This window comes from Rhizobium sp. M1 (assembly GCF_002531805.1).
GTDB lineage: Bacteria > Pseudomonadota > Alphaproteobacteria > Rhizobiales > Rhizobiaceae > Rhizobium > Rhizobium etli_C.
Genome location: NZ_NWSW01000025.1, coordinates 1 through 54,456, shown reverse-complemented (window position 1 = coordinate 54,456; position 54,456 = coordinate 1). Strand labels below are relative to the sequence as shown.

Below are 54,456 nucleotides of genomic sequence, written 5' to 3'. Positions count from 1 at the left end.
GCATGATGCAGGGGCCGAAGACGGTGGGCTCGATCGTGCCGACCTCCTCGATCACCGCCAAGCGCATGGCCAGCGTCATCGATATGCATTCGGGGCTGCGGGTCCTCGAACTCGGCCCCGGCACGGGCGCCATCACCAAAGCGATCCTCGGCCGCGGCGTGAAGCCGGACAATCTGGTGGCGATCGAATATTCGACGGATTTCCACCAGCACCTGCTGCGAACCTATCCCGGCGTGCACTTCATCAACGGCGACGCCTTCGATCTCCAGACGACGCTTGGCGCCTTCGCCGACCAGACGTTCGATTGCGTCATCTCCTGCATTCCGATGCTGAACTTTCCGATGGCGATGCGCGTCGCACTGCTGGAAAGCCTGCTCGACCGCCTGCCGCCCGGCCGGCCGGTGGTGCAGATCTCCTATGGCGCGATCTCGCCGATCGCCGCCAATCCCGATCGTTACCATATCCAGCATTTCGACTTCGTCATGCGCAACATTCCTCCGGCACAGCTCTGGATCTATAAGCGCGGCTGAGATGTTCGGGCTCTATATCACCCATCCGCAAGTCAAGATCGATGCCAACGTGCCGGTGCCGAAATGGGGTCTTTCCGATGTCGGCGCGGCGCGTGCGCGCAAAGCGGCCGAGAGCGGCTGGGCCAGGCAATTGCGGCGCATCGTCTCCAGCGACGAGACCAAGGCAATCGAGACGGCCGAAATCCTGGCGGAAGCCTCCGGCGTGACGATCGAGATCGTCCACGGCATGCATGAGAACGACCGTTCGGCCACCGGCTTCCTGCCGCCGCCGCAATTCGAAGAAGCGGCCAACTGGTTCTTCGCGCATCCGGAAGAAAGCTTCAAGGGCTGGGAGCGCGCCGTCGACGCGCAGGCCCGCATCGTCGAGGCGGTCGACGCCGTTCTCGCCACCCATGATGCGGCAGCGCCGATCGCCTTCGTCGGCCATGGCGGCGTCGGCACGCTGCTCAAATGCCGTCTGGCCGGCCGGCCGATCGGCCGTGACCGCGACCAGCCGGGCGGCGGCGGCAATCTCTATGCTTTCGGCCTTGCGGACCGCCGCTTATCATGCGACTGGACACCCATCGAAGACTGGCGGGGGTGAGTTGCAATGGACGCACGCGAGCGGTTGATCGTCGGCCTTGATGTTCCGACGGTCGGTGAGGCGGAAAAACTGGTTTCCACGCTCGGCGACGACATTCTCTTCTACAAGATCGGCTATCAGCTGGTCTTTGCCGGCGGGCTGGAATTCGCCCGTGACCTTGCCGCAAGCGGCAAGAAGATCTTTCTCGACATGAAGCTGCTCGACATCGACAACACTGTCGCCTCGGGCGTCGAAAACATCGCCAGGATGGGCATGTCGATGTTGACGCTGCATGCCTATCCCAAAGCGATGCGGGCGGCGGTCGAGGCTGCGGCCGGCTCCGGCCTCTGCCTGCTCGGCGTGACGGTACTGACGTCGATGGATGCCGAGGATCTTGCCGAGGCCGGCTACAGCCAGGATCCGCACAGCCTGGTGCTGCGCCGCGCCGCACAGGCGCGTGCCGCCGGCATGGGCGGCATCGTCTGCTCGGCGGCGGAGGCGGCCGAAGTGCGCGAGATCGTCGGCCCTGATATGGCAATCGTCACCCCCGGCATTCGCCCGACCGGCAGCGACCATGGCGACCAGAAGCGGGTGATGACGCCTTTCGACGCATTGAAGGCGGGGGCGACCCACCTCGTCGTTGCCCGTCCGATCGTCAAGGCGCCCGATCCCAGAGAGGCCGCCCGCGCCGTCCTCAATGAAATGGTGGGCGCGCTCTGGCCGGCAAACCGCTGACGAGAACCAAAGGGAGAAGATCATGGCCAAGGGATATTGGATTGCCCGCGTCGATGTTCGCGATGCCGAGCGCTACAAGGATTATGTGGCGGCGGCCAAGCCCGCCTTCGAAAAATACGGCGCGAATTTCCTGGCGCGCGGCGGCGCGATCACCGAGCTCGAAGGCAAGGCGCGCGCTCGCAATGTCGTGATCGAATTCCCCTCGATGCAGCATGCCGTCGACTGCTATAATTCGCCGGAATACCAGATCGCCGCCAAAATCCGCCAGGAAGCGGCGGATGCGGAAATGGTCGTCGTCGAAGGCGTCTAGAGCGCCGTGCGTCCTTTCGGACGCACAAAGGACGCTCTAGCACTTTGAATCCAAGCATCGTGCTTTCCGAAAATCGATTCCGATTTTCGGGAAAGCGCGATGCGTTAGGCGACTTCGCATCCGCAAAAACCGACAGTGCGATGGGCCTTTCCGTCGCGCCGGGTTTGGGCTAAGACGGGTGCCGATACAGCATCCCGCACAGCCTTTCGAGGAGCCTGCCATGACCCTTGCCAACCTGCCGCCGCTCGTCACCGTGTTCGGAGGGTCCGGCTTCGTGGGCAGGCACGTGGTTGGGGCGCTGGCCAAGCGCGGTTATCGCATCCGTGTCGCCGTGCGCCGCCCGGATCTCGCCGGTTTCCTGCAGCCGCTCGGCAATGTCGGCCAGATCTCCGTCGTGCAGGCGAACCTGCGTTATCGCAACTCGATCGACCGCGCCGTCGACGGTGCAAGCCACGTCGTCAACTGCGTCGGCATTCTGCACGAGACCGGCCGCAATACCTTCGACGCCGTGCAGGAGTTCGGCGGCCGCGCGGTCGCCGAGGCGGCGCGCAATGCCGGTGCGAGCCTCGCCCATATTTCGGCGATCGGCGCCAATGCCAATTCCGATTCGGACTATGGCCGCACCAAGGGCCGGGCCGAAACCGCCATCCTTTCCATCAAGCCCGATGCGGTGATCTTCCGTCCCTCGATCGTCTTCGGGCCGGAAGACAGCTTCTTCAACAAGTTTGCCGACATGGCCCGCATGTCGCCGGTCCTGCCGCTGGTCGGCGGCGGCAAGACGAAATTCCAGCCTGTTTATGTCGAGGATGTCGCCGAGGCCGTCGCCCGCGCCGTCGACGGCAAGGTCGCAGGCGGCAAGGTCTATGAGCTTGGCGGGCCGGAGGTGCTGAGCTTCCGCGAATGTCTCGAGATGATGCTGAAGGTCACGAGCCGCAAGAACTCGTTCATCTCCCTGCCCTTCGGCGTGGCGTCGCTGATCGGCAGCATCGCTTCCCTGGTCCCCTTCGTGACGCCGCCGATCACGCCGGACCAAGTGCGCCTGCTCAAGCGCGACAACGTTGTTTCGGCAGAAGCCGAAGCGGAAGGCCGCACCCTGCAGGGTCTCGGCATCGCACCCACCATGCCGGCGTCGGTGCTCGATTCCTATCTGGTGCAGTATCGCCCGCACGGCCAATATACCGGCTCCGGCAAGGCCGCCTGAGCAATTCGAACCTTCGACGCAACGCCGTTCGCGCATCCCGCGGACGGCGTTTTTTCGTGCTTGTTTGAAGCAAAGCCGGCGCAAGTTTGAAATGTTGTTGTGCCGGTCACATCAAGTGCAGTTGCATAAAAGACGCAGCGGAAATTTTGTGGAATTAACGCCAAATTTAGCAGGAACGTTTATTGCTATTTGCCATTCCACTGACTACCAAACCCCGCGCGTCTCCAATGGACTCGACGCCTGCGAAAGCGTGCGGAAATCACTGTGAAAGGCAATACTCGATGGGCAAGTCAATCGCGCTCCTGTTTGCGTGTGCGGCGCTGGTTATCCTTGCAGGCTCCTTCGTCGCGTCCGGTTCGGTCGCAGCGGTAAAAGGCGGCTGCTCGCCGGCCTACGGCGTCGATCCTTGCTCGACGGCCTCGATCAACCATTGACGAAGCGCCGGGCCTCGGCGCCGGTCTCATAAAGACAAACAGCGGCCGGAGCGTCTGAATCAGGACGCTTCCAATGACCGCCCCGTCTTACCCGCTTGAAAAGCAGCGGACGCTACTCTCAGATATTGCCAGCAGCAAGTTTGCGCCTGCCGAGCTCAATTCAGTTCGCGACATCCGGCAGGCGATTGCATTCGCGCCTGGGAGATGCGCGAATGCAATGCGGTGGAGATGGCTCAGGCGATCAGGCCGGTTGCGGCCATGCCGAGCAGCAGCACGCCGAGAATGATGCGGTAGATGGCGAACAGCGTGAAACGGTTGCTCCTGATATAGGCGAGCAGCCATTTGACGGCGATGAAGGCGACGATCGTCGAGACGATGAAGGCGATGGCGAGCGCCGTCCAGTCTTCGCCTGCCGCGCCGCCGTCCTTGAAGGTCTTCAGCAGTTCATAGCCGCTCGCCGCATACATGGTCGGGATGCCAACGAGAAAGGCGAATTCGGTCGCTGCGGCGCGATTGCCGGTACCGGCCAGCATGGCGACGAAAATCGTAGCGCCTGAGCGTGACGTTCCCGGAAAGACGCCGGCAACGATCTGGGCGATGCCGACCAGGATGGCGACGAGCCAGGTGACCTCTTTATGAGGCGGCTTACGGGCAGCGGCCCATTCGGCAAAAATCATCCAGATGCCGCCGATGATCAGCGCCCAGGCGATCGGCGTCGCGGTCTCCGGCAATTCGTAGCCGAGTCTCTTGACGACGAAGCCGAGGATTGCGGTGATCAGAAAGGCGACGATCAGCTTGGCGGCATAATCGCGGTTCGCCGGCTCGCGCCAGCCCAGCACCAGATCCAGCAGGCGGCGCCAGTAAATGATGGTCACGGCGAGGATGGCGCCGGCCTGGATGACGATGTTGAACATGTCCGACCGGTGGCCAAGCCATTGCTCCACAATGATGAGATGGCCGGTGCTCGAGATCGGCAGAAACTCGGTGATCCCCTCGACGACCCCAAGAATGGCGGCATTGATATAATCCATAAATTGTCTCCGGTTTAAAGGTCAGTCGGACTTGAACAGCGCTTGAGCCGATCAGGCGCTGCATCTATCCTCATTCGCAAGACGGTTGTTTGTCCCTTGTCAGATGGCGTGAAAGCCGATTCGCTTGTATTGGCCGGGCCAAGCTCCTATAGCTTCAACCAATGAGTCATGACTAGGGCGCTATAAACGAGCTGCCGCACAGTCCTGTAACAGCAATCATAAAGCCCGAGTATCGATGCCCACGCTTTATCATCATCCCATGTCATCCGCATCTCGCTTCGTCCGGCTGATCCTGGCGGAATACGGCTATCAGGCGGATCTGATCGAGGAGCAGACATGGGAGAAGCGCCGGGATTTCCTGGCGCTCAATCCGGCCGGCACGCTGCCGGTTTATGTCGACGACAGCATGCGCGCGCTCTGCGGCGCGAGCGTCATTTCCGAATATCTGGACGAGACGCACGGCGTGTTGAAGCGCGACCGGCGGCTGCTCGCCGAGGACCCTTTCCAGCGGGCGGAAATTCGCCGGCTGGCCGAATGGTTCATGCAGAAAATGGAAAACGACGTGACCAAGCCGCTCGCGCGCGAGCGTGTCTACAAGTTGCAGATGACCGCCGATCAGGGCGGCGGAGCACCGGATTCGAAGATTTTGCGCACGGCCCGCGCGAATATCCGCCAGCATATGCGTTATCTGACCTGGCTCGCCGGGTCGCGCCAATGGCTGGCGGGCGAACGGATGAGCTATGCCGATCTCGCCGCCGCCGCCTCGATCTCGATCCTCGATTATCTCGGCGAAATCGACTGGGCCGACGCCCCTGTCGTCAAGGAATGGTATCAGCGGCTGAAGTCGCGCCCCTCCTTCCGGCCGATGCTGACCGAGCGCGTGCGCGGCCTGACCCCGGTTTCGCACTATGCCGATCTGGATTTCTGACGAGGGCTTTTCATGCCCGAAAATGATGACAAAGAGCGCCGCCGCCGCGACAATTTGACCGAGTTCGTCCGGGCGGAATCCGCCGCCAAGGGCTTCGATCTCTGCCGCATCACCCGCCCGGACGCCATCCCTGAAGCGAAAGAGCGCCTCGGCCAGTTCATCGATGCCGGGCGCCACGGGACGATGGAGTGGATGGCGGAGACGCGCGAGCGGCGCGGTGATCCGCTGACGCTCTGGAGCGAGGTCCGGTCCGTCGTCGTCTTCGGCCTCAACTACGCCCCGGAGGAAGATCCGCGCGGCATCCTCGGCAAGCCGGACAAGGCGGCAATCTCCGTCTATGCCCGCAACCGCGATTATCACGACATCATCAAGGGCAGGCTGAAGGAGATCGCCACGCGTTTTGCGGCGCGGGCCGGCGCCGACGTGAAAGTGTTCGTCGATACCGCGCCGGTTATGGAAAAACCGCTGGCGGCGGCCGCCGGCCTCGGCTGGCAGGGCAAACATACCAATCTCGTCAGCCGCACGCATGGGTCCTGGCTGTTTCTCGGCAGCATGTTCACCACGGCCGATCTTGCCGTCGACGCGGCGGAGGCCGATCATTGCGGCTCCTGCCGCGCCTGCCTTGACATCTGTCCGACGGCTGCCTTCCCGGCGCCCTATCAGATCGACGCGCGGCGCTGCATCTCCTATCTCACCATCGAGCATAAGGGGCCGATCGACCCCGATCTCAGGCCGCTGATCGGCAATCGCATCTATGGCTGCGACGACTGTCTTGCCGCCTGTCCCTGGAACAAGTTCGCGATCTCCGGCGCCGAAATGAAACTGAAGGCGCGGGAAGATCTGCGGGAACCGTCGATCAGCTTTCTGCTGACGCTCGACGATGCCGCCTTCCGTACCTTCTTCAGCGGCTCGCCGGTGAAGCGGATCGGCCGCGACCGCTTCATCCGCAACGTGCTGATCGCCGCCGGCAATTCCGGCGAGATGGCGCTCATCGCACAATGCCGCCTTCTCGCCGGCGATCCCTCGCCGGTGGTGCGCGGCATGGCGGTCTGGGCCCTTTCCCGACTGATGGAGGCTGGCGAATTCTCGGCCTTTGCCGCACAAAGGGTCGATGAGCGCGACGACGACGTATTGACCGAATGGCGGCTGGCAGGAGTGGACCGATGCATGTGATGATCTTTGGCTGCGGCTATTCCGGCACGGCGATCGCAAAGGCCTTCGCGGGCCAGGATGGGCGCGTGTCCGGAACCACGCGCTCGGCCGACAAGATGGAGGGGTTGCGCGCGGGCGGCATCGACGCGTTCCTGTTCGACGGCGAGACCATGGACGAGGACTTAGGCCGCGCGCTGGAGAGCGTCACCCATCTCGTGCAGTCGATCGCGCCCGGAAAGGCCGACCCGCTGCTGCGACTGTTGGGCGAAGACAGCGCCCGTCTCCTGCCCCGGCTCGAATGGATCGGCTATCTCTCGACGGTCGGCGTCTATGGCGATCACAGGGGCGCGTGGGTGAGCGAGGAAACGCCCTGCGTGCCCGTTTCCGGACGATCAAAAGAGCGGCTCGAGGCCGAACAGGGCTGGCTGGCGATGGGCCGGGAGCGCGGTGTGCCGGCGGCGGTGCTGCGTCTTTCCGGCATTTACGGGCCGGGGCGCAACGCCTTCTGCAATCTCGACAAGGGCACGGCGCGACGCCTGATCAAGAAGGACCAGGTTTTCAACCGCATCCGCGTCGAAGATATTGGTGCGGCGACCCGCTTCCTGTCCGAACGCGGTCTCGGCGGCATCTATAATGTCACCGACGACCGGCCCGGCCCGCCGCAGGATGTGATTGTTGAGGCGGCACGCCTGATGGGCGTCGAACCGCCGCCGGAACAGGCGTTCGAAACCGCAGAACTGACGCCGATGGCACGCACCTTCTACGGTGAGAACAAGCGCGTTTCGAACGCGAAACTCAAGAAGGCGGGCTTCGAATTCTCTTTCCCGACCTACCCGATGTCGCTTGCGCAATTGTGGCAGGACGGACGCTGGCGCGGCTAGAGCCTTTCCTGGTTAGATTGAAGCATTCTGTTGGCTCAAACGGAGTCGGATGGTCGACCGGCCGGCGCGCGTCGTAGCCCAGCTCTACGGCCAAGCCGGCCGGTCGATCAGCCGGCCCGTTTCAGCCCACCCTCCCGCAGATTTGCCAGGCAAATCTGCAAGGTTCAAAAGCGCCGGACGCACTTATCGCTTCGCCATAGCGGAGCGGTGCGGCCGGTGGGCCGGGCATCTTTTCGCCAGGATCAGAGGCGATTGGCTCGGACGTACCTTGGGGTATGCCCATCGCCAATCGCCTCTGCCCTGACGAAAATCTGCTCCGGCAGAATGCCTCAATCTAACCAGGAAAGGCTCTAGCGCCGGCGGCTCGTGCGCTCACCCAAAAGGAGTAGGAAATTCCTACTTTCCATCATCGGGCGGGAAAATTTCGCCTTATATTATGGTTAACGGCCTTTGAATTTGCCCAAATGTGGCAATAAATATGGCGAAGCCAGAAAAAAATTTTCGCGATTTTTGTGAACGACGGAACGGCGACCGCCGCTCCGGAAAATTCATTCGTATTTTAACTGATTTCATTATGTTTTTGCCACACATGGCTGATGTCAGCGATTTCCGTCATTATATCAATGCGCTCACAAATATTTCAGTCTGTAACATTCCGTGAACTGACGCGGCACTTTTTCGCCACTTTTTAACAGATTTAAGCCCCGCCGCCTGCAAGGGCGTGAGTTCAATAGTTGAGGGATACTCTGTTTTGAAGAACATACGTCGTTCTATTATCGCTGCCGTAACTATTGCAGCCTGCTCTTCCATGCTTCCGGCGGAGAGTTTTGCTGGCAATGGCTGCGGCGGTGCTTCATGGTACGCGCTTCGCTCCAAAACTGCTTCCGGGGAACGTATGAACCCCGCCATCTTGACTGCCGCACATCGTTCGCTCAAGTTCGGCACCAAGGTGAAGGTCACCAACCGCAACAATGGCCGCACCGTCGTCGTCCGCATCAATGATCGCGGACCGTTCATTCGTGGACGCGTCCTCGATCTGTCGCGCGCCGCCGCACAGAATATCGGCATGGTGAGCTCCGGCACCGCGAAGGTCTGCTACCAGGTGATCAGCTAAGGCTGACACTCGAGGTGATCAGCTAAGGCTGACAGCCGAAGTGATCAGCTAAGGCTGACAGCGCCGTACAACCGGCTGCGCCCTGACCGGCGCTTGCTCTTGCCGCCAATCGCGGTTACCACGCGGTTGAAACTTGTAAACAATCCGCCCGGCCTGTGCGCGGATCGTTCACACGTCATGGCAACAGGAGATATGTGAATGCGTCTGGGCGGCCGCCTCGAAGGGGCGATTTCTGTGCTCGCGGATATCGATGCCCGCAAGCGGCCCGTCGCCGACGCGCTCAAGGACTGGGGCCTCGCGCACCGCTTTGCCGGTTCCGGCGATCGTGCAGCGATCGGCAACATCGTCTACGACGCCTTGCGCATGCGGCTTTCCCATGCCTGGCTGATGGATGACGACAGCGCTGCAGCCATCGCCCACGCCGTCATGTTCCGCCAATGGGGCTTCACGCCCGATCGCCTCGCCGCCGAACTGGCGGACGACAAATTTGCACCGCCGCCGCTTTCGGCAGACGCCGTCGCCGCCTTTGCAAGCCGCTCGCTCGACGACGCGCCGCCACATATCCGCGGCGATATTCCCGAATGGATCCAACCCTCCTTCGAACGGGCCTTCGGCGCCGGCTGGCTCGCCGAGGCGCAGGCGCTCGCGGCGCGCCCGACACTCGATCTGCGCGCCAATATCCTGAAGGCCTCCCGCGACAAGGCCGTCAAGGCGCTCGAACGCGCCGGGGCACATGCTGCGAAGATCGCCCGCTACGGCATCCGGATTGCTGCCGGCGAGGGCGCCTCGCGCCTTCCCAACGTGACAGCCGAGCTTTCGTTCCAGAAAGGCTGGTTCGAAGTTCAGGACGAGGGTTCGCAGATCGTCGCCGATCTGGTGCTCGCCAAAGACGGCGAACAGATTCTCGACTATTGCGCCGGCGGCGGCGGCAAGACGCTCGCCATGGCGGCCGCCATGCAGAACAAGGGACAGGTTCACGCCTACGACGCCGACCGCAAACGGCTGGCGCCGATCATCGAACGGCTGAAGCGGGCGGGCACGCGCAATGTCCAGGTGCACGATGACGCCAGGGGCCTTTCCGGCCTTGCCGGGCGCTGCGACAAGGTGCTCGTCGACGCGCCCTGCACCGGCACCGGCACATGGCGCCGCCGCCCCGATACGAAGTGGCGGCTGACGGCGAAGAACCTCGACGAGCGCACCGCCCAGCAACAGGACGCGCTGGCGCAGGCGGGCGGCTTCGTCAAGCCGGGCGGCGAGCTGATCTATGTCACCTGCTCGGTTCTGCCTCAGGAAAACGAGGAACAGGTGCGCCGCTTCGCGGCTGACAATCCTGATTTCCAGATTGTCGGCGCCTTGCCCGCCTGGGACGCGCTCTTTGGAAGAGATGCGCCGCGTCCGCATTCCTCCGACGGCTTGACGGTGACGCTGACGCCTGCTTCCACCGACACGGACGGCTTCTTCTTCTGCCGTATGCAGCGCAAGGGCTGACGCGGCCGCCCTCGTACACAGGCTGTTTTTCAGGCAAACGTGCTGCAAAAAGCCGATTTTGCAGCAATCGCTTATCTTAAAATCATTCCAAACTAGAGCGTTTGACACCAGTTTACTTTTGCGCGAAGAGACGGAGCCGATTACAGCGCCGCGCGTCTTATCAGACGCGCAAAGGACGCTGTAACATTTTTTGGATTGGCGCATCGTGCTTTCCGAAATCGATTCCGATTTCGGGCCGATGCGCTCGACGGAAGATCCGTCACAGGAGAGGATCATGAAGCTCAACAAACTCCGCGCAGCCGTGCTGGCGATCGCCCCCGCAGCCCTGTTCGCCCTTCCCGCGCATGCCGCGACCGATGCGGCAGCCGTGGTGAAACATTATGCCGATGTGGCGCATGCGAAATACGAAGACTCGCTGACGACGGCAAAGGCGCTCGATGCCGCGATCGACGCCTTTCTGAAGGCGCCGAGCGATGCGACGCTCAAGGCGGCCCGGGAGGCCTGGATCAAGGCCCGCGTCCCCTACCAGCAGACGGAAGTCTATCGCTTCGGCAATCCTGTTGTCGACGAGTGGGAAGGCAAGGTCAACGCGTGGCCGCTCGATGAAGGCCTGATCGACTATGTCGATCCCTCCTACGGCACCGAGAGCGACGAAAGCTCCCTCTATGTCGCCAATGTCATTGCCAACAAGACGATCAAGATCGACGGCAAGGATGTCGACGCCTCGAAGCTGACGCCGGAATTCCTCTCCGGCACGCTTGCGGAAGCCGGCGGCATCGAAGCCAATGTCGCCACCGGCTACCACGCCATCGAATTCCTGCTCTGGGGCCAGGATCTGAACGGCACCGGACCGGGCGCCGGCAACCGCCCGGCCACCGATTACGACCTGAAGAACTGCACGCACGGCAATTGCGACCGCCGCGCCGAATATCTGAAGTCCGCCTCCACGCTGCTGGTTTCCGACCTGCAGGAAATGACCGACAACTGGAAGCCGGACGGGGCTGCGACGAAGAACGTCGAAGCCGATCCGAAGGCCGGCCTCGTCGCGATCCTGACGGGCATGGGTTCGCTCTCCTACGGCGAGCTTGCCGGCGAGCGCATGAAGCTCGGCCTGCTGCTGCACGATCCTGAGGAAGAGCATGATTGCTTCTCCGACAATACCTACAACTCGCATCTCAACGACGCGATCGGCATCGCCGCTGCCTATACCGGCAACTATACCCGCGTCGACGGCACCAAGCTCACAGGCCCCTCGCTGCACGACCTCGTGGCCGCCAAGGACAAGGCGCTCGATGCCGAGATGGAAGGCAAGCTCCACAAGACGCTCGATGCGATGAACGCCATGGCCAAGCGCGGCGAGACGGTCGAGAAGTACGACCAGATGATCGGTGAGGGCAACAAGGAAGGCAACGCCGTCGTCCAGGCCGCCATCGACGGGCTGATCGACCAGACGAAGTCGATCCAGCGCGTTATTGCCGCACTCGATCTCGGCACGGTTCAGCTTGAAGGTTCCGACAGCTTGGATAATCCTAACGCCGTCTTCAAATAAGCAAAAAGGCGGGCCGCTTCGGCTTTTGAGGCGGCCCGAACTCTGAAATGCCCTTTATCGTCTCCCTCATTCCTGTGCCCTCAGGAATCCAGCCGCGGCGCGTCCGCGCCGTGAATGACCTGGTCAGGGGGGAGTCTTCCGCGCCCAAGGACTTGGGCGCACTGGATTCCTGTGACGAGCACAGGAATGAGGGAGTGGAAAGGGAAGCGCGCGCCGGCACCCCTGAGCTTGCCGCTCGGAATCATCGCCTCTTCGTAAAACTTCGCCTACCCCTCCGCATCGCTGCCTTCGCCGCGCTTGCGGGCGCGCCTGTGGCTCTTGCCGCCGGTTTCGATCTCCCGGCGAAACGCACCGACCTCTCCGAAGCCGACCTGAAACGCGTCGCCGACGTCACCCGGCCGACCAGGGATTTTTCCAAGGCCGAACAATATGAGGCGATGCAGGCGGGCGGCGCGACCTCGATCGATCCGGTCACCGAAGACAGCTTCTCGCATATTTCGGCCAATATCCCCTTCGAGGACGAGCAGAATTTCAAGCTCGGCAATGCGCTCTTCCGCAAGCTCTGGGTTTCCTCGCCCTCCTCGACGCAGGCCTCCGATGGCCTCGGACCGCTCTTCAACGCCCGCTCCTGCATGAGCTGCCATGTCAATGACGGCCGGGGCAAACCGCCGGAGGGCGGTCCGAGCGCCGTCTCCATGTTCCTGCGGCTTTCCCGCGCAGCCAGGACGCCGGAAGAGGAAAAGGCGATCGCGGGCGCTGATATCCTTAATTTCCCCGATTCGGTCTATGGCCATCAGCTGCAGGATCTTGCCGTTCCCGGCCTTGCCGCCGAGGGCCGGATGGCGATCCGCTATGATGAGGAGGCGGCGACACTTGGCGACGGCGAGACCATGTCGCTGCGCCGGCCGCATTATGCGGCGACCAACCTTGCCTACGGACCGCTCGATGCCGCGACGACGATCTCGGCGCGTGTCGCCCCCGCCATGATCGGCCTCGGGCTGATCGAGGCGATCCCCGAGGCCGATATCCTTGCCCGTGCCGACCCTGACGATGCCGATGGCGACGGCATTTCCGGCAAGGCGGCGATCGTCCGCGATCATCGCAGCGGCGAGATCGCGCTCGGCCGGTTCGGCTGGAAGGCGCAGAACGCCACGGTGCGCGACCAGAATGCCGACGCCTTCGCCAATGATATCGGCATCTCCACGCCCGACCACCCCGACGCGCATGGCGATTGCACCAAGGCGGAGGAGAAATGCCTCGAAATGCCGACCGGCGTGCAGAAACGGCTGGGCGCGGAAGAAGCGCCGGGGCCCATTCTCGACCTCGTGACCTTCTATTCGGAAAATCTTGCCGTTCCGGCGCGCCGCAAGGCGAGCTTCCCCGAGACGCTGAAGGGCAAACGGATTTTCTACGAAAGCGGCTGCATTTCCTGCCATGTGCCGAAATTCGTCACGCGCCGGGATTCGTCCGAGAAGGCGCAATCCTTCCAGTTGATCTGGCCCTATTCCGACTTTCTTCTGCACGATATGGGTGACGGGCTTGCCGACGGGCAGCAGGTCGGCCTTGCAAGCGGACGTGAATGGCGCACGCCACCGCTATGGGGTATAGGACTGACCCGGACTGTCAGCGGACACAGCTTTTTCCTGCATGACGGCCGTGCGCGGGATCTCACCGAGGCGATCCTCTGGCATGGCGGCGAAGCTGAAAAAGCCCGCAACGCTTTCTCCGCCCTGTCGAGAGACGACAGAGCGGCCCTGATTACATTCCTGGAGTCACTTTGATGCGCCTTTGGCACCCCCTGCTCTGCCTCACTCTGATCGGCCTCGCCACATCGGCCGCCGCCCAGACCGCCGCTCCTCCGGCAGGGCTGAACGAGGATGCCGTTCCCGCCGTCATGCAGCGCGCCGTCGACGAAGTGATCCGCCCCGGCTATCGCAACATGCAGCAATCGGCCGCCCGGCTGACGACGGCGATGAAGGATCTCTGCGACGGCGGCACGCAGCAGACGCTCGACAAGGCGAAATCGGCCTTCGACGATACGATCCGCTACTGGTCGATCATCGAGATCGTGCAGACCGGGCCCGTCATCCAGGACAATCTCTTCGAGCACATCCTGTTTTATCCCGACCGCAAGGGCGTCGGCCTGAAGCAGGTGCAGGCGCTGATCGCCAAAGCCGATCCGAAGGACGCGACGGTCGATGCGATCGCCGGCAAGAGCGTGGCGCTGCAGGGCCTGACGGCGCTGGAATACGTGCTTTACGGCAACGGCTCGGAAAATCTGGTCGGGCAGAAGGGCGGCTTCCGCTGCCTATACGGGGCCGCCGTCGCCGGCAATATCCAGCGTGAGGCCGGCGAAGTCGTCGCTGCCTGGGAAAAGCCGGACGGGGTGCAGGCGAGCTGGAAACATCCCGGCCCGCAGAGCAATGATTTCATGGACAACAAGGAAGCGGTGACCGCGCTGCTCGGCATTCTCGTCCATGGCGCCGAGAATGTCCGCGATCAGCGGCTGGAGCAGTTCTACAAGGGCAAGGACACCTCGCCGCGTCCGCGCATGGCGATCTACTGGCGCTCCAAGAACACCTGGAAATCGATGGCGGCCAACATCGACGGCCTGCGCACGCTGTGGCAGAAGGCCGGCATGGCCGAGCTCCTGCCGCCGGACAAAAAGGCGATCGCCGCCTCGATCGACGAGGACTTCAAATCGCTGCTCGACAGCGTGCCGAAGCTCAATCCCGACATCGACGCCGCCGTCAGCGATGCCGAGAAGGCCAAGCTCGACACGCTTTTGGCCGAAAGCCGTGATCTGATCACCCGGATCAGCGACGAATATGGCGCGGCCATCGGCCTTTCGGCCGGCTTTTCCTTTTCCGACGGAGACTGAAGCGATGATGCAAAGCGCCCCGATCAACCGACGCAGTTTCGTCAAAGCGGCAGGAATCGGCTTCCTGGCGAGCTTGGCGCCAAGGTCGCTGATGGCGCTCGAACGGGCCGATGCGGTCTATGCCTCGGGCATTCGCACGGCAAACGGTTCCTTTGCCATCGCGACCGTGACCGAGCGCGGCGAGATCATCGATCAGGTGGCGCTTCCCGCCCGCGCCCACGGCATGGCCTTCAGCGCCGTCACCGGCAAGACCGTCGCCTTCGCGCGCCGGCCGGGCACCTATGCGATGATCTTCGATCCACGCGATAAGGGCGAGCCGATCGTCATCAGTTCCAGGGACGACCGCCATTTCTACGGGCACGGCGCCTTCTCGCCCGATGGCCGGATCCTCTACGCCAGCGAGAATGATTTCGACGGCAATCGCGGCATGATCGGTCTCTACGACGCAACCGATCGCTTCACTCGCATCGGCGAATACGAAACCTATGGCATCGGTCCGCACGATATGACGGTTTCCGATGACGGCCGCCTTCTCATCGTCGCCAATGGCGGCATCGAGACGCATCCGGATTTCGGCCGCACCAAGCTCAATCTCGGGGCGATGCAGCCGTCGCTGGCGCTGATCGATGCGGCAACCGGCGCGTTGACCGAAAAACACGTGCTGCCGGCCGAATGGTCGCAGCTGTCGACCCGCCATGTCGACCTCGACGATAAGGGCCGCATCTGGTTCGCCTGCCAGTACGAAGGCCGCCGCAAGGACCTGCCGCCGCTCGTCGGCCATTTCGCCAAGGGGGAGGATCTTTCCTTCGTCGCGCTGCCGGAGGAGACGACGCGCAGGCTCGCCAATTATGTCGGGGCGATCGCCGTCAACCGCAGCGAAGGTCTCGTCGGCATCACCTCGCCGAAAGGCGGCGCCTCGGTGACCATCGACGCAAAAACGGGCAAGGTGCTGGCCGAGAGCGCCGTTCCGGAGGCCGCCGGCATCGCGCCGGCAAGAGAGGGCTTTGCCGTCTCCTCCTATGACGGCGATTTCCTGTCGAGGCGCAGCGATGTCGCCTGGGATCAGCACATCGTCCGGGTCTCTCAGCGGGCGCGCGCATAGGCCTTCTGCTCGGCGCTGACGCTCGATGCCGCGGCTCTTGCCGCCTCATGCAGCCATTCGGGTCCCCGGGCCTGCAAATCCTGCAGGATCGCTGCGGCGGCCGCCGCATCATCGGAATGGCAATTGGCGATCTCGAAGCCCATCAATTCGAGCATTGTCGGCGAAAGCAGGATCTCCGCATGCTTGTCGATCTCGATCTTGCGGCTGTTTGGCGAAAGCCGGCGCACGAGGATGCGGCCGCAGACGCGATAATGAGGATCGGCCGAGCGCGCCCGCCCGGCGGCGATTTCGCCCGCACGGATCGCCACATCAAGCGGCCTGTGGTGAAGCGACCAGGCCGACCGCACCAGCGCCTTCGCCTCGCGCAAGACCGGCCCGCCCTGCCATTCGGCATAGGCGACGAAACGCGGGCGGCCGAGGCTGCCGGTACCGGCGCTGCGCAGCTTGGCCGTGAAGGAGCCTGCCCCGGGCGGCAATGCGCCCGCAAGCGCCTCGGTATAGGCTGACGGCGCCTTCTTCTTGCCTGCAGGCAGCATCTCGTATTTTTCCCAGAATTCCCGGCGTTCGGAATTCGGCAGCATCAGCGCCTTGCGCAGCCATTTGTGATCGCGTTCGAGGATGACCGGCAGCGGATTTTCAAGGCCTCTGCGATAACCGCCGAGGATCAGCTCGCCGATCATCCGAACCGAGGGACCGTTGCCGTTGCGCGCCAGGATGGCGCTTGCCGCAAGGCGAACGAGATCCAGCGCATAGGGCATGACCGCCGCATCGTCGAAATCATTGACGCCCCAGACGAGCCTGCCCTCGCTATCGCGCCAGGTGCCGAAATTCTCCAGATGCGTATCGCCGATCGCCAGCACTTCGGGCGCGCGGCCGAGCTCCGGGCAGACATCGAGGATGACCTCGCACCAGCGCCAATAGGTGGCACGCAGGAAGCCGAAATCGTCGCTGCGCATCTTCCCGTGCTTTTCCTTAAGATCGTCCTTGACGAGATCGCCGCCAAGCTCGCCGGCCAGCCAGGTCTCGAAATTCCGAACCGATTGCGATATCGTCGTCATGGCGCCGGCGCTCCCTCAATTTCGAGATAGGATGCCGGAGAATACCCGCTGAGCGCGAAGCTGCAATCGTCTTCGCAGGGCATGCGGGGCAATAGCATGGCGAAGGGTTGCGCTGGCGACACGCCTTAACGTTTCCATCGCCGTCCGGATCGATTTCAGCAATGTCCAGCTTGTCGAATCCGGCCCGCCATGCCACTTTCCCGGCTTCGAGAGGGGTAGCCATGAGCGAGACTGACAGGGGCGATTTCCGCGCGCGAATCCGCCGCAACTTTGCGCGCCAGGCGGCGATGCAGACGATCGGCGCGGAGCTGACGCGCGTCGAGCATGGCGTCGTCGAAATCGAGCTTCCCTTCGACATCAAGCTGACGCAGCAGCACGGCATCCTGCACGCCGGCATCATTTCCGCCGCGCTCGATTCGGCCTGCGGCTTTGCCGCCTACAGCGTCATCGACCCCGAAGCCTCGATCCTGACGATCGAATTCAAGGTCAATCTCATGTCGCCGGGACGCGGCGAGCGCTTCCTGTTTCGCGGCGAAATCACCAAGCCGGGCTCCACCATCATCGTCGCCGACGGGCGAGGCTACGCGATCAGCGACGGGCCGGCGAAACTTATCGCCTCCATGACCGGAACGATGATGGTCATCCGCGGCAGAGAAGGAATTACGGGATGAAGTTCGAACTGAAATCGGTCGCGGGAAAATCCATGCTGTTCGTCATGGCGGCGGAGGCCGAATACGGCCCCTTCCTGCGTTCGCGCATCGAACCCTTGATGACCGGCGTCGGCCCGGTCGAGGCGGCGGTCGCGCTGACCAAGACGCTGGCGCGGCTCGATGCCGCCGACGAGCTGCCTGATCTCGTTGTTTCCCTCGGCTCGGCCGGCTCGGCGAAACTGGAACAGACCGAAATCTATCAGGTAACCTCGGTTTCCTACCGCGACATGGACGCCTCGGCGCTCGGCTTCGAAAAGGGCAGGACTCCCTTCCTCGACCTGCCGGCGACGCTCGAGCTGCCGCTGCGCATTCCCGGCATTGCCGAGGCAAGCCTTTCCACGGGCGGCAATGTCATCTCGGGTGCTGCCTATACCGACATCGACGCCGACATGGTCGATATGGAGACCTATGCGGTGCTGCGCGCCTGCCAGGGCTACAAGCTGCCGCTGATCGGCCTGCGCGGCATTTCCGACGGCGCTGTCGAGCTGCAGCACATCTCCGGCTGGACCGAATATCTGCATATCGTCGACCGCAAGCTCTCCTACGGCGTCGACAGCCTGTTTACGGCGCTGGAAGACGGGGTTTTCTGGTTCTAAGCGGGCAAAGTGCTGCGCGTCTTATCGGACGCGGGGACAATCGGAACAATAAAAACCGGATGCCGCCGATTTCCCGGATTGCCAGGCGAAGCGCTTTTCATTAAAGCCTCGACATGACCCAGACAGCACATCCCGACTCCGTTCTCATCGTCGATTTCGGCAGCCAGGTGACCCAGCTCATCGCACGACGCGTGCGCGAGGCCGGCGTCTATTGCGAAATCGTTCCCTTCCAATCGGCCGAAGAGGGCTTCAAGCGCCTCCAGCCGAAGGCCGTGATCCTGTCCGGCAGCCCGGCTTCGACGGTGGACGAGGGATCGCCGCGGGCGCCTCAGATCATCTTCGACAGCGGCCTGCCGGTCTTCGGCATATGCTATGGCCAGCAGACGATGTGCATGCAGCTCGGCGGCAAGGTCGAAAGCGGCCATCACCGCGAATTCGGCCGCGCCTTCCTCGATGTCGACAAGGACTGCCAGCTGTTCGAGGGCCTGTGGTCCTCCGGCTCGCGCCATCAGGTCTGGATGAGCCACGGCGATCGCGTCACGGCGCTGCCCGATGGTTTCGAGGTGGTCGCCACCTCCTCCAACGCGCCCTATGCCTTCATCGCCGACGAGAAGCGCAAATATTACGGCGTGCAGTTCCACCCCGAGGTCGTGCATACGCCCGACGGCGCCAAGCTGATCGGCAACTTCATTCACAACATCGCCGGCATCAAGGGCGACTGGTCGATGTCGGCCTATCGCCAGAAGGCGGTCGACGAGATCCGCAAGCAGGTAGGCGACAAGCGCGTCATCTGCGCCCTTTCCGGTGGCGTCGACAGTTCGGTCGCCGCGCTGCTGATCCACGAGGCGGTCGGCGACCAGCTGACCTGCATCCTCGTCGACCACGGCCTGATGCGCAAGGACGAGGCGGCAAACGTCGTCGCCATGTTCCGCGAACACTACAATCTGCACCTGCTGCACGTCGACGCCTCCGATCGCTTCATCGGCGAGCTCGAAGGCGTCAGCGACCCGGAAACCAAGCGCAAGATCATCGGCCGGCTGTTCATCGAAACCTTCGAGGAAGAAGCAAAGAAACTCGGCGGCGCCGATTTCCTCGGCCAGGGCACGCTCTATCCCGACGTGATCGAAAGCGTTTCCTTCACTGGCGGCCCGTCGGTGACGATCAAGTCGCACCACAATGTCGGCGGCCTGCCGGAGCGCATGAAGATGCAGCTCGTCGAGCCGCTGCGCGAACTCTTCAAGGACGAGGTGCGCGCGCTCGGCCGCGAACTCGGCCTGCCCGACAGCTTCATCGGCCGCCACCCCTTCCCCGGCCCCGGCCTTGCCATCCGCTGCCCCGGCGGCATCAGCCGCGAAAAGCTGGAGATCCTGCGCGAGGCCGATGCGATCTATCTCGACGAAATCCGCAAAGCCGGCCTCTACGACGCCATCTGGCAGGCCTTCGCCGTGCTGCTCCCGGTCCAGACCGTCGGCGTCATGGGCGACGGGCGCACCTATGAATTCGTCTGCGCGCTGCGCGCCGTCACCTCAGTCGACGGCATGACCGCCGATTTTTACCACTACGACATGGAATTCCTCGGCCGCGCCGCCACCCGCATCATCAACGAGGTGCGCGGCATCAACCGCGTGGTCTATGACGTCACCTCGAAGCCGCCCGGCACAATCGAGTGGGAATGAGGAATACAAGGCGGCAATAGCGTCGTTCGCGATTATTGCCGCCCGGCGATCAGTGCTCGGACCGGGAGCGTTGCTCCCCGCGCCATCTCTCCCAGCGGCGACGCAGGTCGCCCTTCCGCAGGCCGTTGGTCGCCTCCAGCACCTCGATCTTGATCATGCGATCGGTACGGAAGTGACGGAAGTCCTGCCTCAATTCGCACCAGGCAACAATCAAGCGCGTTGCTTCACCGTAACCGAGGATGACCGGCCACACGACCCGCTCGGTCTCCTCCCCGGTATCGGACCGATAGCGCAGGCGAAGCTTCCGATCTTCGCGGATCGCGCGCCGCAGTTCGCTCGTGTCGACGATGTCCGTCGGAATGATCCCGCCAGGCTTTGCTCCAACGCTTGGCTCGGCGATGTATGGACGCAGCCGTTCGGGAATAACGGCAGCGATCTTGCTCAACACGTCCTGTGCCGCTGCGGATAACACCTTGTCACCGCGTGTTGCGACCCATTGTGTACCAAGCACGATCGCCTCGATCTCGTCGGGCGTCAGCATCAAGGGCGGCATGTCATAGGCAGGGTCGAGCACATAGCCGAAGCCGGCCTCTCCGACGATCGGCACCCCTTGGCCGATCAGGTCGGTGATATCGCGGTACACCGAGCGCCTCGACACTTCGATCTCCTCGGCGATTGCCGCGGCCGTCACCGGCCGGGTCGTACGGCGCAGGATCTGAATGATCTGAAATAGACGATCGGCTTTGCGCATTGCTGCTGACTCCTGTTGCCATAATGCTGGCAACAGGCCTGTGCGACAAGGCCCGCAGCGATGCCGCGCACACGTCTGCGGCCTTCTCGAAAGGACAACGTTATGAAATTTGCCTCAATCCGGCTGATCGCCGGTGATATCAAGGCTATGGTCGGCTTCTACGAAATGGTCACCCTGCAATCGGCCGAGTGGTTGGCGCCGGTCTTCGCCGAGATCGTCACCCCTTCGGCGACACTTGCCATCGGCAGCCTGGAAACCGTTTCGCTCTTTAGGGAAGGCAGCGCCGAGGCCGGCGCCAACCGAACGGCGATCATCGAGTTCATGGTGGACGACGTCGATGCCGCATATGCCCGGCTGAAGGATAAAGTCGACCTTGTTCATGAGCCCAAGCTGATGCCGTGGGGCAACCGGTCGGTGCAGTTCCGCGATCCGGAAGGCACGCTTGTCGCGCTGTTCACGCCGTTCACCGATCCGGCAAAGAAGCGCTTTGCATCACGATAGGCGCGTCACGCAACGCGCAGCAAGCGGTTCGCCTCCGAAAAACCAATTGCAATATACAATCAGTCGATCTAACTTATGACCGATTGCGCAGACGCAATCCGACCTCATGCGGATGGACCCTTGAAGGAAAGGAGTGAGCATGGCCAAGCTCGTGTTCGGAATGAACCAATCGCTGGACGGCTACGTCGATCATACGGCGTTTGCGCCAGGTCCCATACTCTTCCGTCACTTCATCGAAGCGACGCAGCGGCAGGCGGGCAGTGTGTACGGTCGCCAGATGTACGAGATCATGCGTTACTGGGATGACGACCATCCTGAATGGGACGCGGACAGACGCGCCTTCGCGGCCGCCTGGCGGAACCAGCCGAAATGGGTCGTCTCGCGCTCGTTGAAATCGGTCGGTCCAAACGCCAGCCTTGTGGACGGCGATCTCGAGGGCGCGATCCGTAAGCTGAAGGCCGAACGCGACGGAGAGATCGAAGTCGCCGGCCCGGATTTGGCGCGAAGCCTCACCGATCTTGGCCTGATCGATGAATATGTCATCTATCTGCACCCCGTCGTGCTCGGTCACGGCAGGCCATATTTCGCCGGACCCCGACCGCCACTCCGCCTTATGGCCAATGACCGGATTGGCGAGGATGTGATCCGATTGGTCTACGTTCCTGCTTGATTTCCCAAATCCCAGCAGCCGGCCGAGATTTCCTCGGTCGGCCGCGCTCGATGGGGAGAATGGCTGTGATGACGGCGTCAGCGGCCGTAGGTGACTTCAAGCGAGGCCTTGTCGAGCGTATTCGCCCGGACATAGTAGCCGACCATCGCGCCCGGCGCCGTATCGGGAAGCGGCAGCTTGTCGACCGAGAGCGCGTAGACGGTGAACTGGTAATGGTGCGGCGCATCGCCGACCGGCGGGCATGCGCCGCCATAGCCTGATGTACCGAAATCAGTACGGCCTTCCACGGCGCCCGCAGGAAGCTTCTTATCTCCGCTTGCGCCGGTGGCAATCTTCGAGGCGTCTGCCGGAATGTTGAACACCGACCAATGCCACCAGCCCGAACCGGTCGGAGCATCCGGGTCGTAGACCATGACTGCGAAGCTCTTGGTTCCCTCTGGAGCACCCGACCAGGTGAGTTCCGGCGAGATGTTCTTGCCCGTGCAGCCGAAGCTGTTGAAGACCTGCGCATCGGCCATGGTCTTACCGGATGTCAGATCTTTCGAAGTGAGCTTCATTTCGGCTTGGGCGGCCGTGGCGCCAAAGACGGACGTGGCCAGAAGTGCTGCTGTTATGAGACGCATGTTGTTTTCCTGCGGTTGATGATGCGGGAAAACTACCGTTGTCACGGCAGCGCATCTGCCCCGCTATGCTCAACTTCTGCCCCGATCCGCTCAAAACGCTCAGTTCCGCCCCGCACATGGCGCGGATTGACGCCGAACCGCTCTTTGAACCGTGCCGAAAATTGCGACGGCGAATCGTAACCGACTTCGAGCGCCACCTGTGCCATCGGCAGGGTTGTGGTTTGGATGAGGGCGAGGGCGCGATTCATCCTTGTGTCGCTCAATATCTCGCTGAAACTTGTCTTTTCGGCGGCGAGCTTACGCCGGAGCGTCGCTTCGCTCATGTTGAAGGCGCGCGCCGCGTGCCCCAGCGTCCAATCAAAGGCCGTATCACTTTCAATCATCTGCCTCAGCCGGTCCTCGAGCCGAGGACTTTCGCATCGGCCGAGCACCGCGCCGCAGAGCGCAAACCAGGTGATCAGCTCCATCAAACGCGCCTTGGCAATGGCGCCGGGAAGCCTCGTCAGATTGCCGGGCTGACAGCAATAGGCAAACAATGCCGCCGCTTCCTCCGGCAGGTTCGAGGCGCTTGCCGGGAGCGGCCGCGAGGGGACGGCGATCGAACCCATGGCGATATAGGCATCCTCGAACAGCTGTCTTGGAACAGGCAGCGCCAGGGTCTGATACTTCTGCGGCGCCTTTGGAATGTTCTCCATCGTCAACGGCCGATAGTCGGGCAGCAGCGCATAATCGCCCGCCTCAAGGCGCAAAGCCTTGTCATCCGCCATGACGATCTTCGTTCCCGACTGCACCTGGATCAGCAAGGGGCTCGTATTGACGAGACGAAAAAAGCAGGCCCGCCCACCCTGACGGATCAGAGCCCTGGTTGGAATGCGAAAGACGTCGTCCAGCATGGCTTCTCCGGCAACAGGGAGCCCCTCGCCCCTGATCCTTGGCGATGGGGAAATAGCAAAACCGCGTGACAGGGGCAACCTTGAGCCGGGGCGGGCGTATGCCGGCAGGAGCCATCGCACCCTTCGGTCAGGGCTCGACCATATCTAACCCCTCGCGGACTTCCTGATATGATCGACCAGGGCCCGCAGCTTCAGCGGCTGCCGCTGGCGCCTGGGATAATAGAGATAGAAGCCGGGAAAGGGCGGGCAGAAATCTTCGAGCAGCGGCATGAGTTCGCCGCGGTCGATATAGGGCTGGAAGGTTTCCACCATGCCGAAGGTGATCCCGGCGCCGGCGCAGGCCATGCGGATCATCATGCCCATGTCGTTCGTCGTCACTGCGGGATCGACGGCGACGTCGAAATCACGATCATTCTCGGTGAATTCCCAGCGATAGGGCGCCGTATCCGGGCGCGGTCGCCATCCGATGCAGGCATGGTCCTGGAGTTCGCTTGGATGGCGGGGACTGCCGTGACGCTCGAGGTAGGCGGGGGACGCGGCCGCGCATTGCCGCTGCGGCTCTGAGACCGGGACCGCGATCATATCCTGCTCGATCACTTCGCCCAGACGGACAGCGGCATCGAAACCGGTTTCGACGATATCGAATTCGTCATCTGTGACGGTGATATCCAGTTTGATTTCGGGACAGGCCTGCATGAAGCCGGCGAGCAACGTGCCGGACAGAAAGCTCTCGGCGATCGAGGACACCGTGATCCTCAGCAGGCCGCTCGGGCGCGCCTGCATGTCCCGCACCGTCTGCATGGCATCCGTGACCTGCCGGACCGATGGACGAACCGCCGCGAAGAACACTTCGCCGGCTTCGGTCAGGCTGACGCTGCGCGTCGTGCGCTGGACGAGCGCGACGCCAAGACGATCCTCCAGACGCTGCAGGGATTGACTGACGGCGGAGCGGGTGACGCCGAGACGCTCGCCTGCAAGGCGAAAGCTCCGCGCCTCCGCCACGGCGAGAAAGACTGATATGCCTTCTAGATCGTCGACCATTGGTTAGAAAATCTAACCAAGTCATCGCGGATTGGCAACTTAATCACTTCAGTTCGTGCGCCTATCTTTTCTGTCGAGGCCCGCCAAAACAGCGGTCCTGACCTCGAAAGGAAGAAGGATGCAAAACATTGCCATGAGATCCGTTCTGCATTTTTGCGCCGCCGCCACCTTAGCCAGTACGGCGGTCAGCCCGGCAGCCGGAGATAGCGTCGGCGGCCGCCAATCCACGCGTCAGCAAGCAAGCGAGAATACGATGCAGCAACATCCCTATGTCGGCATGTGGGTGACCGACGACGGCCGGGTCCGCCACCAGCTTCTGCCCAACGGTCGCTATGACGAGGCCCGAGGAAACCGGGAGAGCGCCTATCGAGGCCGTTACGAAGTGGTCGGAAGCCACATCGAATACTGGGACGATACCGGCTTCACGGCCGATGGTGATTTCGTTGACGGTAACACCCTCCATCACGGCGGCATGGTGCTTCGCCGCAAATGACAAGCTCGCTCAATAAGGCTCTATCCGGCCGGAAAGGATGAGGATCATGTCTTCCACCACACCCATCTGGTTCATAACAGGCGCATCGTCCGGCCTCGGCCGGGCGCTCGCCGAGGCGGTTCTCGCCCGTGGCTGGCGCGCCGCGATGACGGCGCGCAGACCCGAGACCCTCCGGGATCTCGCAACGGAACACGGCGACCGCGCCCTTGCTCTCGCCCTCGATGTGACGGATGGCCACTCCGTCACCCGCGCGGTTCACGACGCCGAGGCGCATTTCGGCGCGATCGACGTCACGGTCAACAATGCCGGCTGCGGTTACCTCTCGGCGATCGAAGAGGGCGAGGACGCAGAGATACGCGCCCAGTTCGAGACCAATGTCTTCGGCCTGATTGCCGTCACCAAGCATGTCCTGCCGGGCATGCGCGCGCGCCGGCGGGGGCATGTCTTCAACGTCTCGTCGCTCGGCGGGCTCGTCGCCTTCGCCGCGACCGGCTACTACCACGCCACCAAGTTCGCAGTCGAAGCCCTGTCGGAATCGCTTTCCCATGAGGTCAAGCCGCTCGGCATCAGGGTGACGATCCTCGAACCCGGTGCCTTCCGCACGGATTGGGCGGGCCGGTCGATGGTCGAATCCAGGACTGTTATCGACGATTATGCCGAAACCTCAGGCAAGCGGCGCCAGGCCACCCGTTCGGTCTCCGGCAAACAGCCCGGCGATCCCGCGCGTGCCGCCGCTGCCATCATATCGGCGTTCGAGGCGGAGGAGCCGCCATTGCGCCTGCTCCTCGGCGCGCCCGCCCTGAAGATTGCCCGCGAACGGCTCGATGCGCTGCGGGCGAATTTCGACGGCTGGGCGCAGACAACGCTCAGCGCCGATTTCCCCGACTGAACCGCGCCCGAAAAAACACTCAACAGACAAATGGAGCTTGAAATGTCGAACATCGAAGGAAAGGTCATTGCCATCACCGGCGCCAGCAGCGGCATCGGCGAGGCTGCTGCAAAGGTGCTGGCTGCGGCCGGCGCCCACATCGTGATCGGCGCTCGCCGCACTGAGCGCCTGGAGAGGCTCGCCGGCGACATCGAAGCCAGGGGCGGAACGGTACGGCTGCGAAAGCTTGACGTCACCGACCGCTCCGAGGTCGAGGCCTTCGCAGGCTTTGCCAGATCCGAGTTCGGCCGGCTTGATGTCATCGTCAACAATGCCGGCCTGATGCCGCTCTCGCCGCTCGAGGCCCTGAAGGTCGATGAATGGGACCAGATGATCGACGTCAACATCAAGGGCGTGCTCTACGGCATCGCCGCGGCCCTGCCGATCATGAAGGCGCAGGGATCCGGACAGATCATCAACCTGTCTTCGATCGGCGGTCACAGCGTCTCGCCAACGGCCGCCGTCTATTGCGCGACGAAATTCGCCGTCCGTGCAATCTCGGACGGGCTGCGGCAAGAGACCGATCGCATCCGCGTGACCGTCATCTCTCCCGGCACGACGACATCGGAACTGGCCGACACGATCACCGACCCGACCGCGCGCGACGCCATGAAAGCCTTCAGGGCGATCACGATCAGCCCCGATTCTATCGCCAATTCGATCCTTTATGCCGTCAGCCAGCCTGACGATGTCGATGTCAGCGAGATCATCATCCGGCCGACGGCCAGCCCGCATTGAGCAGCCGATATCCAATTGAAATTGCCCGCCGCCTAAAACCCCAGCGACTGCTGGGCGGGCGGCGGGGCGAGGTTGACGCCTTCGAGCTCCAGCATGCGGGTCTTCGAGGTCGAACCGCCGGGAGCGGAGAAGCCGCCGATCTTGCCGCCGGCCGCCAGCACCCGGTGGCAGGGAATGATCAGCGCGACAGGGTTCTTCGCCATCGCCTGGCCGACGTCGCGGGCCGCTTCCGGCCCGGCGCCGAGCTCTTTCGCCAGCGCGCCGTAGGTGGTCGTCCGGCCCCAGCCGATGCGCCTTGCCGCCGCATAAATCTCCCTGAAAAAGGCATCCTGGCCGGCAAGATCGAGTTCCACGCCAGAAAAATCCGTCTCCTCACCCTGGAAGTAGCGCTTCACTGCCGCCACGGTCTCGAGCACATCAGGCGTCGGCGCACCGGGCAAGCCATCGGGCAGCCGGCGCAGCAAGAGCCGCTCGGTTGCCTCCGCGGTTTTCGTCGGCAGCTGGAAACGGACGATGCCGGCATCGCTCCAGGCAATGCCGCAGAAACCACCCGCGGTTTCGAAGATGAGATAGTGGTGTATCGTCTGGGCCATGAAACAGCCTCCGCGTTTTCGATTACCACCAAAATCATACGGGACGGCCGCTGTTTCAACCCGATTCTTGCGCATCTCGTTCTTTTTTTGTTCTTGATATTCTCCCTTGCCGACGTATCTTTCGCCCCGTTTTTGGAGCGCGAGGCGGTCATGACGACCCGACAGGCCATGAACCAGATTTCCTTCGATTTCGACCATGGTCAAAATCGGCGCGGGCGGACGGGTGAAAGCCGGAACGGCGGTCACAGGCTTTTCTTTGCGTTCCGCCCGCCTGCGATCGTCGAACGGCAAGCCGCTTCGATCGCCGATGACTATGGCAAGACCTTCTCCCTTGCCGCAAAGCCGCGGCTGACGACGCTGCATGTGAGCGTTATCGGCGTCGGCGACTATGAGGCGTTGCCGGAGGACGTGATCTTTGCCGCCCGGCAGGCCGGCGCCACAGTCGAGGGCGCGCCGATCGCGGTCACCTTCGACAGGATCATGAGCTTCAAGCGGCAGGGCAAGGCGCGGCCTCTGGTGCTCTGCAGCAAAGGCGGGCTGATGCCGCTCATGCGCCTGCATGTCCAGTTGGGCGTCGGCATGCACAATACGGGATTGCGTGACAATATCGATCGCAATTTCACGCCGCATATGACGCTGCTCTACGACCGCAAGGCGGTGCCGCCGACGCGGCTCGACCAACCGGTTTCATGGACGGCGCAGGAATTCCTGCTGATCCACAGCATTCTCGGAAAAACCGAATACCACATCATCGATCGCTGGCCGCTTCTCGGCTGAGGGCACCGCGCCCGGTGAGGCTTGCGCTTGCCGGATATCCGCGCATAAAGCTGGAAGAGCCGTTGGGACGGCAAACGCGGAGCACGACAGCATGGACGTTTCAGAGATCATCATCCCGGGCGATACCCCGGGAACGGAATGGCGGCTGCCAGTGCTGCGCTTCAAGGGTCGCGATCCGAAGGCGCCGAAGATCTATATTCAGGCGGCACTGCATGCCGGCGAACTGCCGGGAACGGCGCTCCTGCATTTCCTCTGCGAGCAGCTGCGGCGGGCGGAAGACCAGGATGGCATCCTGGGCGGCATCACCATCGTGCCGCAGGCCAATCCGATCGGTGCGGCGCAGTCGCATTTCGGTGATTTGCAGGGCCGTTTCGACCTTGGTTCGCGCACCAATTTCAACCGGGATTTCCCGCTGATCTCCATTGCCGATCGGGCGACGCTGATCGAAGAGCTCGACGATTACCCGGCTACCGACAGGTTGAAGCGGCAGCTACTGCATATGGCGCTCGGCGCCGATCTCGTCCTCGACCTGCATTGCGACGACGAATCGCTGCAATATGCCTATATCGACGAGGCGTTCTGGCCGGAGGCGGCCGATCTCGCCGCCGCGCTCGACATGGAGGCCGTGCTGCTTTCGGATGGCGAAAGCTCCGCCTTCGAGGAGGCCGTCGGCTTTGCATGGAAATATGAAATCCCCGGCGAACGACGGTCCATGCTGCCGGGCAAGCTTTCGGTCACGGTCGAGCTGCGCGGCAAGCGCGATGTCGATCCGGCGCTGGCGAAGCGGGATGCGGACGGGCTCTGGCGTTTCCTCACATCACGCGGGATCGTCAGCGACGAACCGGTGGCGCCGGCCGCGTTTGCCGGCCCGGCCGTGCCACTCGACAATGTCGAGATCATCCGGGCTCCCGAAGGCGGCGCCGTGCTCTTCCATCGCGCGATCGGCGACAGGGTTGTGGAGGGCGAGCGTCTGGCGACGATCATCACCCGGCCGGGGCAAGTTGATGGCAGCATCGATGTGCAGGCGCCGCAGGACGGGCTGATCCTGACCCGGACCTCGGACCGGCTGGTGCGGCGGCGCGGCGACCTGATGAAGATCGTCTGCGCCGGGCCCAGCAAGACGTCGCGCGAGGCCGGCACGCTGGAGAGCTGAGGAGGCGCTGCCGGGAATAAAGCTCACATGGCGTTTGCGCCGGCCTTCGCGCATGCTATCCCGCTGCCATCACACGGAGATCGATCGGGTATGGCCGTTACCATCTATGGCATCAAGAATTGCGACACGATGAAGAAGGCCCGCAGCTGGCTGGAAGACCACGACGTCGCCTATGAATTTCACGATTACAAGGCGCTCGGCATCGACCGCGCCCATCTCGAAGCCTGGATCGACCAGGCCGGCCTCGACACGGTGCTCAACCGCGCCGGCACGACATTCCGCAAACTGCCCGATGCCGAGCGCGAGAACCTGAGCCGGGAGAAAGCCATCGCGCTGATGCTCGACCAGCCGTCGATGATCAAGCGGCCGGTGCTGGAGGCGAAGGACAAGCTGGTAATCGGCTTCAAGCCGGAAATTTACACCGGCACATTTGGCGGCTGACAGGCTTCTTATGTCCAAGACCACCCGCGCGACACAGGTTCTTTCCAAGGCCGGCATCGCCTTCACCATCCACACCTATGATTACGATCCCGGCGCCGAGCGCGTCGGGCTGCAGGCGGCCGAGGCTTTGGGCGAAGCACCGCATCGGGTGTTGAAGACGCTGATGGCGGAGCTGGACGGCAAGCCGGTCTGCGTCGTGGTGCCGTCGGACCGCGAAGTCAGCATGAAGAAACTCGCCAGCGCCTTTGGCGGCAAGTCGGCCAACATGATGAAACCCGCCGATGCCGAGCGGCTGACGGGCTATCACGTCGGCGGCATCAGCCCCTTCGGCCAGAAGAAGACCGTGCCGACGGCGATCGAGGAGACCGCCCTTATTGAACCGCTCGTCTATATCAATGGCGGGCAGCGCGGGCTGCAGGTGCGGCTCGACCCGAAGGACGCGCTGGCGGTGTTGAAGGCCGTCGGCGCGCCATTGATCGCCTGATCACAGGAAACGCGCGAGCAAGGCCGAGATGCTCTCTGCCTCGCTTTCGGTGAGCCTGCAGGCGATATGGCTCTCGATCGATCTGGCATAGACCACCCACATGCGTTCGCGGAGCTGCCGGCCGGCTTCGGTGATGACAACCCAGCGACCGCGTCCATCCTCCGCTAAGACTTCGCGCCGGACGAGCCCCTCTCCTTCCAGCCGGTCGATAAGGCGGGAAAGATTATACTGCGCAAGCAAAGTCCGCTCTTCGATCTCATAGGGGCGCAACCTGCCATCATCGGCGCGCGCCAGTTCCCACAGCACGTCATACCAGGCAAGCGGCGGCATGCCGGCCGCTTTCAGCTCGGCTTCGATGGCTGCAAGCAAGCGCTCGCGGGCGCGCATGATGCTCGTCCAGGCACGGGTGGTGGCTTCGCTCGGTTTCGGCATGTTCTCGGACATAAATGCAATTACATCTATCTTGAATTCCGCCGCAAGCGATATTAGATGCATTTGCATGGATTGTGACCAGGAGATTTCCATGAGCAGGCTTACCCTCATCAGCCACCATCTCTGCCCCTATGTGCAGCGCGCCGCGATCACGCTGCTTGAAAAGGGCGTGCCATTCGAGCGCATCAACATCGATCTCGCCAACAAGCCGGATTGGTTCCTGAAGATTTCACCGCTCGGCAAGGTGCCGCTGCTGCGGATCGAGGAAGAGGACGGCAGCGAGGCGGTGCTCTTCGAAAGCAGCGTCATCTGCGAATATCTGGCGGCCGATCCGCTCACCCGCGCCCGCCACCGCGGCTGGATGGAATTCGGCTCGTCCGTGCTTTCCGACCTCTGGGGTTATGAAACGGCGCAGGATGCGCTGCAGCTCGACGCCAAGCGCAAAGCCCTCATCGCCAAATTCGCAACGATCGAGAGCGCACTGACAGACGGGCCTTATTTCGCGGGCAGCAGCTTCGGGCTCGTCGACGCCGTCTTTGCGCCGGTCTTTCGTTATTTCGACCTCTTCGACACGCTCGGCGACAGCGGCATATTCGATGGATTGGAGCGGGTGAAGCGCTGGCGCAAGGCTCTTTCCGCGCGGGCGAGTGTCCGGGCGGCTGTCGGCCCTGATTACCCGCAGCGGCTGATGGAATTCCTCGAAAAACATTCCTCGATCCTGCTCAGGCAGTCTGCCGCAGCGTAAAGGCCTAGCAAGCGGCCGGACAAGACCGGCCGCTTCAATTCGGCAGCGGCACTTCATTTTCGCCGCAAACGGGTCTAAGTCTTCCAGCTTTCCACCATCGATGACAGAAAGCAGGTCGAACCATGACTTTCATGCCCCAAAGCCAGAACGCTGTTGATCCCGTCAAGCTGGAGAAGCTTGCGGAAGTCGCCGTCAAGGTCGGCCTTCAGCTGCAGAGAGGTCAGGACCTGGTCGTCACCGCGCCTGTCGTGGCGCTGCCGCTCGTGCGGCTGATCACCAAACAGGCCTATCAGGCCGGCGCCGGATTGGTGAGCGCCTTCTATTCCGACGAGGAAACGACGCTTTCGCGCTATCAGTACGGCAGCGACGAAAGCTTCGACCGCGCCTCCGACTGGCTCTATGAGGGCATGGCCAAGGCCTATGCCAATGGAGCGGCCCGCCTTGCGGTTGCCGGCGACAACCCGTTGCTGCTGTCCGAGCAGGATGCCGGCAAGGTCGGCCGCGCCAATCGCGCCACTTCCACGGCCTACAAGCCGGCGCTGGAGAAGATTTCGAATTTCGACATCAACTGGAACATCGTTTCCTATCCCAATCCGTCCTGGGCCAAGGTGGTCTTTCCCGACGATCCGGAGCCGATCGCGATCGCCAAGCTCGCCAGGGCGATCTTTGCCGCCTCGCGCGTCGATGTGGACGATCCCATCGCCGCCTGGGCGGAACACAATGCCAATCTCGCCAAGCGCTCCGCCTGGCTGAACGGCGAGCGCTTCGCGTCGCTGCATTTCAAGGGGCCGGGCACCGATCTGACGGTCGGCCTTGCCGACGGGCATGAATGGCATGGCGGCGCCTCCACCGCCAAGAACGGCATCACCTGCAATCCGAACATTCCGACCGAGGAGGTGTTCACCACGCCGCATGCGCTGCGCGTCGAAGGCCATGTTTCCAGCACCAAGCCGCTGTCGCACCAGGGCACGCTGATCGACAATATCCAGGTACGCTTCGAGGGCGGGCGGATCGTCGAGGCAAAGGCGTCGCGCGGCGAAGAGGTGTTGAACAAGGTGCTCGATACCGACGAGGGCGCGCGCCGGCTCGGTGAAGTGGCGCTGGTGCCGCATTCCTCGCCGATCTCGGCGAGCGGCATCCTGTTCTACAATACCCTGTTCGACGAAAACGCCTCCTGCCATATCGCGCTCGGCCAGTGCTATTCCAAGTGCTTCCTGAACGGCGCGACGCTGAGCCAGGAGGAGATCAAGGCGCAGGGCGGCAATTCCAGCCTGATCCATATCGACTGGATGATCGGCTCGGACAAGGTCGATATCGACGGCCTCAGACCGGATGGTTCGCGGGTTGCGGTGATGCGACAGGGCGAGTGGGCCTGACCGCCATCGTCGCGCGCTGACTGAGCCAGACGCCGGCGAGCACCAGGGCGAAGCCGGCGACCTGCGCCGGCGCCAGGCTCTGGCCGAGCGCCAGCCAGCCGAGCAGGGTCGCCACGACAGGGCTCAGAAAGCCGAGCGAGGCGGCCGCCGAGGGTTCGATGCGCGACAGGCCGCGGAACCAGAGCAGATAGGTGAAGGCCGCGCCGATCAGGCCGAGATAGGCGATACCGGCAATGTTTGCGGCGCTCAGTGCCGGCAGCGCCGGCTCGAGGAAAAGCGCAACAGGCACCAGCAGGATGCCACCTGCCGTCAGTTGCCAGGCGGTGAAGGTGAGGTTCGACACCGGCGGCGCCCAGCGGCGCGTCAGCACCGTGCCGAAGGCCATCGAGACGGCGCCGGCGAGACCGGCAGCGATCCCGACGGGATCAAGCGCCGCCTTCGGCGTCAATACCAGCAATCCGACGCCGGCCATGCCGGCAAGACCGGCCAGCACGGCCAGCGGCCGAACCGGCTTGCCGAGGAAAAACCGCGACAGGGCGATGACGATCAGCGGCTGCACCGCGCCGACCGTTGCGGCAAGGCCGCCCGGGAGCCTGTAGGCCGAGACGAAGAGCATCGCCCAGAAGAACGAGAAGTTCAGCGCGCCGAGAATGAAGGCCCTTCCCCACCAGATACCGAAAGGCGGCTTCCTTACCAGGAGCAGAAGCAGCAGCCCAGCCGGCAGGGCTCTCAGCATCGCGACTGTCAGCGGATATCCTGCCGGAAGGAAGGAGGTGGTGACGATATAGGTGCTGCCCCAGATAGCGGGTGCGAGCGCGGTCATCAGCACATCGGTCAAATATCGAGGATTTGTCTTCATCTCAAGAATCTCTATATCAAGATAAATCCAGGATAGCGGATTTTATCTTGACGTCAAGATATCTACTGGTATCGATGTGGAATGGATGAAGACAAGCAAGATCACGTCGACAGAATCCTGGCGCAATGGCGGCGCGAGCGCCCGGACCTCGACGTCGAGCCGATGGGCATCCTCGGACGCCTGAAGCGTCTCGGCACGCATCTCGGCCGCGAAGTGGAGGCGGTGCTGCTGAAGCACGGGCTTTCCACCTCGTCCTTCGACGTGCTGGCCACCCTTCGCCGCTCCGGCGCGCCTCATCGGCTCTCACCCGGCGAGCTTCTGGAGATGACGATGGTCAGCTCCGGCACGATGACGAACCGCATCGATCAGTTGGAGAAGGCGGGCTTCGTCGAACGCATCGTCAATCCGGACGACAGGCGCAGCGTGTTGATCGCACTGACGGATAAGGGGTTCACGACCGTCGAGGAGGCGGTCGGCGCCCATGTCGCCAACCAGCAGCGGCTGACGCGCAATCTGACCGCCGAGGACAAGGCGGCGTTCGACCGGCTGCTCAAGAAGTTTCTGTCGGATTTCGAATAGTCAGATGGCGGCGAGCGCCTTGCGGACGTGCTCCAGATGCGCCTTGCGCCTGGCTTCCGTGGCGCGGTCCATGTCGTGCAGGCTCAGCATGCGGAAGACGATCTTCTTCGAACAGAAGTTGGCAATGCCCCGCTTCAGCAGGCGGCGGACGGGGTTGCCCATATAGAGATGAACCAGCCACCAGGGCGAGCCCGTCGTCGTCAGCGCATAAAGCAGCCTGATATTGGTGAGCCGCGGCACGATGCGGCCGCCGGCGGCATCATGCGTGAAGGCCACACCTGGCGCGAAGAGCGATCGAAGAACCCCTTCAGAATGGCCGGGAAATTGAACCACCACTGCGGAAAGACGAGGATGAGACCGTCGGCCGACTGCAGCCGGGCAACGATATCGGCGACGGCCGACGTATCGTAGGGCGTGTCGAAATAAGTGCGGCGATCGGCCTCGGACAGGCGCGGATCGAAATCCTCGGCGTAGAGGTCAAGCAGATCGACGACATGGCCGGAGCCTTCCAAGGCTTCGCGAGCCGTGCGCGCCACCGAGGCGGCAAAACTTTCCGGCAGCGGATGGGCAAGCACCAACAGGATCTGCATCGTCAGAACAGACTTCCCTGTTTCGTCGGCTCGGCGGGCTTTGCGCTGCGCTTCTTGGCGCTGGCGGGCGGCATGCCGCCTTCGGTGGTGACGGCGCCGATGCGACCGTCGGCGAATTCGATCGAGACCGCAGCGCCGGCCGAAAGACCTGCCGCCTGCGAGACCGGCCTGTCCTCCTCGTCGCGGATAACGGCGTAGCCGCGCTTCAGCACATTCTTGTAGGAAAGCGACTGCAGCACCCGATCCTGTGCGGAAAGCTCGCCCCGGGCACGCGTCAATTGGTGGCGAATTGCCGTGTCGGCATGGCGTGAAAGATTGCCGAGGCGCTCGCGGGAGCGGTCGGTTTGCGTCTTCAACCGTGCCGGCAGCGAGGCAAGGATTGCTTCGGCGCGCTGGACGCGCGATGTCGAACGGTCGATCAGCCGCTCGACCATACGCTCGGCCCGCACCATCCGCTCATTCAGCCTCTGCCGCCGCTCGGCGATACGATTGGACAGAACATCAGGGCGCAGATGCGCAGCGACACGCTCGAAGCCGCGGCGCTTGTTGACGGTGTTGAGTTCGAGCCCACGGCCAAGGCCGGCGGCCGCCTCGTCGAAACGACGGCGCGGCAAGGCGAGAAGCTGGTCGAGCGAGGGCAATGCCCGCATCAAACCACGGACGGACTGGCGGCGCTGATCCATCTGCCGGCTCATGCAGCCTTGCAGGCGGGCAGCAAGGGCCGCAAGCTGCGCCTCGAGCTCCGCCTTGACGGGCACGGCCATTTCCGCCGCTCCGGTCGGCGTCGGGGCGCGGACATCGGCGGCATAATCGATCAGCGTCCAATCGGTTTCGTGACCGACGGCCGAGATCAGCGGGATCCGGCTTTCGGCCGCCGCGCGCACGACGATCTCGTCGTTGAAACTCCAGAGATCTTCCAGGCTGCCGCCGCCGCGCGCGACGATCAGCACATCGGGACGGGCAACCGCACCTCCCGGCTCCAGCCCATTGAAGCCGCGGATGGCGTTGGCCACCTCCTCGCCGGCCCCCTCGCCCTGAACCTTCACCGGCCAGACGAGGACATGCACGGGAAATCGGTCGGAGATCCGGTGCAGGATATCGCGGATCACGGCGCCGGTCGGCGAGGTGACGACGCCGATCACCCTGGGCATGAAGGGCAGCCGCTTCTTGCGGGCGGCATCGAACAGGCCCTCGGCACCGAGCTTGCGTTTGCGCTCTTCGATCAGCGCCATCAGCGCGCCGGCGCCGGCCGGCTCCAGCGTCTCGATGACGATCTGATATTTCGAAGAGCCGGGAAAAGTGGTGACCTTGCCGGTGGCGATCACCTCCATGCCCTCTTCCGGACGGAATTTCAGCCGCGAGAAGGTGGTCTTCCAGATGACGGCGTCGATGCGGGCGCGATCGTCCTTCAGCGCGAAATAGGCATGACCCGAGGAGTGCGGCCCACGATAGCCTGATATTTCGCCGCGCACGCGAACCTGATCGAAGGCCGTTTCGACGGTACGCTTGATCGAGCCGGAAAGCTCCGAAACCGAATATTCGGCAAGGTTGGTCGGCGAATCGCTGTCGAAGAGGTTGCTCATCCCTTCTTTCTATGTCGATCGGCGGCAAACAGGAAGGTCGCGATCGCGCCAAGGCCGGTTTCCCCCGGCAGTCGAGCCGATGCTGAAAAGACTCCGTAGGGCGGGCGCTGATCTGCGCCCCTCCTACAGGCGGTCGTTGTGCGCAAAAAAAACGCAACAAAATCGAGTAAATCTGTTTTGCGGGGGAACGCTTAGTTAGACTATGCGTTTCAGTCGAAAGGGATTGCTAACCACCGCAATGCAAAGGCTTTTCGGCCGATATGACCGGTAAATCTTTGTTAGGTGGCGCTTCCTATGCTTCCCCTCGTTCTCTTCGGGAAGGTGCTGAAATGATTATTCTCACAGCAGCAGCATTAGGCATCAGCGCCGCGCAAATGCGCTCGGCCGCAGCGATCGCATTGATCGCCGCGCTGATCGGAATCACCTTCGCGCTGGCGGCGATAACCTCGCCAGGGCCGGTGTCGCTCCTGGCCCTCCTCTATGCCATTCTCGGCTACAATGGCGGCCTGATCCTTTACGTGCTCGGCCTCTACGCCCATGCACGCTTTCGCGCGCCGCGTGTTTCCCATTAGAGCCTTTCCTGGTTAGATTGAATCATTCTGTTGGCTCAAACGGAGTCGGATGGTCGACCGGCCGGCGCGCGTCGTAGCCCAGCTCTACGGCCAAGCCGGCCGGTCGAGCAGCCGGCCCGTTTCAGCACCTGAAAGGCCGGGCATGGTTCCGCCAGGATCAGAGGCGATCGGCTCGGACGTACGAAGGGGTATGCCCATCGCCCATCGCCTCTGCCCTGACGAAAATCTGCTCCGGCAGAATGCTTCAATCTAACCAGGAAAGGCTCTAACGATTTGCCATCACGATGATCGCCGGCGTCAATTCGTCGCCGGCCGATAGTGAAAGAACTGCACAGCCGCATCCGCGGCTTTCGAAACCGGCTCCAGATAGGGCGGAATATTTCCTTTGCCGAGCTGCGCATAGAGGCCGTCCGGCTTTAGTTTCGCGAGCTGCCGTGTCTGCGGATCACCGGGGCAGAAGGCAAGCGTCGTGACGCCTGCCCCCTTCAGAAAAGCTTCCGCCTGCTGCGGCTCAGCCATGCCGATATGCAACTCCGTCAGCATGCCGCCCTGATTGCGGTGATAGGGGGCCGAAAGAACTCGGTTTGGCGTAAATCGGAGAATTGCGACGCCCATTTCCGATGGCGCGGAGACGAGGCCGACCGGAAGCCCGGAAAGCGGCGCCAGTGCCTCTCGCGATGCACAGGCCTTTTCCTTTGCCGGTTCCGACGCCTTCTTCTGCGCCTCATTCTGCATCTGCAGCGAGATGAGCCCACCACCGACGGCCCAGGCGGCGGGGACGCCTGCAAGCACCGTCACCACATAGACGAAGGCGACGGCGATATTTTCGCTGTCACTGTTGGAGATGCGCCTGATATCGATGATCAGCAGGGCAAGCGGCAGGATGGAGATGAGGTTCGAGAAGGTCGAGCCGCGCACCTGGACGAGCGCGATCGCCCAGCTGATTGCAAGCAGGAACAGCAGAACAAGGTGAATCTGCACGCGGTCGCGCTGAACGATGCGGAAGATGCAGACGGCGATGCCGAAAAGACCGGCCGCATAGAAGGCGCCGATATCGAAAGCTTCGCTGCGCGCCAAAGCGAAGATCGACCTCGCCTCGGAAACATTCCGCAGCCAGAGTTCGACGAGCATGGGATCGAGACCGGCCAGCGGATCGCTCAGGCACTGCGGCGCGATCACGACAGCCGAACCGAGGACGCCGGCGCCGACGACGGCGAGCGCCGCAAAGCGCAGCGGCCTGGTGAGTCCGCTCGCAAACACCGCGCAAAACAGCAGAAGCCCGCCGCCGATCGCCGCCAGGCTGTAATAACCGAGCGAGAGATTGTCGCAGGTGACCATCGAATAGAGCCGCGGCGGCACCGTTGCGAAGAAGAGGATGCTGATCATCATCGCCAGCGCGAGCCCGAAGGACTGGGCGGCGACGGCAAAATCTTTGCCCTCCCATGCCCAGAGAACGGCGACCGTCAGGCAGACGGCGGCAACGAAGGGCGTCGTCTCGGCGCCGATGGCGATGGCGATGGCGGCCGCAATGCCGGCAACCGCATAGCTCCAGCCGCGACGCTTCGGATCCAGCAGCATCGCCGTCATTGTCGCGACCAGCGCCAGTTGCGCATTGTGATGATCGATGGCGCCCGGCGCGAACCGGTTGCCGGTATAGATCGCGAGCGCGGTCAGCCCGAGACTGATATGCATGCCGGCAGCGCCGCCGATGCGCCGGCCGGCAACGGCCATGGCGAGCATGGCGGGCAGGATGAGCGATACGGGCCAGATGCCGAGCGCGATCGCCTCGGCCGTCTCACGCGGCGCAAACAGGCCGAAGAACCAGATCAGCGAAGCGATCGGCAGGTCGATCAACCGCGACCAGTGCATCAGCGTGCCGCCATTGAGGCCGAGACGATATTGCATCAGATCGAACCAGCCCTGGCCGGCGAGAAAATCGCGCACCTCGACGAGGCGCATGCCATCGTCATTGTCGGGGCCGACGTAATCGGTAGCGCCATAGAGCTTGGTGACGACGATGACGGCGGCGAGAATGACGCTATAGGCGATGACGGTCGGCCACAGACGCATCAGAAGGCCGCGGATGCCGCCGCTCGGGATATCGGTCGCGGATGATGTGTTGGTGATCGGCTGTACGGCGTTCATCGTGGTTAGAGCCTTTCCTGGTTAGATTGAAGCATTCTGCCGGAGCAGGTTTTCGTCAGGGCAGAGGCGATTGGCGATGGGCAGACCCCAAGGTATGTCCGAGCCGATCGCCTCTGATCCTGGCGGGAACATGCCCGGCCCTTCGGGTTGGCTGAAACGGGCCGGTCGACCATCCGACTCCGTTTGAGCTAACAGAATGCTTCAATCTAACCAGGAAAGGCTCTAGCGGTTCGTTTCCGGATGGCCGAACCTTAGCCGCCGCCGATCAAGAAAGTGTAAAGCCGGCTGCCGGCGCGGCCGATTCTGCCTGCGTTATAGGGTCTTATTAACGCTGCATGATTTAGGCTGATGGCGGCTTTCAGTGTAACGAGTAGAGTCATGGCCCGATCGCGTACCCATCACCCGGACATTGCCGTCCTGCTTCCCTGTTATAATGAAGCCGCAACGATCGGCTCTGTGGTGCAGGGCTTCCGGGCAACGCTGCCGGATGCCGCGATCCACGTCTACGACAATAATTCCACCGACGGAACCGCGCTGCAGGCGATGCTGGCCGGTGCGCATGTCGTGCGCGAGCGGCGGCAGGGCAAGGGTCATGTCGTGCGCCGGATGTTCGCCGACATCGAGGCCGACATCTACATCATCGCGGACGGCGACGGAACTTATGCGCCAGGCGATGCCGAGGAGTTGGTGCGCACACTTCTGACCGAGCGCGCCGACATGGTTGTCGGAACCCGGCGCGGCGTGCATGCCGATGCCGGCCGTCAGGGCCACGCGGTCGGCAACCGGCTTTTCAACCTGCTCTACCGGACGATCTTCGGCCCTGATTTCACCGATATCTTTTCCGGCTACCGCGCCTTCTCGCGCCGTTTCGTCAAGAGCTTCCCGGCCGTATCGGGCGGCTTCGAGATCGAAACCGAGATGTCGGTGCATGCCTCACGGCTGAAGCTGCCGGTCAGCGAACTTGAACTCGATTATGGCCGCCGGCCGGAAGGCTCGCACTCCAAGCTTTCGACGTTCCGCGACGGCGCCAAGATTCTCTGGATGTTTGCGATGCTGATGAAGGAGACCCGGCCCTTCGCCTTCTTCAGCGCGATCAGCGGTCTCTTCATGCTGGCGAGCCTCGGCTTCATGACGCCGGTGCTGGCGGAATATTTCGAGACGGGTCTCGTCAGCCGCATGCCGACCTGGGTTCTGTCGACGGCGCTGATGATGATCTCCTTCATGCTGTTCACCGCCGGCGTCATCCTGGATTCCGTCGCCCGCGCCCGCGCCGAGCAGTTGCGTATCCACTATATGAGCCTGGAGACGCCGAGCCATGCCAAGCTGCCTGATCGCGAGCCGGCACCGGCGCTGCGCGCCGGCCGCGGCAAGGCGGATGCGGCGTGAAGAAGCTCATCCGTTTCGCGATTGCCGGCGGCATCGGCTTTCTCGTCGATGCAGGTGTGCTGTCGGCGCTGCTCGATCTGACGCCGCTCGGGCCTTTCCTGGCGCGGCTGATTGCCATCGCCCTCGCAATGGCGGCGACCTGGGCTTTCAACCGGAACTTCACCTTCGATCGCTCCGGCCGCTCGCTCGCCGCCGAAGGCTTCCGCTACGGCTCGGTCGGCGTCACGGCGGCGCTCGTCAATTACGGGCTTTATTCCGCACTGCTGCTTTCGCTGCCCGGGCTTCAGCCGCTTGCGGCGATGGTGGTTGCCAGCGTCGCCGCGATGGTCTTCAGCTTCTTCGGCTATTCGCGCTTCGTCTTCCGCGCGTGATCATCAGACCGCCTCCCAGCCGTCCTTCTCGCTGGCGCGATAGATCGCATCGATCACCTTCTGGTTCAGCTTCGAATTTTCCAGCGTGACGATCTCTTCCTTGCCGTTCTTTACCGCCCGAGCGAAAGCCTCGACCTCGCGCCTGTACTGGCGATTGTCCTGGAAGCGGAAGATGCGCGATTCATTGTGGCTGCGATCGGCAAGTTCGATCTCTTCCGGCCCCCAGCGATTGGCGTTGAACGGCGACTTGACCTCGATGTAACCGTCGGTGCCATGGAAGACCATGATCTGGCGGTTGGCCATCTGCGTCGAGACATAGAAGCTCAGCTCGAAATCGTCGAAGTCGGCCTTGACGCTCGAATAGATATCGGTGCCGAAATCCGGATCGCGCTCGGTAATCGCCTGGATCCGGAGCGGCTCCTTGCCGGTGGAGAACCGCGTGCTCATGACGGGATAGACGCCGATATCGGGAAGGCCGCCACCGCCGAGCTCGCGGATGTTGCGCATGTTGGTGGCATCGCGATTGAAATAGGTGAAGGCGCCCTGCACATGCCGGAGCGAACCGATCGCGCCCTCATCGATCAGCGAGCGCACCTTCTGCCAGACCGGCGAATAGGTGATCATATAGGCTTCCGTGACCACCACCTTATTGCGGTCGCGAGCGGCGATCACCGCGTCGATATCGTCGGCCTTCAGCGCCAAGGGCTTTTCGCAGAGCACATGCTTGCCGGCATCGGCTGCTTTGATCGACCATTCGATATGCTGCGAGGTCGGCAGCGGGATATAGACGGCGTCGATGACATCGGAGGCCAGCATCTCCTCATAGGAGCCGAAGGCATGCGGCACGGAGAAGCGGTCGGCCATCTCCCTTGCGCGCGCGAGATCCCGGCTCGCAATCGCCGTGACGACACAATTTTCCGCGTCCTGGATAGCGGGAACGACATTGTCGCGACCGATCTTCGCCGTCGAAATGATACCGAAACGCAGCATGTCCAAACCTCCCGGAACTGATGTCCGCGAACCATATTCAGGGCTTCGCTGCGGCGCAATGGTGCGACATGAAATCACGGAAGTTTGTTTCCCGGATGCCGGGATCGCGCTACTTTGCCGTATTCGCGATTTCACTCACCTAGCGATTTTGGAGAGCGTCATGGAAATGCGCCGGCTTGGAAAAACAGGTCTTTCGGTCGCGCCGATCGTCATCGGCGGCAATGTCTTCGGCTGGACGGCCGACGAGAAAACATCCTTCGCCATTCTCGACGCCTTTTTCGATGCGGGCCTGAACGCAATCGATACGGCGGATGTCTATTCCGCCTGGGCTCCCGGCAACAAGGGCGGCGATTCCGAGGAGATCATCGGGCGCTGGCTGAAGCAGGCGAGGATTTCGCGCGACCAAGCCGTCATCATCACCAAGGTCGGCTCGGACATGGGGCGGGGAAAGACGCTGAAGGCGAGCTATATTCTGCAAGCGGTCGAAGCGTCGCTCAGCCGGCTGCAGACCGACTACATCGACCTCTATCTCTCGCATTGGCCGGACGCCGATACGCCGGACGAAGAAACGCTCGGCGCCTATGCCAAGCTGAAAGCGCAGGGCAAGGTCCGCGCCATCGGCTGCTCGAATTATGACGCGGGGCTGCTGCAAGCTTCCTTCGACGCTGCCGAAAAGGTCGGTCTGCCGCGTTACGACGTGCTGCAGCCGGAATATAATCTCTACGCACGTGCGAGCTTCGAGGGGCCGCTCGCCGAGCTTTGCGTCAAGGAAGATATCGGTGTCATCACCTATTTCAGCCTCGCCGCCGGCTTCCTCACCGGCAAATACCGCAGCAAGGCCGATACCCAGGGCCGCGCCCGCGAGGGCCGCGTTTCGCAATATCTCGACGAAAAGGGCCTTCGCATTCTCGCCGCGCTCGACAAGGTGTCTGCCGAGACCGGCGCCAAGCCGGCGGAAATCTCGCTTGCCTGGCTCTTGCGCAAGAAGGGCGTGACGGCGCCGATCGCCAGCGCCACCAGCCTTTCGCAACTCGAGAGCCTGGTGAAAGCGGCGACACTTTCGCTTTCCGATGACGCGATGGCGTTGCTCGACGAAGCCGGGCGCTGAGAGAACAGGACGATGACCATGACGATACGCGATGCCCGCCCCGAAGACGAAACCCGCTGGCGCCAACTCTGGGCGGCCTATCTTGCCTTTTACCAGGTGACCGTCGATGCCGATATCACCGACCAGACCTGGCGCCGGGTCTTCGATCCGGCCTCGGCGATCACCATGCGCGTCGCCGAGATCGACGGCAGGATCATGGGCTTTGCGCTCTATCTCACCCATGAGGGCACGTGGATTCGCGGCAGGGACTGCTATCTCGAAGACCTGTTCGTCGATCCCGAGGCGCGCGGCAAGGGCGTCGGCAGGGCGCTGATGGATGATCTCGTCGCGCTCGGCAAGGCGAAGGGCTGGTCGCGGCTTTATTGGCATACGAGCGAAAACAACAAGACCGCGCGGGCGCTCTATGACAGCTATGTCGAAAGCGACGGCCACATCCGCTATCGTATCAGCTTCTGAGCACGGGAAATCCCTGGTAGAAAGCGCCATGATCGCCCTCCCAGTTCGCCATGCCCGGCTTGGTGAGGATGCCGCGCGGGCTGACATAGCTCTGGATGATCCGCTTCGGTCGTTCGTGCCACTGGATATTGAAGGCCCAGAGCTTGGGGAAGAAGCAGAGCGAAGCATAAGGCAGGTGGTCGTGGATCCACCAGGCGAGCCGCTGCCAGTCGCTTTCATCGCGATAGCGGTCGATCATCCACGGCACGGCAATACAGACGGCAGCGCCCATACAGCCGTCGAAATCCCTGATATCCCAGATGTGATGGGCTGATGTGGCGGCATTGGTCGAGCAGTTCAGCTTGTTCTCGTTGCCAAACCTGTTGACGTCAGGCGAGCGATAGCCGGAGCGAATGTGCAGGCGCCCGAAGGTTGCCTCCAGCGGCTCCAGCAATTCCTCGCAAAGCCGCCTCCCCGCCTCGATCGCCAGGTCGGGATCCTCGGGAATGTTGGGGATGCGGTAGAAATCGGCGATTTCGGAATGCAGGAAATCGCGGAAGAAGAAGTTTTGCGACAGCCGCACGCGGCCCAGATCCTCCAGACCTTTCATCGAACCCGGCTTCCGCATCATTTTTCCTCCCGACATCAACGGCGGGATGATTGCCCGGCGAAGATTTCCAGTCCACCCGAAATCGCTGGGGAACAATTTGCGCAATCCTTGCTTCTTAATGTGTCGCCGCGTTCGCGGCCTTTCCCAAAACAAGGATCGAGAAAATGGCCAAGGAAAAGACGTTGGAAGATCTCTTCTACGACACGCTCAAGGATATTTACTTCGCCGAGCGGCAGATATTGCGCGCCCTGCCGAAGATGGCGCGGGCCGCCCAGTCCTCCGACGTGAAGGCGGGCTTCCAGAAGCATCTCGAGGAAACCGAAGCCCAGGTCGAGCGCCTGCAGCAGGTGTTCGAAAAGATCGGCAAGCGCGCCCAGGGCAAGACCTGCGAGGCGATCCAGGGCATTATCGCCGAGGGCGAAGAGATCATGGAAGAATTCAAGGGCACGCCGGCGCTGGATGCCGGTCTGATTTCGGCCGCGCAGTCCGTCGAACACTATGAAATCGCCCGTTACGGTACGCTGAAAACCTGGGCTGCAACGCTCGGCCTCAAGGATGTCGTCAGCCTGCTCGATCAGACGCTGCAGGAAGAGACGGCCACCGACAAGAAACTCTCGCAGCTCGCCACCACCGCGGCGAACCAGAAGGCGAAGGCCGCCTGACCCATATGGAAAGGGTGGCCGTCATCTCGACCGGCCACCCTTATCCGTCTCCCGCATATTTGAAGAAGTCTATGAAGGCGCGCAGCGCCGGCCGCATCTGCCGACGGCTCGGATAATAGACGAATGGGCCGGGATAGGGCGCGCACCAATCCTTCAGCACCCGCACCAGTCTGCCGGCTGCCAGTTCGGCATGAACCCGCATATCGAAGAGATAGGCGAGGCCGGCACCGTTCAGCGCCGCAAGCAGGGCCAGCCGGTCTTCGCTGACAACAAGCGGCCCATCGACTGCAACGATCAGTTCCTGACCGTCCTTTTCGAATTCCCAGCGATAGATGGAGCCGTTGGTGAAGCGCCGCTTGATGCAGCGGTGATGGACAAGATCGCGCGGATGCTCCGGCTTCGGGTAGCGCTCGAAATAATCCGGCGAGGCCGCGATGACGGTGGTCAGCTTGGGCGAGATCCTGACGGCGATCATATCGGCCTCGAGACTTTCCTCCAGCCGGATGCCGGCGTCGAAACCCTCCCTGACAATATCGGTGAAACCGTCCTCATTGGCGATCTCCAGTGTAATGTCGGGGTAGAGATTGAGAAAATCGCCGAGGCGCGGAGCGAGCAAAATATCGGAGGCGAAGCGCGGCGCGGTGATGCGCAGATTTCCCGCGGGCTTGCTGCGCGTATCTCTGACGGCCTCCAAGGCAACATCGATCTCCTCCAGCGCCGGGCGGAGCCGTTCGAGGAGCAGGCGGCCCTCCTCCGTCGGCGCGACGCTGCGGGTGGTGCGCGCCAGAAGTCTGACGCCCAGGCTTTCCTCAAGGCTCGAGATCGCATGGCTGATGGCCGACGGCGCGACGAGGAGCTCCCTGGCCGCTGCACGAAAGCTGCGATGCTCGGAAACGGCAGCGAGAACCGCGAGTTGCGAGAGCTGAGTTCTGTTCATTGATCTAAATTATAGAACAGGCTGTTATAAACTGCATGCATTTTCTGATCGATGCCCCGCCGATATAGTACCGCAACCATATCCTCAGCGGTTCACAATCAGCTCAGAAAAAGGAGCGCGGCATGAAAACCCGGAAACTCGGAAACGATCTCACTGTCTCGGCCGTCGGCCTCGGCTGCATGGGCATGAGCTTTGCCTATGGCGCCAGCGATGAAGCGGAATCGATCCGGACGCTCAACCGCGCCGTCGATCTCGGCGTCACCTTCTTCGACACCGCCGAAGTCTACGGTCCTTTCACCAACGAGGTCCTCCTCGGAAAAGCGCTGAAGCCTTTTCGCGACCGCGTGGTGATCGCCACCAAATTCGGCTTCAAGATCGATACCAGTAAGGCGGGCGCTGCCGCCATCGCCGGCGTCGACAGCCGCCCCGAACATATCAGGGCGGTTGCCGAGGCTTCGCTGAAACGTCTCGGCATCGAGACCATCGACCTGCTCTACCAGCACCGGGTCGACCCCAACGTGCTGATCGAGGAGACGGTCGGCGTCATGGCCGAGCTGGTGAGGGAAGGCAAAGTCCGCGCGCTCGGCCTTTCGGAAGCCGGCAGCGCCACCATCCGCCGGGCGCATGCGGTCCATCCGATCGCGGCGCTTCAGAGCGAATATTCGCTTTGGACTCGCGATCCAGAAGAGGACGTGCTTGCCACCTGCCGTGAACTCGGCATCGGCTTCGTGCCCTACAGCCCGCTCGGCCGCGGCTTCCTGACGGGAGCGATCCGCAAGGCCGACGATCTCGCCGCCGACGATTTCCGCCGGCAGGTGCCGCGTTTCCAGGCGGAAAATTTCGATGCCAACGTCGCCCTCGTCGCAGCGCTCGAAGAGCTTGCAGCCGAAAAGGGCGTGACGGCCGCGCAACTGGCGCTGGCCTGGGTGCTGAGCCAGGGCGACGACATCGTGCCGATCCCCGGCGCCCGCAAGCTTCACCATCTCGAACAGAACGCCGCCGCTGCCGATATCACGCTGAGCGCAGCCGAACTGCAGCGGCTCGGCGAAGCGATCCCCGCCGCACAGGTGGCGGGAAAACGCTATTCGGACGCCTCGCTTGCGATGACGAATCTGTAATCGAAGAAGCCCGACCTGATGCACTCGGCCGGGCTTGCCTTCGCCGCCGGCGAAACTATCTAACGCCATCTCGGAGAACGGGATGGAAACATGTCGGACAGGCAGGCAGTCGAACAGACGGTTCATCTCTATGTCGAAGGCATGGCCTTCGCCAATGCGGCAGCCTTGAAGAAAGCCTTTCACCCGCAAAGCTCGATCATCGGCTACTACCAGAACGCCGTCGAATGGCTGACCCGGGACGAATTCATCACCGCGATCCTGGCGGAGGAGCCGGCGCCGCCCGGCACGCAGCCCTTCATGGACATACAAAGCGTCGATGTCGAGGGTGAGGCGGCGAGCGTCAAGGTCACCGACGATTTCGCCGGAATGCGCTTTACCGACTATCTCTCATTGCTGAAGATCGACGGCCGATGGGTCATCGTCAGCAAGCTCTACCATCTTCACACGTGAACGAACCGGCCGCCGCAACGACCGGTTCTTTGTTTTCGGGAGACCGCGGGATCAGCTTCTGAGGACGCCGCCGGTGAATTTCGTGACGCTCGCGACGATCTTCTGCGTCAGCGCTTCGAAATCCTCATCCGTCAACGTGCGCTCGACCGGCTGGATCTGAACCTCGATCGCCACCGATTTCTTGCCGTCGCCGACAGACGCACCTTCGAAGATGTCGAAGACGTTGACGCCGGTGACGAGCTTGCGGTCTGCCCCGGTCGCAGCCTTGATGATGGCGCCCGATTCCACCGTCTTATCGACGACGAAGGCGAAGTCGCGCTTGACCGCCTGGAAGGGTGACAGTTCCAGCGCCGGCTTGGTGCGGGTCGCCTTCTTCTTTGGCTCGGCCATCGCGTCGAGATAGACCTCGAAGCCACAGAGGGCGCCGGAGACATCGAGCGCTTCCAGGGTCAGCGGGTGGAATTCGCCGAAGTAACCGAGCACCACCTTCGGCCCCATCTTGATCGTGCCGGAGCGGCCGGGGTGATACCATTCCGGGCCGCCCTGCTCGATTTGGATATTGCCCATCGGCAAGCCGCAGGCTTCGATGACGGCGAGCGCATCGGCCTTGGCGTCGAAGACGTCGACCGGTTTGCCGCCGCCCTTCACTGCATTCGACCACATGCGGCCTCCGCCGGCGAGCGAGGCAGTGCCGCGGCGGATGCCGCCGGCAACGCGGTGCTGACCGTCCGGCCTGTCATTCTCATAGGTGCCCGAGACCTCGAAAATCGCCACGTCACCATAGCCTTTGTCGGCATTGCGCTGGGCAGCCGTCAGCAGGCCCGGCAGCAGCGAAGGGCGCATGTCCGACATTTCCGCGGCGATCGGATTGGCAAGCTTGAGGGCCGGCGAACCACCGCCGAAGAGCTTCGCCTGATCTTCCGGAATGAAGGACCAGGTGACGGCCTCCAGCATGCCGCGCGAGGCAAGCGCGCGCTTGGCCGCGCGCGTGCGGATCTGCAGCGTCGTCAGGATCCTGCCGTTGACGGCGGCATGGCTTTCGAGCGGCGCCGGCTTGATCTTGTCGACGCCGTGGATGCGCATGACCTCCTCGACGAGATCGGCCTTGCCGTCGACATCGGGGCGCCACGACGGAACGGAGACGGAAACGCGTTCGCCGGAGCCGGAAACCGTGAAGCCGAGGCGGGCGAGGATCGCGTTGCTTTCCTCCGTCGAGACTTCCAGGCCGGTCAGGCGCTTGACCTCCGAATAGGGGAAATCGACGACCTTCGGCTCGTGAGACTTGTAGCCGACGACCTCGGCCCGTGCGGCCGTGCCGCCGCAGAGCTCAAGCACCAGTTCCGTCGTGCGTTCGAGACCGGGAACCATATATTCCGGATCGACGCCGCGCTCGAAACGGTAGCGGGCATCGGTGATAATACCCAGGCTGCGGCCCGATTTGGCGATGTTCATCGGGTCCCAGAGGGCCGATTCGATCAGCACGTCGACGGTGTTCTCGTCGCAGCCGGAGTGTTCGCCGCCCATGATGCCGCCGATCGATTCGATCCCGTCTTCATCGGCGATGACGACGTTGCTCGGACCAAGCTTGTATTCGCGCTGGTCGAGCGCCAGCACGGTCTCGCCTTCCCTGGCGCGGCGAACGGTGAGATTGCCCGTGACCTTGGCGGCGTCGAAGACGTGCATCGGCCGGCCCTGATCGAAGGTCATGTAATTGGTGATGTCGACCAGCGCGTTGATGGGGCGCAGGCCGATCGCGGTCAGCCGCTGCTGCATCCAGCGCGGGCTCGGGCCGTTCCTGACGCCGCGCACGAGGCGGAGCGAAAAGCCGGGGCAGAGCTTGGCATCGTCGAGATCGAGCGTCAGCCTGACCGGCGTTTCGCCTTCGACGGAAAAGGACGGCGCCGCCCGGGTCTTCAGCGTGCCGAGGCCGGAGGCGGCGAGATCGCGGGCGATGCCGTGGATCGAGGTGCAGTCCGGCCGATTGGGCGTCAGGTTGATCTCGATGACCGGGTCGTCGAGATGCGCATAGGCGGCATAACTCTTTCCGACCGGCGCGTCGTCGGGCAGATCGATGATGCCGTCGTGACTGTCGGAGATCTGCATTTCCTTTTCGGAGCACATCATGCCGCGGCTTTCGACGCCGCGGATATTGCCGACGGCAAGTGTCGCATCGATTCCAGGAACATAGGTTCCGGGTGCGGCGAAGGCGCCGACGAGGCCGGCGCGCGCATTTGGAGCGCCGCAGACGACCTGGACCGGCGCACCGGTGCCGGTGTCGACCATCAGCACCTTCAGGCGATCGGCCTGCGGATGTTTTTCCGCCGAGACAACTCTTGCGATGACGAAGGGCTTGAATGCTGCCTTGTCGTCGACATCCTCCACTTCCAGCCCGATCTCGGTCAGGCGCGTGCAGATTTCATCGAGCGTGGCATCCGTTTCCAGATGCTCTTTCAGCCAGGAGAGCGTGAATTTCATCGTCTCAATTCTCCGTTCAAGCGCTGAGGCCGCCGAACAATGTCGGCATGTCGAGCGGGCGGAAGCCGTAATGCGTCATCCAGCGGACGTCGGCATTGAAGAAGTCGCGCAGGTCGGGCATGCCGTATTTCAGCATGGCGATGCGATCGAGGCCCATGCCCCAGGCAAAACCCTGATACTCGTCCGGATCGAGGCCGCCATAACGCAGCACGTTCGGATGCACCATGCCGCAGCCGAGAATCTCCATCCAATCGGTGCCTTCGCCGAACTTGACGATCGGGCCAGAGCGGTCGCACTGGATATCGACCTCGAAGGAGGGCTCGGTGAAGGGGAAGAAGGACGGGCGGAAACGCATCGTCACGCTGTCGACCTCGAAGAAGGTCTTGCAGAACTCCTCGAGCACCCAGCGGATATTGGCGACATTGGCCTTCTTGTCGATGACCAAGCCCTCGACCTGGTGGAACATCGGCGAATGCGTGGCGTCGCTGTCCTGGCGATAGGTCTTGCCGGGAATGATGATGCGGATCGGCGGCTTCTGCGCTTCCATGGTGCGCACCTGCACCGGCGAGGTGTGCGTGCGCAGCACCTTGCGCTCACCGTTTTCATCAGGATTGAAGAAGAACGTGTCGTGCATCTCGCGGGCCGGATGGCCTTCGGGAAAATTCAGCGCGGTGAAATTGTAATAATCGGTCTCGATATCGGGACCTTCGGCGATCGAGAACCCCATGTCGGCGAAGATCGCGGTGATCTCATCGACGATCTGGCTGATCGGATGGATGCGGCCGCGCTCGGCCGGTGAGGAGCGCACCGGCAGGCTGACATCGACGGTTTCGGCCTTCAGGCGGGCGTTGACCGCCGCCATTTTCAGCACCGACTTGCGTTCGGCGACGGCATCCGTCACCGCATTCTTCAGGGCGTTGATCGCAGCACCCCGGGTCTGGCGCTCCTCCGGCGTCATCGCGCCGAGCGTCTTCAGGAGTTCCGAGACCGAGCCCTTCTTGCCGAGCGCGGAGACGCGCACGGCTTCCAGGGCGGCCTCGTCATTGGCGGCGGCGATTTCCGCGAGCAGCGATGAGTTGAGCTGGTCGATATCTGACATTGTCACTTCTTTCCGTCCAGTATCAGGCGGGGATCGGGAGGCAGGGGGCGCCGACCGGCGCAAGGGATATAAAGAAAGAAAAACCCGCGCTAGCCCAAACCAGCGCGGGTTTCCCAAAATTCAAAAAAGCGTCAAGCTTGGGAAGCGCTGGTTAACGAACCGCGCCTTCAAACTCGTTGGCCGTACCGGTTTCCTTGAGGTATTCAAGGGCCTTCTTGGCAGCATTGACGAGCGCGCCGAACGCTTCCGGCTCGTGGATCGCCATGTCGGAGAGAACCTTGCGGTCGACTTCGATGCCGGCCTTGTTCAGGCCGTCGATGAAGCGGCCGTAGGTCAGGCCGAATTCGCGGACAGCGGCGTTGATGCGCTGGATCCAGAGCGCGCGGAAGTTGCGCTTGTTGACCTTGCGGTCGCGGTAAGCGTACTGCTTCGACCGGTCGACAGCGGCCTTGGCGGCGCGGATGGTGTTCTTGCGGCGGCCGTAAAAGCCCTTAGCGGCCTTCAGAACCTTCTTGTGCTTGGCGTGAGAGGTGACGCCTCTTTTTACACGTGCCATATCATGATCTCCTTAAATCTAGCGTTCGCGGACGAGTCTCAGAGACCGTTCGGCAGGTAATTCTTGATAACCTTGCGGCCATCCGGTTCTGCAAGAACCATCGTGCCACGTGCATCGCGAATGAACTTGTTGGTACGCTTGATCATGCCATGGCGCTTGCCGGCAGCGGCAGCCTTGACCTTGCCCGTCGCGGTGATCTTGAACCGCTTCTTGGCAGAGGACTTCGTCTTCATCTTGGGCATTTTGCTACTCCTTCTGTCCTCCCTGCGCGCTTCATCAAAAAAGCCCTCTCGCGAAGTCCGGTTCTCCGGCCGTCGCAACAAGGTGCGGGAGCGTTTGTTGTTGATCTGCGGCTTCGGCGACGAACCGTTCCGCAAGCATTCGAAACTGCCACGGCATGCCCTGCCGGTCAGTTCGGACGCGCGCTTATAACCGCAGCGTCATGAAAGTGCAACGGGGCCGCGGAGGAATCTTCGCCAGCCCAAAATCGGGAGGGCCGAAAGCACAAAAGCCGCCCTTGCGGACGGCCTTGGGCAAAAAGGTGTCTGGCGCTTACTTCGGCGCCAGCACCATCATCATCTGACGGCCTTCGAGCTTGGGCTCGGCTTCGACCTTGGCGATCTCAAGCGTGTCGGCCTTGACCTGCTGCAGAAGCTTCATGCCGAGCTCCTGGTGGGCCATTTCACGGCCGCGGAACTTCAGCGTCACCTTGACCTTGTCACCCTCGTCGAAGAAGCGGCCCATCGCCTTCATCTTCACCTCATAATCATGGGTGTCGATATTCGGGCGCATCTTGATTTCTTTGACTTCGACGATCTTCTGCTTCTTGCGCGCCTCGGCCGCCTTCTTCTGGTTGGCGTATTTCAGCTTGCCCAGATCGAGGATCTTGCACACCGGCGGTTCGGCATTGGGGGAAATTTCGACAAGATCGAGGCCGGCTTCTTCTGCCATTCTCAAGGCCTGGTCGGTGGGCACGATGCCCATATTCTGTCCGTCAGCCGCGATCAGCTGAACTTTGGGAATGCGGATTTCACGGTTCGAGCGCGGGCCGTCCTTCACGGGCGCATCGGTCTTAAAAGGTCTGCGAATGGTCGTATTCTCCTCGCGTTGTTTCCGGAATGTTGCAGCCGCGCGCTCCCGACCAGGGTGCACAAACGTATCTCGTTATCGCTGCAACGGAGTCAATATCATCCTTTAGCGGAAAAATCACCCGCTGTCAGCCTGCCAAGAATCTGTTTTATAGGCCAAAACAACAGGAGTTTCCCCGATGTCCGATCAGATGCCAAATGTCCAGCCGCAGTTCCTGACGGTCGGCGAAGGCGAGGCGGCGCGTGAGATCGCCATGCTGGTGCGCCCGGCGCAAGCCGGCAATAATGCCCCGACGCTCGTTTGGCTATCCGGCTACCGTTCCGACATGTGCGGTACCAAGGCATTGGAGCTCGACGGACTGGCGGGCGAACTCGGTACTGCCTGCATCCGCCTCGACTATTCCGGCCACGGGCTTTCCGGCGGCAGCTTTCGCGACGGCACGATCTCACGCTGGCTGGAGGAGGCGCTGGCCGTCATCCGCCACGTCGCGCCCGACCGGGTCATTCTCGTCGGCTCCTCGATGGGAGGCTGGATTGCGCTGCGGCTGGCGCAGGAGTTCGCGCGGCAGGACGGCCCAAAACTCGAAGGCCCAGAACTCGAAGGAATGGTGCTGATCGCGCCGGCGCCCGATTTCACCTCCGAACTGATCGAGCCGAACCTGACGGCCAAGGAGCGCAAGTCACTGACGGAGCGCGGCTATTTCGAAGAGCGCTCGCAATACAGCCCGGAGCCGGACATCTATACCAGGGCGCTGATCGAGGATGGCCGCAAGAACCGCGTGCTCGACGGCATGATCGAAACGGGTTGCCCGGTGCATATTCTCCAGGGCATGAAGGATCCCGACGTGCCGCATGCGCATGCGATGAAACTTGTCGAGCACCTTCCTGCCGACGACGTGGTGCTGACCTTCATCCGCGACGGCGACCATCGCCTGTCCCGCCCCAGCGATATCGCCCTTATTCTGAGCGCCGTCAAAGGCATCATCCGCAACTCCATGGCCGGGTAATAACCTGCTGAACAAGCTCGCCGTCTTGTTGCATTTTAACCATGTCGGCGGGTCGCAAGGCCCCTACAAGAAGTAACGATTGACTCTTCTCGGCCCTCTCCATTAACAGTTTGTTAATAATTAAGGGGCGATCGAGGAAAGAGCGGGCGTGCGGATCAAAGGTATCTTTGTGGCCATGATGGCCGTGTTTGCGATGGCGACTGCCGCCATCCCAGCTCCAAGCAGAAATGCTTCCATGGTAACAGGCAACGCCACTTCGCAGCCGATCGGCCATTATGATTTCTGTCAGACCCACAGCAGTGAATGCGGCGCAAACCGCAATGCGGGCCCTGTCGAGATGACCCCGGCCAAGTGGTCGCTCGTCCGTTCGGTCAACGCCACGATCAATCGCACGATCACGCCGATGACCGACAAGGAAATCTACGGCAAGGATGAAGTCTGGGCCTATCCGACCACCGCCGGCGACTGCGAGGATTTCGCGCTCCTGAAGCGCCGCATCCTGATCCAGCGCGGCGTTCCGGCCGCCGACCTGCTGATGACCGTCGTGCGCAAGCCCGATGGCGAGGGCCATGCCGTCCTGACGCTGCGCACCGCCGAGGGCGACTTCGTGCTCGACAACCTCGCCGCCGACGTCAAGCCGTGGTTCGGAACGCCCTATTCTTTCGTCAAGCGCCAGTCGAGCTACAATGCCGGCCGCTGGGTCACCATCGAGAACGGCCGCGACGTTCTGGTCGGCGCACTGCGCTAAGGATTTCAGGGGGATTCGGGAAAAAGGCCGGCGAAAGCCGGCCTTTTGCTTTTGGGGGAATTGGAACCGCGTCAACCGCCACCTTTCGCTTCCGCTCAAGCTGTTCGTCGCTCACGCTCCTCACCCCTCATCTGCCCTTCAGGCATCTTCTCCCCGCTGGGGAGAAGCGGGAGCAAGCCGCATGCTCTCATTTTCCGCAAGAGCCAGAGGCTGCCACGATTCCCCTTCTCCCCAGCGGGGGTCCGAAGGACGGGCGAGACCCGTGGCTCGCCCAGGCTGATGCCGGCAGGCAGATGAGGGGGTGAGCGGCAAAGCCGCGAATGCATGGAGCGTAAGCGAAGGGCAAGGATGCTGGCGCGCCCTCTCTCCAGCCTCATCCTGAGGTGCGGAGCCTCGAAGGACGGGGCTGGCCACTGGCAAATGTCGATACTGCTGGCGGCGTTCAACCACCCGCCCTCGTCCTTCGAGGCCCCTTGCGGGGCACCTCAGAGCTTGTGAAGCTTTTAAATCT

60 protein-coding genes and 1 pseudogene (1 of these 61 only partly in view) are annotated in these 54,456 nt (G+C 62.5%); 41 read left to right on the top strand and 20 right to left on the bottom strand.

Annotation, left to right across the window (positions count from 1 at the left end):
- From pmtA to CO655_RS33935, 6 genes are all read left to right on the top strand, one after another.
- On the top strand, positions 1 to 530 hold the 3' portion of the coding sequence (gene pmtA, locus CO655_RS23585) for a phospholipid N-methyltransferase PmtA (RefSeq protein ID WP_097666994.1). 70 nt of this gene lie to the left of the window's left edge; 530 of the gene's 600 nt are visible here — the last part of the coding sequence; its start codon lies off the left edge, out of view; the stop codon is at positions 528 to 530.
- Between the two features lies 1 nt (position 531).
- Positions 532 to 1,113: a histidine phosphatase family protein gene (locus CO655_RS23580; RefSeq protein WP_097606794.1), complete on the top strand. Its 582-nt coding sequence runs from the start codon at positions 532 to 534 to the stop codon at positions 1,111 to 1,113.
- A gap of 6 nt (positions 1,114 to 1,119) precedes the next feature.
- Positions 1,120 to 1,827, top strand: a complete 708-nt coding sequence (gene pyrF / locus CO655_RS23575) for an orotidine-5'-phosphate decarboxylase (RefSeq protein ID WP_097606793.1) — start codon at positions 1,120 to 1,122, stop codon at positions 1,825 to 1,827.
- Positions 1,828 to 1,849: 22 nt separating this feature from the next.
- Complete coding sequence (locus CO655_RS23570; RefSeq protein WP_097666992.1) at positions 1,850 to 2,137, top strand: DUF1330 domain-containing protein; 288 nt, start codon at positions 1,850 to 1,852, stop codon at positions 2,135 to 2,137.
- Between the two features lie 220 nt (positions 2,138 to 2,357).
- On the top strand, positions 2,358 to 3,338 hold the full coding sequence (locus tag CO655_RS23565; protein WP_097666990.1) for a complex I NDUFA9 subunit family protein: 981 nt from the start codon (positions 2,358 to 2,360) through the stop codon (positions 3,336 to 3,338).
- Between the two features lie 281 nt (positions 3,339 to 3,619).
- The gene (locus CO655_RS33935; RefSeq protein WP_096771293.1) at positions 3,620 to 3,772 is read left to right on the top strand and encodes a hypothetical protein; all 153 of its coding nucleotides are present in this window, start codon (positions 3,620 to 3,622) and stop codon (positions 3,770 to 3,772) included.
- 233 nt (positions 3,773 to 4,005) lie between these two features.
- Here the strand turns inward: CO655_RS33935 and CO655_RS23555 are convergent, their stop codons facing one another.
- Entirely contained in the window at positions 4,006 to 4,803 is a 798-nt protein-coding gene (locus CO655_RS23555; protein WP_097606790.1) for an undecaprenyl-diphosphate phosphatase, read from the bottom strand.
- A gap of 235 nt (positions 4,804 to 5,038) precedes the next feature.
- Here CO655_RS23555 and CO655_RS23550 point away from each other — a divergent pair, with 235 nt between their 5' ends.
- The 9 genes from CO655_RS23550 to CO655_RS23500 all read left to right on the top strand — a co-directional run bounded on the left by CO655_RS23550 (position 5,039) and on the right by CO655_RS23500 (position 15,898).
- Positions 5,039 to 5,731 (top strand): glutathione S-transferase family protein, encoded by a 693-nt coding sequence (locus CO655_RS23550; RefSeq protein WP_097579452.1) that lies wholly within the window; start codon positions 5,039 to 5,041, stop codon positions 5,729 to 5,731.
- A 12-nt stretch (positions 5,732 to 5,743) separates the two neighbouring features.
- The gene (gene queG, locus CO655_RS23545) at positions 5,744 to 6,904 is read left to right on the top strand and encodes a tRNA epoxyqueuosine(34) reductase QueG (protein WP_097666988.1); all 1,161 of its coding nucleotides are present in this window, start codon (positions 5,744 to 5,746) and stop codon (positions 6,902 to 6,904) included.
- A complete protein-coding gene (locus CO655_RS23540) occupies positions 6,895 to 7,764 on the top strand; it encodes an SDR family oxidoreductase (protein ID WP_097666986.1) in 870 nt (289 codons plus the stop codon). Before queG ends, CO655_RS23540 begins: the two co-directional genes overlap by 10 nt.
- A gap of 751 nt (positions 7,765 to 8,515) precedes the next feature.
- Positions 8,516 to 8,878 carry a septal ring lytic transglycosylase RlpA family protein gene (locus CO655_RS23525; RefSeq protein WP_010029847.1) on the top strand — a complete coding sequence of 121 codons (363 nt, stop codon included), beginning with the start codon at positions 8,516 to 8,518 and terminating at the stop codon, positions 8,876 to 8,878.
- A gap of 198 nt (positions 8,879 to 9,076) precedes the next feature.
- Positions 9,077 to 10,366 carry an RsmB/NOP family class I SAM-dependent RNA methyltransferase gene (locus CO655_RS23520; RefSeq protein WP_097666984.1) on the top strand — a complete coding sequence of 430 codons (1,290 nt, stop codon included), beginning with the start codon at positions 9,077 to 9,079 and terminating at the stop codon, positions 10,364 to 10,366.
- A gap of 274 nt (positions 10,367 to 10,640) precedes the next feature.
- Entirely contained in the window at positions 10,641 to 11,915 is a 1,275-nt protein-coding gene (locus tag CO655_RS23515; protein ID WP_097667081.1) for an imelysin family protein, read from the top strand.
- Between the two features lie 47 nt (positions 11,916 to 11,962).
- Positions 11,963 to 13,696 (top strand): di-heme oxidoredictase family protein, encoded by a 1,734-nt coding sequence (locus tag CO655_RS23510; RefSeq protein WP_176539293.1) that lies wholly within the window; start codon positions 11,963 to 11,965, stop codon positions 13,694 to 13,696.
- Entirely contained in the window at positions 13,696 to 14,796 is a 1,101-nt protein-coding gene (locus CO655_RS23505) for an imelysin family protein (protein WP_097579446.1), read from the top strand. The genes CO655_RS23510 and CO655_RS23505 overlap by 1 nt, the downstream gene beginning before the upstream one ends.
- Positions 14,797 to 14,800: 4 nt before the next feature.
- A complete protein-coding gene (locus CO655_RS23500; RefSeq protein ID WP_097666982.1) occupies positions 14,801 to 15,898 on the top strand; it encodes a DUF1513 domain-containing protein in 1,098 nt (365 codons plus the stop codon).
- Here CO655_RS23500 and CO655_RS23495 read toward each other — a convergent pair.
- Complete coding sequence (locus CO655_RS23495) at positions 15,880 to 16,956, bottom strand: DUF2252 family protein (RefSeq protein ID WP_097666980.1); 1,077 nt, start codon at positions 16,954 to 16,956, stop codon at positions 15,880 to 15,882. The genes CO655_RS23500 and CO655_RS23495 overlap by 19 nt on opposite strands.
- Positions 16,957 to 17,177: 221 nt before the next feature.
- On the opposite strand from CO655_RS23495, the gene CO655_RS23490 reads away from it, so the two are divergent.
- The 3 genes from CO655_RS23490 to guaA all read left to right on the top strand — a co-directional run bounded on the left by CO655_RS23490 (position 17,178) and on the right by guaA (position 19,938).
- A complete protein-coding gene (locus CO655_RS23490) occupies positions 17,178 to 17,627 on the top strand; it encodes a PaaI family thioesterase (RefSeq protein ID WP_010028223.1) in 450 nt (149 codons plus the stop codon).
- The gene (locus CO655_RS23485; protein ID WP_010028224.1) at positions 17,624 to 18,262 is read left to right on the top strand and encodes a 5'-methylthioadenosine/S-adenosylhomocysteine nucleosidase; all 639 of its coding nucleotides are present in this window, start codon (positions 17,624 to 17,626) and stop codon (positions 18,260 to 18,262) included. Before CO655_RS23490 ends, CO655_RS23485 begins: the two co-directional genes overlap by 4 nt.
- Positions 18,263 to 18,375: 113 nt before the next feature.
- The gene (gene guaA / locus CO655_RS23480; RefSeq protein WP_038686329.1) at positions 18,376 to 19,938 is read left to right on the top strand and encodes a glutamine-hydrolyzing GMP synthase; all 1,563 of its coding nucleotides are present in this window, start codon (positions 18,376 to 18,378) and stop codon (positions 19,936 to 19,938) included.
- Between the two features lie 49 nt (positions 19,939 to 19,987).
- On the opposite strand, the gene CO655_RS23475 is transcribed toward guaA, so the two are convergent.
- Positions 19,988 to 20,689 (bottom strand): YafY family protein, encoded by a 702-nt coding sequence (locus tag CO655_RS23475; protein WP_097666978.1) that lies wholly within the window; start codon positions 20,687 to 20,689, stop codon positions 19,988 to 19,990.
- A 102-nt stretch (positions 20,690 to 20,791) separates the two neighbouring features.
- Here CO655_RS23475 and CO655_RS23470 point away from each other — a divergent pair, with 102 nt between their 5' ends.
- Positions 20,792 to 21,190, top strand: coding sequence for a VOC family protein (locus CO655_RS23470; protein ID WP_097606782.1), 399 nt, complete (start codon positions 20,792 to 20,794; stop codon positions 21,188 to 21,190).
- Positions 21,191 to 21,329: 139 nt separating this feature from the next.
- On the top strand, positions 21,330 to 21,860 hold the full coding sequence (locus CO655_RS23465; RefSeq protein ID WP_097606781.1) for a dihydrofolate reductase family protein: 531 nt from the start codon (positions 21,330 to 21,332) through the stop codon (positions 21,858 to 21,860).
- Between the two features lie 77 nt (positions 21,861 to 21,937).
- On the opposite strand, the gene CO655_RS23460 is transcribed toward CO655_RS23465, so the two are convergent.
- The 3 genes from CO655_RS23460 to CO655_RS23450 all read right to left on the bottom strand — a co-directional run bounded on the left by CO655_RS23460 (position 21,938) and on the right by CO655_RS23450 (position 24,417).
- Positions 21,938 to 22,483, bottom strand: a complete 546-nt coding sequence (locus CO655_RS23460; protein WP_097666976.1) for a YbhB/YbcL family Raf kinase inhibitor-like protein — start codon at positions 22,481 to 22,483, stop codon at positions 21,938 to 21,940.
- A 41-nt stretch (positions 22,484 to 22,524) separates the two neighbouring features.
- Complete coding sequence (locus CO655_RS23455) at positions 22,525 to 23,376, bottom strand: helix-turn-helix domain-containing protein (RefSeq protein ID WP_097666974.1); 852 nt, start codon at positions 23,374 to 23,376, stop codon at positions 22,525 to 22,527.
- A gap of 144 nt (positions 23,377 to 23,520) precedes the next feature.
- Positions 23,521 to 24,417: a LysR family transcriptional regulator gene (locus CO655_RS23450; protein WP_097666972.1), complete on the bottom strand. Its 897-nt coding sequence runs from the start codon at positions 24,415 to 24,417 to the stop codon at positions 23,521 to 23,523.
- A 118-nt stretch (positions 24,418 to 24,535) separates the two neighbouring features.
- On the opposite strand from CO655_RS23450, the gene CO655_RS23445 reads away from it, so the two are divergent.
- From CO655_RS23445 to CO655_RS23435, 3 genes are read left to right on the top strand one after another with little or no spacing between them, the layout of a single operon-like run.
- Positions 24,536 to 24,910 carry an Atu4866 domain-containing protein gene (locus CO655_RS23445; protein WP_010034361.1) on the top strand — a complete coding sequence of 125 codons (375 nt, stop codon included), beginning with the start codon at positions 24,536 to 24,538 and terminating at the stop codon, positions 24,908 to 24,910.
- A gap of 37 nt (positions 24,911 to 24,947) precedes the next feature.
- A complete protein-coding gene (locus CO655_RS23440) occupies positions 24,948 to 25,799 on the top strand; it encodes an oxidoreductase (protein WP_176539292.1) in 852 nt (283 codons plus the stop codon).
- A gap of 42 nt (positions 25,800 to 25,841) precedes the next feature.
- A complete protein-coding gene (locus tag CO655_RS23435; RefSeq protein WP_097667075.1) occupies positions 25,842 to 26,576 on the top strand; it encodes an SDR family oxidoreductase in 735 nt (244 codons plus the stop codon).
- 32 nt (positions 26,577 to 26,608) lie between these two features.
- Here the strand turns inward: CO655_RS23435 and CO655_RS23430 are convergent, their stop codons facing one another.
- Entirely contained in the window at positions 26,609 to 27,169 is a 561-nt protein-coding gene (locus CO655_RS23430; protein WP_097666970.1) for a methylated-DNA--[protein]-cysteine S-methyltransferase, read from the bottom strand.
- Between the two features lie 168 nt (positions 27,170 to 27,337).
- On the opposite strand from CO655_RS23430, the gene CO655_RS23425 reads away from it, so the two are divergent.
- From CO655_RS23425 to ybaK, 4 genes are all read left to right on the top strand, one after another.
- Positions 27,338 to 27,946 carry a 2'-5' RNA ligase family protein gene (locus CO655_RS23425; RefSeq protein WP_097667073.1) on the top strand — a complete coding sequence of 203 codons (609 nt, stop codon included), beginning with the start codon at positions 27,338 to 27,340 and terminating at the stop codon, positions 27,944 to 27,946.
- A 91-nt stretch (positions 27,947 to 28,037) separates the two neighbouring features.
- A complete protein-coding gene (locus CO655_RS23420) occupies positions 28,038 to 29,099 on the top strand; it encodes a succinylglutamate desuccinylase/aspartoacylase family protein (protein WP_097666968.1) in 1,062 nt (353 codons plus the stop codon).
- 90 nt (positions 29,100 to 29,189) lie between these two features.
- Positions 29,190 to 29,540, top strand: a complete 351-nt coding sequence (locus tag CO655_RS23415; RefSeq protein ID WP_097606775.1) for an ArsC family reductase — start codon at positions 29,190 to 29,192, stop codon at positions 29,538 to 29,540.
- A gap of 10 nt (positions 29,541 to 29,550) precedes the next feature.
- The gene (ybaK, locus tag CO655_RS23410; RefSeq protein WP_010030733.1) at positions 29,551 to 30,024 is read left to right on the top strand and encodes a Cys-tRNA(Pro) deacylase; all 474 of its coding nucleotides are present in this window, start codon (positions 29,551 to 29,553) and stop codon (positions 30,022 to 30,024) included.
- Here the strand turns inward: ybaK and CO655_RS23405 are convergent, their stop codons facing one another.
- Complete coding sequence (locus CO655_RS23405; protein ID WP_097606956.1) at positions 30,025 to 30,468, bottom strand: MarR family transcriptional regulator; 444 nt, start codon at positions 30,466 to 30,468, stop codon at positions 30,025 to 30,027.
- 79 nt (positions 30,469 to 30,547) lie between these two features.
- Here CO655_RS23405 and CO655_RS23400 point away from each other — a divergent pair, with 79 nt between their 5' ends.
- Positions 30,548 to 31,201 carry a glutathione S-transferase family protein gene (locus CO655_RS23400; RefSeq protein ID WP_097666966.1) on the top strand — a complete coding sequence of 218 codons (654 nt, stop codon included), beginning with the start codon at positions 30,548 to 30,550 and terminating at the stop codon, positions 31,199 to 31,201.
- A 122-nt stretch (positions 31,202 to 31,323) separates the two neighbouring features.
- On the top strand, positions 31,324 to 32,577 hold the full coding sequence (locus CO655_RS23395; RefSeq protein ID WP_097666964.1) for an aminopeptidase: 1,254 nt from the start codon (positions 31,324 to 31,326) through the stop codon (positions 32,575 to 32,577).
- Here CO655_RS23395 and CO655_RS23390 read toward each other — a convergent pair.
- Entirely contained in the window at positions 32,525 to 33,436 is a 912-nt protein-coding gene (locus CO655_RS23390; RefSeq protein ID WP_097666962.1) for an EamA family transporter, read from the bottom strand. The genes CO655_RS23395 and CO655_RS23390 overlap by 53 nt on opposite strands.
- Before the next feature lie 81 nt (positions 33,437 to 33,517).
- Here CO655_RS23390 and CO655_RS23385 point away from each other — a divergent pair, with 81 nt between their 5' ends.
- Positions 33,518 to 34,015 carry a MarR family transcriptional regulator gene (locus tag CO655_RS23385; protein ID WP_097666960.1) on the top strand — a complete coding sequence of 166 codons (498 nt, stop codon included), beginning with the start codon at positions 33,518 to 33,520 and terminating at the stop codon, positions 34,013 to 34,015.
- Here the strand turns inward: CO655_RS23385 and CO655_RS23380 are convergent.
- Positions 34,016 to 34,605: pseudogene (locus tag CO655_RS23380) on the bottom strand (NAD(P)H-dependent oxidoreductase). It lies immediately after the preceding gene.
- 2 nt (positions 34,606 to 34,607) lie between these two features.
- A complete protein-coding gene (gene xseA / locus CO655_RS23375) occupies positions 34,608 to 36,188 on the bottom strand; it encodes an exodeoxyribonuclease VII large subunit (protein WP_097666958.1) in 1,581 nt (526 codons plus the stop codon).
- A 329-nt stretch (positions 36,189 to 36,517) separates the two neighbouring features.
- On the opposite strand from xseA, the gene CO655_RS23370 reads away from it, so the two are divergent.
- Positions 36,518 to 36,760, top strand: coding sequence for a hypothetical protein (locus tag CO655_RS23370; protein WP_038686303.1), 243 nt, complete (start codon positions 36,518 to 36,520; stop codon positions 36,758 to 36,760).
- A 49-nt stretch (positions 36,761 to 36,809) separates the two neighbouring features.
- Positions 36,810 to 37,013, top strand: coding sequence for a hypothetical protein (locus tag CO655_RS34390; protein ID WP_097666956.1), 204 nt, complete (start codon positions 36,810 to 36,812; stop codon positions 37,011 to 37,013).
- 44 nt (positions 37,014 to 37,057) lie between these two features.
- Here CO655_RS34390 and CO655_RS23355 read toward each other — a convergent pair whose 3' ends face one another.
- A complete protein-coding gene (locus CO655_RS23355; protein ID WP_097606768.1) occupies positions 37,058 to 38,905 on the bottom strand; it encodes a hypothetical protein in 1,848 nt (615 codons plus the stop codon).
- 378 nt (positions 38,906 to 39,283) lie between these two features.
- On the opposite strand from CO655_RS23355, the gene CO655_RS23350 reads away from it, so the two are divergent.
- Together CO655_RS23350 and CO655_RS23345 are read left to right on the top strand one after the other, a co-directional pair.
- Positions 39,284 to 40,291, top strand: a complete 1,008-nt coding sequence (locus tag CO655_RS23350; protein ID WP_097666954.1) for a glycosyltransferase — start codon at positions 39,284 to 39,286, stop codon at positions 40,289 to 40,291.
- On the top strand, positions 40,288 to 40,662 hold the full coding sequence (locus CO655_RS23345; protein WP_097666952.1) for a GtrA family protein: 375 nt from the start codon (positions 40,288 to 40,290) through the stop codon (positions 40,660 to 40,662). Before CO655_RS23350 ends, CO655_RS23345 begins: the two co-directional genes overlap by 4 nt.
- A gap of 3 nt (positions 40,663 to 40,665) precedes the next feature.
- Here the strand turns inward: CO655_RS23345 and CO655_RS23340 are convergent, their stop codons facing one another.
- Positions 40,666 to 41,652, bottom strand: a complete 987-nt coding sequence (locus tag CO655_RS23340; protein WP_097666950.1) for a Gfo/Idh/MocA family oxidoreductase — start codon at positions 41,650 to 41,652, stop codon at positions 40,666 to 40,668.
- A gap of 160 nt (positions 41,653 to 41,812) precedes the next feature.
- On the opposite strand from CO655_RS23340, the gene CO655_RS23335 reads away from it, so the two are divergent.
- Together CO655_RS23335 and CO655_RS23330 are read left to right on the top strand one after the other, a co-directional pair.
- The gene (locus CO655_RS23335) at positions 41,813 to 42,760 is read left to right on the top strand and encodes an aldo/keto reductase (protein ID WP_097666948.1); all 948 of its coding nucleotides are present in this window, start codon (positions 41,813 to 41,815) and stop codon (positions 42,758 to 42,760) included.
- Between the two features lie 12 nt (positions 42,761 to 42,772).
- Positions 42,773 to 43,216: a GNAT family N-acetyltransferase gene (locus CO655_RS23330; RefSeq protein ID WP_097606763.1), complete on the top strand. Its 444-nt coding sequence runs from the start codon at positions 42,773 to 42,775 to the stop codon at positions 43,214 to 43,216.
- On the opposite strand, the gene CO655_RS23325 is transcribed toward CO655_RS23330, so the two are convergent.
- Entirely contained in the window at positions 43,206 to 43,823 is a 618-nt protein-coding gene (locus CO655_RS23325) for a hypothetical protein (RefSeq protein ID WP_097667071.1), read from the bottom strand. The genes CO655_RS23330 and CO655_RS23325 overlap by 11 nt on opposite strands.
- 146 nt (positions 43,824 to 43,969) lie before the next feature.
- On the opposite strand from CO655_RS23325, the gene CO655_RS23320 reads away from it, so the two are divergent.
- Positions 43,970 to 44,467, top strand: coding sequence for a ferritin-like domain-containing protein (locus CO655_RS23320; protein WP_097666946.1), 498 nt, complete (start codon positions 43,970 to 43,972; stop codon positions 44,465 to 44,467).
- 40 nt (positions 44,468 to 44,507) lie between these two features.
- Here CO655_RS23320 and CO655_RS23315 read toward each other — a convergent pair whose 3' ends face one another.
- Positions 44,508 to 45,404 carry a LysR family transcriptional regulator gene (locus CO655_RS23315; protein WP_097666944.1) on the bottom strand — a complete coding sequence of 299 codons (897 nt, stop codon included), beginning with the start codon at positions 45,402 to 45,404 and terminating at the stop codon, positions 44,508 to 44,510.
- Between the two features lie 122 nt (positions 45,405 to 45,526).
- Here CO655_RS23315 and CO655_RS23310 point away from each other — a divergent pair, with 122 nt between their 5' ends.
- Both CO655_RS23310 and CO655_RS23305 read left to right on the top strand, forming a co-directional pair.
- Positions 45,527 to 46,522 (top strand): aldo/keto reductase, encoded by a 996-nt coding sequence (locus CO655_RS23310; RefSeq protein WP_097666942.1) that lies wholly within the window; start codon positions 45,527 to 45,529, stop codon positions 46,520 to 46,522.
- Between the two features lie 90 nt (positions 46,523 to 46,612).
- Entirely contained in the window at positions 46,613 to 46,972 is a 360-nt protein-coding gene (locus CO655_RS23305) for a nuclear transport factor 2 family protein (protein ID WP_064681472.1), read from the top strand.
- Between the two features lie 51 nt (positions 46,973 to 47,023).
- Here CO655_RS23305 and pheT read toward each other — a convergent pair whose 3' ends face one another.
- The 5 genes from pheT to infC form a co-directional block, all read right to left on the bottom strand.
- Positions 47,024 to 49,447: a phenylalanine--tRNA ligase subunit beta gene (gene pheT, locus CO655_RS23300; RefSeq protein WP_097666939.1), complete on the bottom strand. Its 2,424-nt coding sequence runs from the start codon at positions 49,445 to 49,447 to the stop codon at positions 47,024 to 47,026.
- A 16-nt stretch (positions 49,448 to 49,463) separates the two neighbouring features.
- Positions 49,464 to 50,546 (bottom strand): phenylalanine--tRNA ligase subunit alpha, encoded by a 1,083-nt coding sequence (pheS, locus tag CO655_RS23295; protein ID WP_097606758.1) that lies wholly within the window; start codon positions 50,544 to 50,546, stop codon positions 49,464 to 49,466.
- Positions 50,547 to 50,697: 151 nt separating this feature from the next.
- Positions 50,698 to 51,102: a 50S ribosomal protein L20 gene (gene rplT / locus CO655_RS23290; protein ID WP_064681475.1), complete on the bottom strand. Its 405-nt coding sequence runs from the start codon at positions 51,100 to 51,102 to the stop codon at positions 50,698 to 50,700.
- Between the two features lie 38 nt (positions 51,103 to 51,140).
- Positions 51,141 to 51,344, bottom strand: a complete 204-nt coding sequence (gene rpmI, locus CO655_RS23285; protein WP_003570998.1) for a 50S ribosomal protein L35 — start codon at positions 51,342 to 51,344, stop codon at positions 51,141 to 51,143.
- Between the two features lie 310 nt (positions 51,345 to 51,654).
- A complete protein-coding gene (gene infC, locus CO655_RS23280) occupies positions 51,655 to 52,191 on the bottom strand; it encodes a translation initiation factor IF-3 (RefSeq protein ID WP_082928759.1) in 537 nt (178 codons plus the stop codon).
- A 178-nt stretch (positions 52,192 to 52,369) separates the two neighbouring features.
- Here infC and CO655_RS23275 point away from each other — a divergent pair, with 178 nt between their 5' ends.
- Together CO655_RS23275 and CO655_RS23270 are read left to right on the top strand one after the other, a co-directional pair.
- On the top strand, positions 52,370 to 53,197 hold the full coding sequence (locus CO655_RS23275; RefSeq protein ID WP_097666934.1) for an alpha/beta hydrolase: 828 nt from the start codon (positions 52,370 to 52,372) through the stop codon (positions 53,195 to 53,197).
- A 148-nt stretch (positions 53,198 to 53,345) separates the two neighbouring features.
- Complete coding sequence (locus CO655_RS23270) at positions 53,346 to 53,945, top strand: transglutaminase-like cysteine peptidase (protein WP_097606756.1); 600 nt, start codon at positions 53,346 to 53,348, stop codon at positions 53,943 to 53,945.
- The last annotated feature ends 511 nt before the right edge of the window (positions 53,946 to 54,456 follow it).

Bases quoted from the DNA above. Each gene is read 5' to 3' on its own strand.
- CO655_RS23470 (WP_097606782.1), top strand. From the start codon at position 20,792: ATGAAATTTGCCTCAATCCGGCTGATCGCCGGTGATATCAAGGCTATG.
- CO655_RS23310 (WP_097666942.1), top strand. From the start codon at position 45,527: ATGAAAACCCGGAAACTCGGAAACGATCTCACTGTCTCGGCCGTCGGC.
- CO655_RS23520 (WP_097666984.1), top strand. From the start codon at position 9,077: ATGCGTCTGGGCGGCCGCCTCGAAGGGGCGATTTCTGTGCTCGCGGAT.
- CO655_RS34390 (WP_097666956.1), top strand. From the start codon at position 36,810: ATGGTCGACCGGCCGGCGCGCGTCGTAGCCCAGCTCTACGGCCAAGCC.
- CO655_RS23570 (WP_097666992.1), top strand. From the start codon at position 1,850: ATGGCCAAGGGATATTGGATTGCCCGCGTCGATGTTCGCGATGCCGAG.
- CO655_RS23350 (WP_097666954.1), top strand. From the start codon at position 39,284: ATGGCCCGATCGCGTACCCATCACCCGGACATTGCCGTCCTGCTTCCC.
- CO655_RS23330 (WP_097606763.1), top strand. From the start codon at position 42,773: ATGACCATGACGATACGCGATGCCCGCCCCGAAGACGAAACCCGCTGG.
- CO655_RS23450 (WP_097666972.1), bottom strand. From the start codon at position 24,417: ATGGTCGACGATCTAGAAGGCATATCAGTCTTTCTCGCCGTGGCGGAG.
- CO655_RS23445 (WP_010034361.1), top strand. From the start codon at position 24,536: ATGCAAAACATTGCCATGAGATCCGTTCTGCATTTTTGCGCCGCCGCC.
- CO655_RS23305 (WP_064681472.1), top strand. From the start codon at position 46,613: ATGTCGGACAGGCAGGCAGTCGAACAGACGGTTCATCTCTATGTCGAA.
- CO655_RS23385 (WP_097666960.1), top strand. From the start codon at position 33,518: ATGGATGAAGACAAGCAAGATCACGTCGACAGAATCCTGGCGCAATGG.
- ybaK (WP_010030733.1), top strand. From the start codon at position 29,551: ATGTCCAAGACCACCCGCGCGACACAGGTTCTTTCCAAGGCCGGCATC.
- CO655_RS23565 (WP_097666990.1), top strand. From the start codon at position 2,358: ATGACCCTTGCCAACCTGCCGCCGCTCGTCACCGTGTTCGGAGGGTCC.
- CO655_RS23440 (WP_176539292.1), top strand. From the start codon at position 24,948: ATGAGGATCATGTCTTCCACCACACCCATCTGGTTCATAACAGGCGCA.
- CO655_RS23465 (WP_097606781.1), top strand. From the start codon at position 21,330: ATGGCCAAGCTCGTGTTCGGAATGAACCAATCGCTGGACGGCTACGTC.
- CO655_RS23515 (WP_097667081.1), top strand. From the start codon at position 10,641: ATGAAGCTCAACAAACTCCGCGCAGCCGTGCTGGCGATCGCCCCCGCA.
- CO655_RS23415 (WP_097606775.1), top strand. From the start codon at position 29,190: ATGGCCGTTACCATCTATGGCATCAAGAATTGCGACACGATGAAGAAG.
- pheT (WP_097666939.1), bottom strand. From the start codon at position 49,447: ATGAAATTCACGCTCTCCTGGCTGAAAGAGCATCTGGAAACGGATGCC.
- CO655_RS23400 (WP_097666966.1), top strand. From the start codon at position 30,548: ATGAGCAGGCTTACCCTCATCAGCCACCATCTCTGCCCCTATGTGCAG.
- CO655_RS23320 (WP_097666946.1), top strand. From the start codon at position 43,970: ATGGCCAAGGAAAAGACGTTGGAAGATCTCTTCTACGACACGCTCAAG.
- CO655_RS23390 (WP_097666962.1), bottom strand. From the start codon at position 33,436: ATGAAGACAAATCCTCGATATTTGACCGATGTGCTGATGACCGCGCTC.
- rpmI (WP_003570998.1), bottom strand. From the start codon at position 51,344: ATGCCCAAGATGAAGACGAAGTCCTCTGCCAAGAAGCGGTTCAAGATC.
- CO655_RS23370 (WP_038686303.1), top strand. From the start codon at position 36,518: ATGATTATTCTCACAGCAGCAGCATTAGGCATCAGCGCCGCGCAAATG.
- pyrF (WP_097606793.1), top strand. From the start codon at position 1,120: ATGGACGCACGCGAGCGGTTGATCGTCGGCCTTGATGTTCCGACGGTC.
- CO655_RS23540 (WP_097666986.1), top strand. From the start codon at position 6,895: ATGCATGTGATGATCTTTGGCTGCGGCTATTCCGGCACGGCGATCGCA.
- CO655_RS23340 (WP_097666950.1), bottom strand. From the start codon at position 41,652: ATGCTGCGTTTCGGTATCATTTCGACGGCGAAGATCGGTCGCGACAAT.
- CO655_RS23405 (WP_097606956.1), bottom strand. From the start codon at position 30,468: ATGTCCGAGAACATGCCGAAACCGAGCGAAGCCACCACCCGTGCCTGG.
- CO655_RS23275 (WP_097666934.1), top strand. From the start codon at position 52,370: ATGTCCGATCAGATGCCAAATGTCCAGCCGCAGTTCCTGACGGTCGGC.
- CO655_RS23425 (WP_097667073.1), top strand. From the start codon at position 27,338: ATGAACCAGATTTCCTTCGATTTCGACCATGGTCAAAATCGGCGCGGG.
- CO655_RS23335 (WP_097666948.1), top strand. From the start codon at position 41,813: ATGGAAATGCGCCGGCTTGGAAAAACAGGTCTTTCGGTCGCGCCGATC.
- guaA (WP_038686329.1), top strand. From the start codon at position 18,376: ATGACCCAGACAGCACATCCCGACTCCGTTCTCATCGTCGATTTCGGC.
- CO655_RS23555 (WP_097606790.1), bottom strand. From the start codon at position 4,803: ATGGATTATATCAATGCCGCCATTCTTGGGGTCGTCGAGGGGATCACC.
- CO655_RS23455 (WP_097666974.1), bottom strand. From the start codon at position 23,376: ATGCTGGACGACGTCTTTCGCATTCCAACCAGGGCTCTGATCCGTCAG.
- CO655_RS23490 (WP_010028223.1), top strand. From the start codon at position 17,178: ATGAGCGAGACTGACAGGGGCGATTTCCGCGCGCGAATCCGCCGCAAC.
- queG (WP_097666988.1), top strand. From the start codon at position 5,744: ATGCCCGAAAATGATGACAAAGAGCGCCGCCGCCGCGACAATTTGACC.
- CO655_RS23395 (WP_097666964.1), top strand. From the start codon at position 31,324: ATGACTTTCATGCCCCAAAGCCAGAACGCTGTTGATCCCGTCAAGCTG.
- CO655_RS23510 (WP_176539293.1), top strand. From the start codon at position 11,963: ATGCCCTTTATCGTCTCCCTCATTCCTGTGCCCTCAGGAATCCAGCCG.
- CO655_RS23505 (WP_097579446.1), top strand. From the start codon at position 13,696: ATGCGCCTTTGGCACCCCCTGCTCTGCCTCACTCTGATCGGCCTCGCC.
- CO655_RS23495 (WP_097666980.1), bottom strand. From the start codon at position 16,956: ATGACGACGATATCGCAATCGGTTCGGAATTTCGAGACCTGGCTGGCC.
- CO655_RS23460 (WP_097666976.1), bottom strand. From the start codon at position 22,483: ATGCGTCTCATAACAGCAGCACTTCTGGCCACGTCCGTCTTTGGCGCC.
- CO655_RS23355 (WP_097606768.1), bottom strand. From the start codon at position 38,905: ATGAACGCCGTACAGCCGATCACCAACACATCATCCGCGACCGATATC.
- xseA (WP_097666958.1), bottom strand. From the start codon at position 36,188: ATGAGCAACCTCTTCGACAGCGATTCGCCGACCAACCTTGCCGAATAT.
- CO655_RS23420 (WP_097666968.1), top strand. From the start codon at position 28,038: ATGGACGTTTCAGAGATCATCATCCCGGGCGATACCCCGGGAACGGAA.
- CO655_RS23485 (WP_010028224.1), top strand. From the start codon at position 17,624: ATGAAGTTCGAACTGAAATCGGTCGCGGGAAAATCCATGCTGTTCGTC.
- CO655_RS23550 (WP_097579452.1), top strand. From the start codon at position 5,039: ATGCCCACGCTTTATCATCATCCCATGTCATCCGCATCTCGCTTCGTC.
- CO655_RS23580 (WP_097606794.1), top strand. From the start codon at position 532: ATGTTCGGGCTCTATATCACCCATCCGCAAGTCAAGATCGATGCCAAC.
- CO655_RS23435 (WP_097667075.1), top strand. From the start codon at position 25,842: ATGTCGAACATCGAAGGAAAGGTCATTGCCATCACCGGCGCCAGCAGC.
- rplT (WP_064681475.1), bottom strand. From the start codon at position 51,102: ATGGCACGTGTAAAAAGAGGCGTCACCTCTCACGCCAAGCACAAGAAG.
- CO655_RS23500 (WP_097666982.1), top strand. From the start codon at position 14,801: ATGATGCAAAGCGCCCCGATCAACCGACGCAGTTTCGTCAAAGCGGCA.
- CO655_RS23315 (WP_097666944.1), bottom strand. From the start codon at position 45,404: ATGAACAGAACTCAGCTCTCGCAACTCGCGGTTCTCGCTGCCGTTTCC.
- CO655_RS23325 (WP_097667071.1), bottom strand. From the start codon at position 43,823: ATGCGGAAGCCGGGTTCGATGAAAGGTCTGGAGGATCTGGGCCGCGTG.
- CO655_RS33935 (WP_096771293.1), top strand. From the start codon at position 3,620: ATGGGCAAGTCAATCGCGCTCCTGTTTGCGTGTGCGGCGCTGGTTATC.
- pheS (WP_097606758.1), bottom strand. From the start codon at position 50,546: ATGTCAGATATCGACCAGCTCAACTCATCGCTGCTCGCGGAAATCGCC.
- CO655_RS23430 (WP_097666970.1), bottom strand. From the start codon at position 27,169: ATGGCCCAGACGATACACCACTATCTCATCTTCGAAACCGCGGGTGGT.
- CO655_RS23475 (WP_097666978.1), bottom strand. From the start codon at position 20,689: ATGCGCAAAGCCGATCGTCTATTTCAGATCATTCAGATCCTGCGCCGT.